A 57,671-nucleotide genomic window follows, 5' to 3' on the forward strand; every position below is an offset into this window, starting at 1 on the left:
GTCCGCCCTGTGCGCGACACCACCCACCTGGAAGGCAAAGAGCTGGAATTCAAGGTCATCAAGCTGGACCAGAAGCGCAACAACGTTGTCGTTTCCCGTCGCAGCGTGCTGGAAGCCGAGAACTCCGCCGAGCGCGAAGCCCTGCTGGAAACCCTGCAGGAAGGCCAGCAAGTCAAAGGTATCGTCAAGAACCTCACCGACTACGGCGCATTCGTGGACCTGGGCGGCATCGACGGCCTGCTGCACATCACCGACATGGCTTGGAAGCGCATCAAGCACCCGTCGGAAATCGTTAACGTTGGCGACGAAGTCGACGTACGCGTTCTGAAGTTCGACCGTGAGCGTAACCGCGTTTCGCTGGGTCTGAAGCAGATGGGCGAAGATCCGTGGGTTGCTATCACTGCGCGTTACCCAGAAGGTACCCGCGTACAGGCTCGCGTTACCAACCTGACCGACTACGGCTGCTTCGCTGAGCTGGAAGAAGGCGTTGAAGGTCTGGTACACGTTTCCGAAATGGACTGGACCAACAAGAACATCCACCCGTCGAAAGTCGTTCAGGTTGGCGACGAAGTGGAAGTCATGGTTCTGGACATCGACGAAGAGCGTCGTCGTATCTCCCTGGGCATCAAGCAGTGCAAGTCCAACCCATGGGAAGACTTCTCCGGCCAGTTCAACAAGGGTGACAAGATCACCGGTACCATCAAGTCGATCACCGACTTCGGTATCTTCATCGGCCTGGACGGCGGCATCGACGGCCTGGTTCACCTGTCCGACATCTCCTGGAACGAAACCGGCGAAGAAGCCGTACGTCGTTTCAAGAAGGGCGACGAGCTGGAAACCGTCATCCTGTCGGTTGATCCAGAGCGCGAGCGCATCTCCCTGGGCATCAAGCAGCTGGAAGACGATCCGTTCTCCAACTTCGTTGCTGTCAACGACAAGGGCGCTATCGTCAAGGGCATCGTGAAAGAAGTTGACGCCAAAGGCGCCATCGTCACCCTGGCCGACGACATCGAAGCCACTCTGAAAGCTTCCGAAATCAGCCGTGACCGCGTTGAAGACGCGCGTAACGTTCTGAAGGAAGGCGAAGAGATCGAAGCCAAGATCATCAGCGTTGACCGCAAATCGCGCGTCATCAGCCTGTCGATCAAGTCGAAAGACGACGCTGAAGAGCGTGAAGCCATCCAGAGCCTGAAAAACGCTCCGGAAGCGGCTGCCGATACCACCATGGCTGCGCTGCTGCGCGAAGCAATGGCCAAGCAGAACTAAGTTCTGTTTGATCGGTGTGAAAAAAGGTGGCCTTCGGGCCACCTTTTTTTATACCCAAAATTCCCCACCCCAACGCTACTCCGGTAGAGCTCAGCTTGCCGGCAGTGCCCTGCAAAGCAGGCCCGACCACGTCGACACCGCCGCGCAAAGCATCGCCCAATGCACAACCAAGCTCTGTATGCCCAGCATAAAAAGCCTACCCTCCGGCCCGCCCATTCCAACCCCGAAATCCCACCAGCCTAACGCCATCCCCTGTAGATCCCGGCCCGCCGCGCTCCCCCACAAAGCTCCCCCAGCCTTATTTCCGAACACTCCAATCTTGAATTTTTTTATTAAGTCAAGAACCACCCTGTTCAAATCCTTCCGAGCGTGCTACAACCTGATTAAGCAATGATCTAGCTGCTTGATAACGAAGGGAAAAATATGACGAAGTCGGAGCTGATCGAACGTATTGTCACCCATCAAGGGCTACTCTCGTCCAAGGATGTGGAGCTGGCCATCAAGACCATGCTTGAACAGATGTCCCAATGCCTGGCCACCGGAGATCGTATCGAGATCCGCGGTTTTGGCAGCTTCTCCCTGCACTATCGCGCGCCACGCGTAGGGCGCAACCCCAAGACCGGCCAGTCGGTCGAACTGGAAGGCAAGTTCGTTCCGCACTTCAAACCCGGCAAAGAGCTGCGTGATCGCGTCAATGAAGAAGAGCACGAGCACCCCTGACTGATGAAGGAGCCAGTTTGATGCGTAACCTCAAGCGCGCCTTGGCGGCGTTGTTCGTACTGCTATTGGCGGCGGTGGTGTTGTTCTTCGTGTTGGAAAACCAGCAAACCGTGGCACTCGTGCTGTTCGGTTGGTCGGCGCCCGAGTTGCCGGTTGCGGTACCGGTGCTGGCCGCCCTGGTAGTGGGCCTTGCAGTTGGCCCCCTGTTGGGTGCCTACGGCGTACAGCGCAGCAAGCGCAAGATTCGCGCCTCGGCCCGACAGGCAGCGCTGGAAGGGAAGTGAGGAAAATTCCTACTCTTATCTAGGATTTCATCACCTGTGCGCGGGCCTTTGGAAATGAAGTAATAGCTGCTTCATTTTCTCGGACCAGGCGAGCGTGCAGCATGGAATATCCTTCCCTTTCCCATCATGGTGGCACCCGCGGTGTAACAGGTTCTTGTCACCAGCTTCACCTTGATCAAACGCAAAGCCTCCTGGTCGATTGTGGTTTAGAGCAAGGCGCAGATGCTGCACCAGGCTCCGAACTGGCACCAATCGGTTTTGATATCGGCGGTATCCAAGCGCTGATCATCACCCATGTCCATCTCGACCATGTCGGTCGTATCCCCGCCTTGCTGGCCGCAGGCTTTCGCGGCCCAATCCTGTGCAGTGAACCCTCGGCCAAGCTGCTGCCCCTGGTGCTCGAGGATGCCTACAAGCTCGGTATCAGCTCGGACCCGGTTCAAGTGGACCGCTACCTCGCCCTGTTGCAGCGGCTTGTGGTTGCTTTGCCTTTCGAGCAGTGGCACCCCGTGGTCGAAGGCCAGGGCGTGACCTGTTCCGTGCGCCTTCAGCGTGCTGGGCACCTGCTCGGTTCAGCGTATGTTGAATGTGATGTGCGTTATCCCGGGGTAGAGCCCAGCACGCGGGTGGTGTTCTCGGGTGACCTTGGTGCCCCTTGCAATCCGTTGTTGCGCGCCGTTCAACCGCCAGAGCGCGCTGACGTGCTTGTGCTGGAGAGCACCTATGGCGACAGGTTGCATGCGCCCCGCGACGCCAGGCAGCAGCGGCTGGAGGCGGTTATCGACCGCGCGCTGGCGGACAACGGCACCATCCTCATCCCCGCATTCAGCCTGGGGCGCACCCAAGAGCTGCTTTACGAGATCGAAGACATCCTCCATCGCAACTCCCTGCTCAATGAAAGCAAGGTGAGCGAGGCGGGTGTGCCAGAGCTGGGGGTGAACTGGTCCCGCTTACCGATCATTCTCGATTCGCCACTGGCACAGCGCATAACCAAGGCCTATTCGGAGTTGCACGCATACTGGAATGCCGAAGCCAGGCAGCGGCTCGGGGAGGGCAGGGACCCCCTCGGCTTCGGTCAGCTGCTGTGTGTCGATACCCATGCCAAGCATCAGCAGGTGGTCAACTACCTCAAGAGCACAGGGCGGCCAGCCATTGTCATTGCAGGGAATGGTATGTGTTCTGGTGGGCGGATCGTCAACTACCTCAAGGCGATGCTCGGTGATCCGCGGCATGAGGTGGTGTTTGTGGGGTATCAGGCCAAGGGTACGCCTGGGGCGGTATTGCAAGCCACTGAAGGGGCTGAAGGGTTTGTTCAGGTTGATCTGGATGGGAGCATGTACGATATCAGAGCAAAAGTATTCAGTCTTGGGGGGTATTCAGGGCATGCGGATCAGGCAGGTTTGATTCAATATGCTGCCGGCATACCTGATGCCCCACAAAGAATTGTATTAGTACATGGAGAAAGTCGCGCAAAAAATGCACTGGCTTATGCATTAAAGCGCCATTTCAGTAACCTTATACATTGTCCCGATATGGTTATCCCCGAATGAACGAGCCTTCACGAAACATTGACGGGATGTGTTGTCTCATGCCGCAGCGCAGCGTGTTTCTTTGCCTTTGCAGGTGCTGGCAATGTGCTCCGAGAGCCGATGGCCCGTAAGATCCAAGGGGAGCTACAAAGAAAAATCTCTGGTATTCTACAGGCCAATGCTTGCGTCTTGAGCCTATGGATGGCCAGGAAATTAACACGCTAGGCGTACATTTTAGCGCCGTTGCGCTCATTCGTGACGGCGGTCAGAAATAAGACACATGCAGGTTGCCTGAGGTTGACAACTTCAAGTGGCCGTTAAGGACTCGAATATGGAATTGATCCCGGTAATTTTATCCGGTGGCGTTGGCAGCCGTCTGTGGCCAGTATCCCGTGAGGCTCACCCCAAGCCGTTCATGACGCTGCCCGACGGGCAAAATCTTATTCAGAAGACTTTTCTGCGTGCCGCCCGTCTAGACGGCGTGGTTGAAGTGCTCACCGTTACCAATCGTGAACTGCTGTTCAAAACTGAAGACGAATACCGGACCATCAATACCCAAGCCCTTGCACAAGGCTATATCCTTGAGCCTTTCGGCCGCAATACTGCTGCTGCGGTAGCTGCCGCAGCGTTGCAGTTGCACCAGAGTCATGGGCCGCAGGCCCACATGCTGGTCCTGGCTGCCGACCACCTGATCCAGAACGAAGAAGCCTTCGCCGAAGCGGTAGCCAAGGCGATCAACCTTTCTTCGCAAGGCTGGCTGGTGACGTTCGGTATCAAACCTCAGTATCCGGAGACCGGCTTCGGCTACATCGAGGCGGCCGCTGGTGGCTCGCTGGAAGGTGGCCTGAAGGTCGAGCGCTTCGTTGAGAAGCCTGACCTGAAAACCGCAGAGTCCTATGTAAAGGCCGGCAACTATTTCTGGAATGCGGGCATGTTCTGCTTCCAGGTCGGTGCTGTCATCGAGGAGTTCAAGGCTCACGCCCCGGACGTGCTCGACGCTGTTGCGCAAACCCTCGAAGCCTCCCGCCGCTCAACCTCCAAGGGCTACAGCTGCCTGGCTCTGGATGCCGACAGCTTTGCCAATGTGCCCGACATCTCCATCGACTATGCCCTGATGGAGCGCTCGCAGAAGGTCGCAACCATTCCGTGCGACATCGGCTGGAGCGACATCGGCTCGTGGAACGCGGTCAGCGAACTGACCCCCCCGGACGAGCACGGCAACCGCTTCGAAGGCGAAGTGATGGCCTATGGCGCAAGCAACAACTACGTCAGCACCGAAGACCGCCTGGCTGCCCTGGTCGGCGTTCAGGACCTGCTGGTGGTCGATACCCCCGATGCGCTGCTGATTGCGCACAAGGACCACGCCCAGGACGTCAAACACATCGTCAAGCGCCTGAAAAGCGACGGCCACGCTGCCCACTTGCTGCACCAGACCGTGCATCGCCCGTGGGGCACCTACACCACGCTCGAAGACGGCGAGCGCTTCAAGATCAAGCGCATCGTGGTCAAGCCTAAGGCGTCGCTTTCGCTGCAGATGCACCATCACCGCAGCGAACACTGGATCGTGGTCAGCGGCATGGCGGTAGTGGTCAACGATGACCAGGAGCTGATGCTCAACACCAATGAGTCCACCTTCATTCGTGCCGGCCACAAGCACCGTTTGGAAAACCCAGGTGTCATAGACCTGGTCCTGATCGAAGTGCAAAGCGGTGACTACCTCGGCGAAGACGACATCGTCCGCTTCGAGGACAAATACGGTCGTTGCAACGCCTGATATCAGGCCTTCCCGTCGGCCCGTGAGCGCCTCGCCGAGGCCACGGGCCGATTTTCATGCGGCAATTCAATCGCCGACCATCCCCTTCCAGACGGTGGCTGCCCAGGCGGCGCCGCATCGAGAGAGATGTATGTACGCACCTATCCAGACCCGCTGTTTCAAAGCCTATGACATCCGCGGCCAAGTGCCGACCGACCTCAACGACGACATTGCCTACCGCATTGGCCGCGCCCTGGTGGCACAGCTGGGCGGGCGCAGCTACGTGGTCGGCCGCGACATGCGCCTGGAAAGCCCTGGCCTGTCCCGTGCCCTGATGAAGGGCCTGACCGAAGGCGGCGCCGACGTGATCGACATCGGCCTGTGCGGGACCGAAGAAGTCTACTTCGCCACCAGCCATTACCAGGCTGATGGCGGCATCATGGTCACCGCCAGCCACAACCCCAAGGGTTACAACGGCATGAAACTGGTGCGCGAGCAGTCGCGCCCGATTAGCGGCGACACCGGCCTGAACGACATCCGCCAGCGTGTGGAAGCCGGCGACCTCGGCTCCCTGGCCGCCACACCTGGCAGCGTGCGCGAAGCGTTCGACAAGACCGCTTACATCGACCACCTGCTGACCTACGTCAACCTGTCGGCCCTCAAGCCGCTCAAGGTGCTGGCCGACCCGGGCAATGGCGCCGTTGGCCCGGTACTGGAGCTGCTCAAAGCCCGCCTGCCGCTGGACATCACCATCATCAACGGTGAGCCGGATGGCAACTTCCCCAATGGCATTCCCAACCCACTGCTGCCAGAAAACCGCGAGCTGACCCGTCAGGCCGTGCTCGACACCGGCGCCGATATGGGTATCGCTTTCGACGGCGACTTCGACCGCTGCTTCTTCTTCGACAACCAGGGCCGTTTCATCGAGGGCTACTATGTTGTCGGCCTGCTGGCTGAAATGCTGCTGGCCAAGCACCCCGGCAGCAAGATCATCCACGACCCGCGCCTGACCTGGAACACCATCGAGCAAGTCGAAGCGGCGGGCGGCATCGCCATCCAGAGCAAGACCGGCCATGCCTTCATCAAGGAGCGCATGCGTGCCGAAGACGCCGTGTATGGCGGCGAGATGAGCGCGCACCACTATTTCCGCGATTTCGCCTACTGCGACAGCGGCAATATCCCGTGGCTGCTGGTTGCCGAGCTGATGAGCGTCACTGGCAAGAGCCTGGCCCAACTGGTGGACGAGCGTATTGCTGCATTCCCGTGCAGTGGCGAGATCAACTACGAAGTGGCCGATGTCAAGGGCTCCATCGAACAGATCCTGGCGTTCTACCTGCCGCACAAGCCGAACGTGGACCGTACCGACGGCATCAGTGTCGAATTCGCCGATTGGCGTTTCAGCTTGCGGGGCTCTAACACTGAGCCGCTGCTGCGCCTGAATGTGGAATCTCGTGGCGATACCGCGCTGGTGGATAAGCGCGTGGCGGAAATTGCCGGGTTGATCACAGGCTGATTTCGTACTGATCAGCCTGTAGCCGGCATTTTGTCGGCGGTCACCCCCGTCAGAGCACTTCAGCGCTCTGACGGCACTCTCGAAAACGTGCGCGCCGACCCGCGCAGCCAGGTAACTCCGACTCGATGAAGCTCCTGTTCAACACCCAATCGCTTTTACCGCCACTTACCGGAATTGGTAATTACACGTTCAATTTGCTTGAGCAGCTGCTGCTTGAGGATATCGAGGTTATCGATTGCTTCCTGGGTGCACGTTTTTACAGCGCCGAGCAGGCGCTGGCCAATTGCATCGAGGCCAGTGCCCGCTACTCGCAGAAAGATGACGGTGACGTTAAACCAGGTGCTGGCCAGCAGATGACGTTGCAATTGCGAGAGGTGTTGAAGCGCTGGACGTTCACTTATCGAGCCCGTGAAGCCTTGGTCGATGCCAGGCGCCGCTATCATGCCGGTGAGCGCCGACATTACCTTTACCACGAGCCCAACTTCATCCTCAAACCGCACTCAGGCCCCAGCATCGCGACGATTCATGACTTATCGTTCCTTCACTACCCGCAGTTTCATCCACGCAAACGTGTCGAATGGCTGACGGCGCAGTTACCGCACACCCTCAAACGCGCTGATTTCCTGATCACTGATTCGGATTTGATTCGCGATGAGCTGATTGGTGATTTCGGCGTCAGTGCAGACAAGGTACGAACCGTTTATCTCGGTGCATCGGCGCGCTATTACCCGCAGACACCCGAGCAGACCAGTGCAACGCTGCAGCGTCATGGTTTGCAGCACGGTCGTTATGTGTTGTTTGTCGGCACCCTGGAGCCACGCAAAGGTGTGGATACCCTGATCGATGCCTGGTGCCAGCTGCCGCAGGGGTTACGCGAAGAGTATCCGTTGGTCTTGGCGGGTGCGCCTGGGTGGCATAACCATGAGCTGAATGAACGTATCAAGACATTGACAGTCACTCATGGCCTGCGTCAGTTATCCTTTGTCCCTGGCGATGACCTGCCGACGCTGTACGCTGGTGCCGCGGTTTTCTCCTACCCATCGCTGTACGAAGGGTTTGGCCTGCCGGTGCTTGAGGCGATGCAGTGCGGGGTACCGGTGATATGTACCGCGGATACGTCCATGGCAGAGTTTTGCCAAGGTAGTGCGTTGTTGGTGGAACGTGGGAATGCTGACCAGTTGGCTGGGCAACTGGCTGCGCTTCTGAATGACGAGCCATTACGCAGCAAGGTGGCCAATGCCGGCCAGCTTCGCGCCACAGCGTTTTCATGGAAGCGCTGCGCGCAGGAAACACTAGCAGTCTATCGGGCCGTCAGCCCGTGAGAGGAGCGTTAGACATGCCTTCTCAAGCCCTTATGTCCCATGCCCTGCATTGCTTACGCACCGCGAGGGTGTTTCAACCAGGAAGCCTTATGTACATGGTGAGTCCAGAACAATGAATACGCCGCTGTCGCTAATGAAAGATGTACTGCGTTACCGCGGTCTGATATTCGCGATCACCCTGAGGGAGATCAAAAGCCGCTATGCCGGGTCGACCTTCGGCGCCTTGTGGCTGGTGGTGCCCCCTATTTTCATGGTGTTCATCTATACCGTAATCTTCTCGCGCCTGATGCAGGCTCGTATGCCCGGTATCGAACACCAGTACGCCTACAGCATTTATCTGTGCGCAGGCTTGATCACCTGGAACCTGCTGTTGGAGCTGGTGCAGCGTGGCAAGGGGGTTTTCCTAGAACATGCCAACCTGATCAAGAAATCAAGCTTCCCCAAGTTCATCCTGTTCATTCCAGTCATCGCCACGGCAGCGCTCAACAGCCTGATCCTGCTGATATTGGTAGTGCTGTTCATGGTCATATCAGGTTTCCCGCTGATGACCACTGCCTTGGTTTTGATACCGGTATTGCTTACCACTGTGCTGCTGGGAATCGCGCTGGGTGCTTTTCTAGCCACCCTGAACGTGTTTTTCCGTGATATCGGTCAGCTGAGTGACGTGATCTTCCAGGCGCTGTTCTGGGCAACGCCCATCGTCTATCCACTCAGTATTCTGTCCGAACACGTACAGGCAATGCTTTCGTGGAACCCGATCTTCCCTCTGGTGCTGACGGCGCAGAAGGCGTTGCTGGGCGAGCCGGTAGGCTTGTCGCAACTGGCCTATCCATTCGGCTTTGCCGTCATCGTTTTCCTTCTGGCTGTGGTGCTTTATCAGCGCAGCTACAACGACCTGCTTGATCAGATCTGATATGACTATTCTCGTAGAACAGGTAGGCAAGGCCTATCCAAAACTCAAAGGTCGCTGGCACGCACTGGGTACTTGGCTTGGGCTGTGCAAGCGCGATCAGAACTGGATCATCCGCAACGTCAGTTTCCAGGTAGGGCAGGGTGAGTCGGTCGGTATCATCGGGGTTAACGGCGCAGGCAAGAGTACGCTGCTGAAGATGATTACCGGTACCGCCATGCCGACGGAAGGCACCATTACCACCACAGGGCGCATAGCCGCGTTGCTGGAGCTGGGTATGGGCTTTCACCCCGAATTCACTGGCCGCCAGAACGTCGCGCTGGCCGGCCGCATGCAGGGGCTGGAGCGGGCCGAAATTGTCGCGTTGATGCCCGAGATCGAAGCCTTCGCGGAGATCGGTCATTACTTCGACATGCCCGTGCGCACGTATTCCTCCGGTATGTTTGTGCGCCTGGCGTTCAGTGTGGCGACTGCAGTGCGCCCGGAAGTGTTGATCGTGGACGAGGCCTTGGCGGTGGGCGATGCCTACTTCCAACACAAGTCTTTTGCCCGTATCCGGGACTTCCGCGAGCAGGGTACGACCTTGTTGTTCGTTTCCCACGACCCCGGCGCCATCAAGAGCCTGTGTGACCGTGCCATCCTGCTGGGTGATCACAAAATGTTGATGGATGGCCGCCCGGACGAAGTGCTGGACTACTACAACGCGCTGATTGCCAAAAAAGAAGAGGGTTCCTTACAGGCCCAAGCTGTCAATGCGCCCTACGCAGGGCGCTCAGGCAACGGAAAGGCGCGTATCGAAGAGCTTACCCTCAGCAGCAATGGCCGGGCAGCCACCATGCTTGAAGTGGGTGCGCCGTTGACGTTGAACCTGAAAATCCGCGCTAACGAGCCGATTTACGACTTGTCGCTGGGCTTCATGTTCAAAGACCGCACGGGTTACGACATCTTCGGGACCAACACTTGGCTGCGTGGCGAGCTGCGTGACCTGGGCGTCGAGGCCGGTAAGGAGCAGCACCTGACCGTTACCATTCCGGCGTTCAACGTAGGGCCTGGCAGCTACAGCCTGACGTTGGCCCTGCACGGTGGCGCCGACCATATCGAGGATAACTTCGACTGGTGGGACAAGGCGGTGGTATTCAATGTGATCGCCAACAGCAGTTACAAGCACTTCGCTGGCGTGTGTGCCATGCAGGCAGAGTTCAAGCTTGACTGACCGAGTAGAGGGCAGCCGCGTCGCTGTCAGGAACTGGCCGCCGTCGACGGTGGCAAGATGACCTGCGTAGAATGCCCGCCTCTGGTGTTCCCGTAACGTACGCAGCCAGTGCCGGGCGGTGAACCGCTGGTGCTGGCCACTCCACCCGTTTGAACACGTATGCATAATGACTATCGATCTTAAAAAACTGCAGAAAACGATCCAAGCTGAAGTCAACCGTCGGGAGTACGAGCGTGTCACGGCCAGTGCCGGCAGTGCCAACCTGCCCAGTGACGTGCCCACCGACATCGTGCGCAGCTTCGAACTGATCGACCTCGAAGGCGTGCTGCCGGCTCGCCCCCAGGCGCCCGTGGAGCCGGAAGTCGCGGCCACCGCTCCCGCCAATGACGAGGCCCCGCAAGCCCAGACGCCACCTCCTAGCCTGTACCGCAAATTGCGCGCCTTACCGGTGGTGGGCAGATACTTCGGCCATCCGCGGGTCATGAATTTCCTCACCCGTGCGCGTCAGCGCCCGGGTGGGGCTACCTTGAAAAACCTCTTCATCACCCTGGCGCGCGCAGTGGTCGTGCGTATCCCCGGGGCGCTTCGCGTCATGCATGTGCTGGCCGTCACCCGTCATCTGCCCGAGCGACTGAATGCTCTGGAGTGGCACATTGCCGACGGTAATACCCGCCTGCGCAATGTCGGCGTACAGGTACAGGACCAGACCAACCAGAGCCTTTATACCTACGGCCTGGCCATTCAGCAGAACGAGCAGTACCTGATCGAACGCATGCGGCGCCTGGAACAACTGGTGCGCCAGCAGACCATGACCATCGCTGAACTGCAGGCGAGGCCACAGGCCAGTGCCAGCGGTGCAGCGTTGCCTGCGGTGGCTGAAGCGCCGGGCATGCCGGCTGAGCTCTATCTGGAGTTCGAAGCCAATTTCCGCGGCTCGCCGGAAATGATCCGCGAACGGCTCAAACACAACCTCACTTACTTCCCGGTCGACCCGCAATGGCTCACGCACCCTGTGCTGGACCTCGGTTGCGGGCGCGGTGAGTGGCTGCAACTGCTCAAAGAGCAGGGCATCCCTGCGATCGGCGTCGATTCCAACAGCGCCATGATCGACAGTTGCAAGCAGGCCGGCCTTGAAGTTTACATGGGCGATGCCTTGGAGTATCTGGCTGCCATGCCTGCCCACAGTTTGTCGGGGCTGACAGCTTTCCACATCATCGAGCACCTGCCGCTTGACGTTTTCATCCGCCTGATCGACGAAGCGCTTCGGGTTGTGCGCCCCGGTGGCGCGGTACTGTTCGAAACCCCGAACCCAGAAAACCTGATCACCGGGGCCTGCAACTTCTATGTCGACCCAACGCACCGCAACCCGCTGCCGCCGGCGCTGGTGGCGTTTCTGCTGAAGGCCCGTGGTTTTGAGCGTGTTGAAATCGACCGTCGACACCCAGCTGACCCCTCGCTCCTGCTCAAGGGCAGTGACGAAGCCATCACAGGCCCGCTCAACGGCTTGCTGTTCGGGCCGCAGGATTACGCAGCCATTGGTTATGCGCCTTGATAGGGCTGGAGTGCTCCCATGCATCTGATTATTTGTAACGAGCGCCTGCTGTTCCGGTTCGGCGTCGACCGTGTATTGCTGTTGCTGGCTCAAGGGCTCAAGGCCGCAGGCTGGCACATTACCTTCGTGGCCCAGCGCGCCAACCATGACGTGCTGCGCCGCATCACCGACGACATCCACACGCCGCCTGAGCATCTGGGCCCGTATACAGAGCTCGACCAAGTAACTGCCCAGTGGATGCGCGACAATCGCCAACTGTTCGCACCCGCAGGGCGAGACGTGACGGGGACCGTAGCCCTGATTGGCGGCTGGCCGTTCTATGCATCCATCGCGGTATTGCGCCAATGGGGCGTGCCAACGGTGGCGCTCGATTGCGGTGGTGTTCCTTATGAAGATATGACTGGCCCGGCCCGCTTGGTACAAGAGCGGCTGCGTGCCCAACGTCGCGAATACCTGCCCGAAGCACGGGTGGTCACGCCGATCAGCCATTTCGTGTCCCGCACCCAAAGCCTGCCCGACGCCGGCCCGGATGTGGAAATTGCCATGATTCACCTGGGCGCAGATCACCTGACCGGTGGTGTCAACCAGAGCCTCTGGCAGCAGGGGCACCAGGTTGCGCGTGTTGAAACCGCAGACGAAGCGGTTGAAGGCCCTGTGATCATCAACCTTGGTCGCTGGGAAACGGGCAATTATAAAAACAGCGAAGGGCTTTACCCCATCGCCCGGAAGATCATCGCTGAGCATCCCAAGGCGCGCTTCTGCGTCTTGGCCACCGCAGACGAACTGAAACTGCCGGCAGACCTGGTTGAGCATATCCTGCCGTTGGGCCACCCCAGCGATGCCGAGTTGTCCGCGTTGATGGCCAGCGCTCAGTTGGGGCTTAGCGTGTCGCGCTGGGAAGGGTTCAACTTGCCCCTGGCCGAGATGCAACAGCTTCGCAAGCCAGTGCTGGTGCTGAACATCGGTGCGCACCCTGAAGTGGTCGCCGACCCCCGTCAACTGTGCGTCGACGAGCAGGAAATGGCCGAAAAGGCCCTGCAGGTGCTGGCCGGTGAAGCGTTGGCAGGGCCCGAATGGGAAAGCCACCTGGGCACCTTCCAGCAGACGTTCACTTGGCAACGTACGATCAAGGCCTACGAGGACCTGCTCGGCACGTTGAGCCCGATCCGGGACCTGCCTGCCCCCCGGTTGGTGATCGACACCAGTGCCTGCCTGCGCGATACCGCCAATACCGGCGTAGCCAGGGTAGTGCGCAGCTTGACGCGCAAGCTGCAGGATTTTGGCGAACCTCTGTTCGTGACCTGGGACGAGACGCTGCGCGAGTATGTGCTGCCCAACGAAGGTGAATACAACAATCTGGCGTTGTATGGCGGGCCCAAGCCCTATCCAGAACACTACGAGCTGCCGCGCTCGCCTGCTCACCGCCGGCAGACCTTGGCCAGTCTTGGCGCTCGCACCTTGCGCGGTGGCTGGCTGCTGCAAAGTGAAATCGTCTTCGAACGCCAAGGCCCGGCGCGCCGCGCCGCTGCCCGCCAGGCGGGGCTGAACGTTGCGGCGATATTCTATGATGCCATCCCGGTCACCCATCCTGAGTGGGTTGCCGATACCATCATCCGGGACAACCACGCAGCCTACATGCGAGGCTTGGCCGAAACCGACCGCGTGCTGCCGATTTCCCCCGATGCGGGCACCCAGTTGCAGGCATTCTGGGCGCGTGAAGGCATCGCGCCTCACGCGCAGGTGAAAACCTGCTGGATCCCGGGTGAGCTGACTGCTTCCCCGCGCGCCACCACCCCGGCCTCGGTGCCGCGTGCGGGCGAGCCGCTGCGTATCCTCTGTGTATCTACCCTGGAACCGCGCAAGAACCATAAAGTGCTACTTGAAGCCGTTGCCCGATTGGCCCGTGATTATCCGGACCTCGACTGGCAGCTGGACCTCATCGGCAATCGCTACGCCGGTGCTGACTACATCGTTGAGGCCGTGCGCGCGGCCAGTGCGGCCGACCCGCGCATTGCCTGGCATGGTGTGGTAGACGACGCCACCCTCAATGACTACTACGCCAAGGCCCACGTCAGCGTTTACGCCTCGTTGGTAGAAGGCTATGGCATGCCTATTGTCGAGTCGCTCTGGCATGCCCGTCCTTGCGTGTGCCATGCCGGCGGCGTGATGGCGGAGCTGGCAGCCGAAGGTGGCTGCCGCACAGTGGACATGACCAACCCCGATGCACTGGCTGCGCAAATCCACGCACTGGCGAGTGACCCACAAGGCTATCTGCAACTGGCTGCTGAAGCGGTTGCTCGTCCTATCCTGACGTGGCGCAGCTATGCCCGTGCCTTGTTGCGGCAGTTGGCCAGCCACACCACTCGCCATGCTGGCAAACCCTTGCCGCGGCAGTGGCAGCACCTGCTTATCGACCCCGAAGTGGCGCTGGTAGATGAGCCTGGCCAACTTGCGCTGGCTTGTCTGCTGGCGGAACGCCCGGCTCAGTGCGCACTTCTGTTGGGGGAGCACGCGCCTTGGTTGCGTGACCTGATAGGCCACGAAGCCACGCGTGCCTGGCAAATCGCGGAGGGTGAGCTGACTGGTGAGGTGAGCCGCCACGCCAACCTCAGCCGCATCGATGCGCCGGTAGGTGTTGCAGTGCCCGTCCTCCAGGCAGAGCTGCGTGATAACGAAATCGCCGTCGACCTCATCGTGCTGTCGGCAGCACAGGCAGCTGACCCAGCGTCAATCGATGCGTTGCGTTCACTGATCAATGGCCGTGTCGAAGGCCTGCTGCTGGTTGAACAGGGCGCCCCAGCCGCAACGCTAACAGCGCTGGGCCTGACCGAAGAGCCTGCTACTGAACTACCAGGTTACGATGTCCATACTTACCCGCCTGCGGCGCCAGGGTTTGTTCAATGAAGGTTCTTGTCATATCCAATTTCTTCCCGCCCCATGTGATCGGCGGTGCAGAAATCATCGCTCACCACCAGGCCCGCGCGCTGGCTGCGCGTGGCCATGAGGTGCGCGTGCTGGCAGGGGACAACAGCCGTGGGCTGCCTGGCTACCCAGTGGAGCAGGAGGTTTTTGACGGCATGCCGGTTACCCGGGTGTCGTTGACCTATCTGGACTTTGCCCCAACCGGCAACAACGTCGCGCACCCTGGCGTCGAACGTATCTTTCTGCGCCTGATCGCTCAATGGCGCCCCGATGTGATCCACGCGCACCACATGGCCGGGTTGTCCTTGGGCATCCTGCAGTTGGCGCGTGAGCATGGGATCCGCATTGCGCTGACCTTGCACGACCACTGGGGGTTCTGCATGAACAGCACGCGCATCACCACCCAGGACACCTTGTGCCAAGACAGCACCCAATGCCACAAATGTCATTCGCACATCTACAACGGTGACCTGCTGCTGCCGCAACGGATGCGTCAGGATTACCTGCGCTGGCAATTGGATGCTGTTGATCATTTCATTTCACCCAGCCGTTACCTGGCCGACACCTACATCGCCAACGGCCTGCCTGCCGCGCGTATGAATGTTATCGCCAACGGTATCGAACTCGAGCGGTTCAGCCACACCTCACCGCCACCGCCCGGGCCGCGCCTGAATGTGCTGTTCACCGGCTACATGGGTGGCCATAAAGGCGTACCTACCTTGCTCAAGGCGCTGGCATTGCTGCCGCCAGAGCGGGTGCATGTCGACATGGTCGGTGACGGCCATATGCTTGAAACCTACAAAGCCGAACTGCGCAACAATGCGCCGAAGGTTTCTGCCAAGTTCTGGGGCAGACTGCCCAATGCGCGTATCGCCGAGCGCTTCGCCCAGGCGCATGTGTTCGTGCTGCCATCGGTGTGCCCGGAAAACCAACCTGTGACCATTACCGAGGCGATGTCCTGTGGCCTGGCGGTGGTGGGTTCACGGATAGGCGGCATACCCGAGCTGGTGGATGAAGGCGTGACCGGTCAGTTGTTCGACCACGGCGACGCTCAAGCGCTGGCGCGCTGCTTGCTCCGTTACATCGAAGAGCCGGCGGTGTTGGAAGCCCATGGCAAGGCGGGTCGTGAGCGCATCCAGGCCTATGCCTTCGAGCTGCAGATCGACCGTATCGAAGCCTTGCTGGCCGGCCCTGGCGCCGAACGTCGCGAGGCCCCACAACTGATCGCATGCCATGGCGCTCCATCGGCTGAAACCTTCCAGAGCGTTCTCAAGGCGCTGTGCCCGGTTCCTGCCAACCGGCCGCAGCCTGCCAGCCAGCCCTGCTGCATTCCCTCGAACTGGATTGCGCCAGAGCAAGCAGATGTACTGTGGGTGGCGGGGCCAACAGCCCAAGACCCGGACGCCGCGATGAAGCTCATCGAAGCTTACCGCGCCTTGGGCAAACAGGTTGTGGTGGATGAGCGCCATCTGCTGGTTGCGCGCAACACGGAGTCAGCCTTGCTGGCGCGCGGCGGCGCGCAGGTAGCGTTAAGCTTGGAATACCTCTTGGAGTACGCGAGGGATCCTGAGGCACAAACTGCCCCAACCCAAGCCTGACCCCATGCGGAACGTGCCAACAGGCACGTTCCGCTGGCCCCGCCTAGCCTTTGAGCAGTTGCGCCAGCCCCACCTCGATGGCGGTAGCCCGAGGCATTTCGAACCCACTGAGCAAACGCTGATTATTGGCCCTTGAATGGCGAATGTCGCCTGCGCGTGCTGGCTGATAGCTGACCTCTGGCAGCTTGCCCAGGACCTGCGCCAATGCTGCCAGGATCTGATTCAAAGAAGTCGCCTGGTTCAAGCCGACATTGATGGCCCCTTCGGCCACCGGCCCCGACTCCAGCCCTTGTACCAGCAGCTTCACAAGATCGCTGACGAAGAAGAAGTCACGGGTCTGCTCGCCGTCCCCGAATACCGTAATCGGCAGGCCTTTTTGTGCGCGCTCGGCGAAAATGCTGATGACGCCCGAGTAAGGCGAGGACGGGTCCTGGCGTGGGCCATAGATATTGAAGAAGCGGAATACCACAGGGAGCAGCCCGTGCTCGCGGCGGTAAAAGTCCATGTAGTACTCGCTGGCCAGCTTGTCGGAGGCATAAGGCGTCAACGGCGCTTTGGGCGTGTCTTCATCGATGGAGGCCCCTTCACCATTGTTGCCATACACTGCGGCACTGGAGGCGAACACCACCCGTTTCACACCGCAAAGGCGCATTGCTTCACACACATTCAAGGTGCCAATGAAGTTGCTCTGATGAGTACGGACCGGGTCGTCAACAGAAGCCTGCACTGAAGCGACCGCCGCCAGGTGTACGACACCCGCACAGCCCTTTACGGCGTGGGCCACCAGCGCGGCGTCGGCCACGTCGCCTTCGATCAGTTGCAGGTTAGGGTGTGACAGCGGCAGGTTGCTGCGCTTGCCCGTGGACAGGTTGTCCAGCACTCGTACCGCATACCCTTTGGCAAGCAGTTCATCGGTCAGGTGAGAGCCGATAAAACCGGCACCGCCCGTGATCAGGATCGGTGCTTCAGGCGTCAAGGTTGTCGACATACTAGGTTCCAGGCTCGAATGAGAGAAAGCGTTATAGGTGCCAGGCGCGGCCTCAGGCGGGTGCGCGCATGCCCGATTGTCCAGTGCCTGACAACCGGCTGGCGCGCAAATAGCGTTGAGCGGGCCGCTCGAACCACCGGTGGCAGGCCAGGCTCATGGGTATCAGCAAAGCGAAGAACAGCAGCATCATCCACGGCTGATAGAAAATTTCGCGGGAGTAACCCAGACTGTCGAACGTAAGGGCAAAGGCTATTTGCAGCGGGAAATGCAGTAGATAGGACGCATAGCTGATATCACCCACCCACCCAGTGCTGCGCAACAACCCTGGCCAGTGCAGGCCAGCGGCGGCCAGCATGGCCAAGGTGGCAGGCAAGCAGAGGCACATGACTAGGTAAGTGTTCACCGATTTGGCGAGCAGTAGCAACGCCCAAGCTCCCAGTGCCACGCTGGTACACACCAACAGTGCGACGCCGCTACCGGCCCAACGCCGCAATTGCCAAAGCATAGCGTAGGCGATGCCACCGATATAGAAGCACAATAAACCACTCCCAATCTTGTAGCTGCCGGGGTAGAGCAGCAGGCCCAAAGTACAGGCCGCAGCGGCCAGCAACCAGCGCCAACGGCCCGCCAGGCAGATGGCGAAGAATGACGCATATAGCAGTACTTCTACCGAGACCGACCAGATCGGCGCATTGAACGACCAGCCCTTCTCCAAGCCCCATGCTGGCGCAAGCAGCAAGTTGAGCAGGGCGTGATAGCTGTCGTTGAAGGGGTAGACAAAATAGCTGGCGTGGCTAGCCCAATAGGCCCACTGAAGCGCCGCCACCCCGGCAAACGTAAGCAAATGCAGCGGGTAGAGCCGGCTGAAGCGATCCACAGCGAAACTGCGCAGCGACACTTTACCCGTGGCGATGCCTTGGGCGAACAGCCAGAAGAACACAAACCCCGAGATCGAGAAAAATAGCTGCACGGCCAGGCCGCCATATTGATAAAGCGGTGTCAGTGCCGCGAAAAAAGGCTGGCGTGTGCCCTCGAAGCCCGCCGGGCTGTCGCCGACGTAGAAGAAATGTTGCCAATGCCAGAACACGACACAAAGCGCGGCGATACCTCTTAAGGTATCCAAAGTATAAAGTCGAACGGCCGGGAGCAAGGAAGCATGCATTTGCGGAATCACAGGCGGGCAAAAGAGAATGCTGTCACTGCCAGCGGGAGGCTGTCAATCTGGGGCCAAGAATCAGGACCTCGCCCATTGAGTTTTGCATGGTACACCAAGCCACCGCCCTGTGAGAGTAGTTCTGGTGTTCACTGATCCAGACAGCGTTCTGATAAGCAATGTTCAAACGCCAGCGCTTTGCATCGCGAGGAGAAAACCTTACCATTGTCACTTCGGATCAACCCTCTCCTTCATGGAAGAATATGAATCACCTCTCCATTGCTAAAGAAGCACTGCTTGCACAAGCTAAAGCTGTAGAGACATTAGCTGAGCGACTGAATGAAAGTTTTCAACGCGCCGTCGAACTGCTGCTCTCTTGCAAGGGTAGAGCCGTTGTATGCGGGATGGGTAAGTCAGGGCTTATCGGCCAAAAAATGGTCGCTACTTTTGCTTCGACAGGCACGCCCAGTTTTTTTCTCCACCCGGCTGAGGCGTTCCACGGCGACCTAGGTATGCTGAAGCCAGTCGATGTGCTGATACTCATTAGCTACAGCGGTGAGACCGAAGAGCTAATCAAGCTGATCCCCAGCCTAAAGTCATTTGGTAATAAATTAATTTCAATAACTGGCAATGGAAATTCCACACTTGCCAAACATTCGGATATTTGGCTGGATATTTCCGTGGAGCGCGAGGTGTGTCCGAACAACTTGGCGCCTACCACCTCCACGCTAGCGACCATGGCCATGGGCGACGCACTTGCTGTTGCGTTGATTGAAGATATCCAGTTCAAGCCTATGGATTTTGCTCGTTACCACCCGGGCGGCAGCCTCGGTCGTAAATTGCTAACTCGCGTAAAAGATGTTATGCACTCTCCAGCCCCAATTGTGGGGCGGGAAACGAGTTTTCATGATTGTCTGCTGGCAATGACCCAAAGCAGGCTAGGCCTTGCGATTGTGATGGAAGAGCAGCGGTTGGTTGGTATCGTGACGGATGGCGACCTCCGCCGTGCACTGCTTGAGAACGAACGGATTGTTCGGGAAAAAGTTGCGCAATTCATGACAGCTAAACCGCACACCATAATCGAAGATGCGCAGTTGTCCGAGGCGGAGCTATACATGCGCGAAAATAAAATTAGAGCACTCGCGGTTACGAATAGTCAGGGTGGGGTGGTAGGGGTTGTTGAAATTTTCGATTGATCATGTCTTCAGGAAAGACGCCTGCTGAATGAATTCAGTGCTTTTGATAGCGACTTAGCTCAAGCGCTTATCATACAGGCGCAGAGGCTCTACGAAGTCCGTAGAGCCCCCAGCCTTTTATCAATCGAATAAGTCCGAGTCGCTTAATGCCAAACCAAGTTGGTCTTTTCCAGATAGGCTAGGCACAAAGTCGATTGGCCACTCGATACCGATTTCTGGATCATTCCAAGCAAGGCAGCGCTCGCTGCTAGGTGAGTAGAAATCGGTCGTTTTGTAGAGAAACTCGGCTGTATCGCTCAAAGTCACGAAGCCGTGGGCAAAGCCTGGCGGAATCCACAGCTGGTTCTTGTTCTCGGCGGAAAGCACCGCACCAACCCACTGGCCAAAAGTAGGGGAGGAGCGGCGGATATCCACCGCCACATCGAACACTTCACCTTGTACTACACGCACCAATTTGCCTTGGGCATGTGGCGGCAGCTGGTAGTGAAGGCCGCGTAGCACGCCTTTCACAGAGCGGGAGTGGTTGTCCTGAACGAAGTCTGGTTGCAGGCCGGTGACTTCATTGAAGACATTGGCGTTGAAGCTTTCGAAGAAAAAGCCACGCTCGTCACCGAAGACCTTGGGAGTGAACAGAAAGACATCCGGGATGGCCAAAGGAATAGCGTGCATCAGAAGACCTTTTCTTTAAGCAAGTTTTTAAGGTATTGACCATAACCGTTTTTGAGCAATGGCTGAGCGAGGCGTTCGAGTTGTTCGGCGTTGATCCAGCCGGCCCGGTAGCAAATCTCCTCAGGGCAGGCGACCTTCAGCCCTTGGCGGCGCTCCATGGTTGCAATGTACTGGCTGGCATCGAGTAGGCTGTCGTGGGTGCCGGTATCGAGCCATGCATAGCCGCGTCCCATGATCTCGACCTGCAGTTGACCTTGTTGCAGATAGAGATTGTTGAGATCGGTGATCTCTAGTTCTCCACGGGCCGACGGTTTAAGCCCGCGTGCCAGATCGACGACCTGGTTGTCATAGAAGTACAAGCCGGTGACCGCGTAGCTCGACTTCGGCACCTTGGGTTTTTCTTCAAGCGAAAGCACACGTCCGCTGTCATCGAACTCGGCAACCCCATAACGCTCTGGGTCTTGAACGTGATACGCGAAAACCGATGCCCCCCTTTCACGCTCGCCGGCACTTAGCAGCAGCGATTGGAAGTCGTGGCCGTAGAAAATATTGTCGCCAAGCACCAGTGCTGATGGGTTGTTACCGATGAAATCCGCGCCAATGGTGAAGGCTTGCGCCAAACCGTCCGGGCTTGGCTGCACAGCGTACGAAAGATTGATGCCCCACTGACTGCCGCTACCCAGCAGCTGTTCGAAGCGCGGGGTATCTTGGGGGGTCGATATGATGAGGATGTCGCGAATACCCGCAAGCAGCAGCGTGCTCAGCGGGTAGTAGATCATCGGCTTGTCATAAACGGGTAAGAGTTGCTTGGAAACGGACAGCGTCGCTGGATGCAGCCGCGTCCCAGAACCACCAGCCAGAATGATCCCTTTACGATTGGTCGTGTTCATTTGTTAAGAGCTTCCATAAGCATACGGGTGACACCACTTTGCCAATCCGGCAAGTGCAGAGAGAAAGAGTTCCGAAGTTTCGCAGTCGACAGCCGAGAGTTCAACGGGCGCTTCGCCGGAGTGGGGTACTCGGTTGTAGCAATCGGGTTGATTGCTTCAACGGCAAGCGTTTCACCTTGGTCGCGGGCAAACGCGATCACATCGCAGGCATAAGCGTGCCAGGTTGTCTCGCCGGCTGGTGCCAGGTGGTAGATGCCAGCCAGTTCGGGCTTGTGCAGTGCTTGCTGTAATGCGGCTACCGCAACGTCGGCCAGCAAGTCTGCACCGGTCGGTACGCCAACCTGATCAGCGATCACGTTGAGGGTTGCCCGGTCCTTCGCAAGGCGCAGCATGGTTTTAGCGAAGTTGTTGCCGCGGGCGGCGTACACCCAGCTTGTACGGAAGATGAGGTGCTTGCAGCCTGATGCCTGGATCAACTGTTCGCCTTCGAGCTTGGTTGCACCGTAGTAGTTGACCGGCGCAACAGGGTCGGTTTCCTTCCAAGGGGCCGAGCCACTGCCGTCGAAGACGTAGTCGGTGGAGTAGTGCACCAGCCAGGCGTCGAGACGCTTGGCCTCTTCTGCCATTACCTGGCTCGCCAAGGCATTGACCGTGTGAGCAAGCTCGCGCTCGCTTTCGGCTTTATCGACGGCCGTGTAAGCGGCTGCATTGACGATTACCTGGGGTGCCACACTGCGGATGGTGGCGCGCAGGCCTTCAAGATCCGACAAATCGCCTGCCAATTCTCCGTAGGGGGTAGACGCCCGATGTCGATCGAGGGCTACCACTTCGCCCAACACGCTGAGCGCCCGCTGCAGTTCCCAGCCGACCTGGCCGTTTTTACCCAGCAGCAGAATCTTCATGCCTTACCCGCACGTGCGTTGTAATTTGTGTCGATCCATTGCTGGTAGCTGCCGCTTTTTACGTGAGCGACCCACTCTGGGTTGTCCAAGTACCACTGCACCGTCTTGCGGATGCCCGACTCGAAGGTTTCTTCAGGCACCCAGCCCAGTTCACGTTGGATCTTGCTGGCGTCGATGGCATACCGCAGGTCATGGCCCGGGCGGTCTTGCACGTAGGTCAGCAGGTCGACGTGCGGGCGGAATGCCGACTCAGGGCGCAGTTCGTCAAGCAATGCACAAACGGTACGCACCACCTCGATGTTCTGCTTCTCGTTATGGCCGCCAATGTTGTAGGTCTGGCCTACTTCACCTTCGGTAACTACCTTGTACAGCGCCCGGGCGTGGTCTTCGACGTACAGCCAGTCACGGATCTGGTCGCCTTTGCCGTAGATAGGCAGCGGCTTGCCTTCCAGTGCGTTGAGGATGACCAGCGGGATCAACTTCTCGGGGAAGTGGTACGGGCCATAATTGTTCGAGCAATTGGTAACCAAGGTCGGCAGGCCGTAGGTACGGGCCCATGCGCGGACCAAATGGTCGGAACTGGCCTTGCTGGCTGAATAGGGCGAGCTTGGCTGGTACGGTGTGGTCTCGGTGAACAGGTCTTCCGGGCCTTCAAGGTCTCCGTACACTTCGTCAGTGGAAATGTGGTGGAACCGGAATGCCGCCTTGCGCGTATCATCCAAGGAGCTCCAGTACCCACGCGCTGCTTCCAGCAGGTTGTATGTGCCGATGATGTTGGTCTGGATGAATTCGGACGGGCCGCTGATCGAGCGGTCGACGTGCGATTCTGCGGCCAGGTGCATCACAGCGTCAGGCTGGTGCTCGCGGAACACCCGGTCGAGTTCGCCGCGGTCGCAGATATCGACGCGCTCGAATGCATAGCGCGTGTCTTGGTCGACCGACTGGAGCGACTCCAGGTTGCCGGCATAGGTCAGCTTGTCGACGTTGATGACCGAGTCATCAGTGTTCGAGATGATGTGACGTACAACTGCCGAGCCAATGAACCCGGCACCACCGGTTACTAAGATCTTCACGAGAGTTTTCTACCTTGAGGTTCTGACAGAGTCTACAAGCTTTGTCTGAGTCAATGCTTAAAAGCCGTCATACAAGACGCGTTTTCTAAGTGTACTCGATAGACTCCTGTATTCGATAAGTTCTGTCAATTATTGATATTTTTTTGTGCGCTCTGGTCAGTGCGGCTATTTGAGAGGGCACTGAGAATTACAGCCGTGAGCGATGAGCTTGAGTCTGTATGGCCCCGGCTTGAAAAGCAGATACACGCGAATGAGGAATAATTCAAATCGTTCATAGCTATTTTTACCTCGTTATTTTCTGGGGTAAAGGCTTATTTAGTGATTCCAACGCTGGCTTGAAGCTGCCACCAGAGCGGATGCTGGCTGTGAAATAAGTACCCTAAATTATATCAAACACTTTCGTTAAACCTGTTATGGTCGGATACCCAAAGGGACCAAGCTCAATGTCCGAGTCAGAAATATCAATGGTATGCGACGTACGGGTTGCTGAGTAGTTTTTGTTGTGTAGAGACTGAGGGGTTTCTCTTCTGTTGATGATGGTCTGCGCACAACTAGCTTCCCAGACAATATGACTCGCAGCGCCATGGATCCAGTCTGCTAATTGCTCCAGCGCGAACGGAATTGTGGGCTGTTTACCATCGTCGGAGATAAAAACCTTGAAGTGTGAGTGATGTGAGATTGCTGCAACATTGACACTTTGGGCGTGGCCGATTTGAGGGTTGATACTAACTATTTTTATGCCGATTTTTTCAATCTTCTCTAGGCCTGATGGGCCTAAATAGCGAAGTAGAGTATCAAGCCACACACTCTGGCCAAAAATTAGTATTGGAGTATTTTTGCGTCTGACCAGCTGGGCGGCAGAGTCGAAGATTATACGCTCTACGTCGCGAACTGCTTTGTTGAAGGAAGTGCGGGCGTCAGTATTATAGTAAAAACAATTGGTGATCATGAGGTAACCAATGTGCGATGGATGCGAGCTAGGATCGATAAATAGTCGCATTGCTTCATGCATTGGTAGTTTCAGTAGCGGTGAGAGGTCGATAAGTTTCGCAGTGGATACATTTGCTTGAATATCAGCCAAATTCCAGTGCGGATGATTGTAGGCTTTAGCTTTGATATGTCGTCCGGCTAAGCGGTCCTGTACCTGCCTGCAAAAAAGGTCCCAAAAAATAAAATGTATTTTATTGTTGAATGTTTTGTCCCAAGCAGATATGGCTGCGAGGCTTCGCTTTAGCATGAATTCATCGTTCTCTGGTTTAATGGCTTTTGCATTAATTCCAGAGTGGTTGGGCAAGAAAAGGGGTAAAGAGTCCCTTGCAGGATGAAGCGATATTTCGTTGCCGAACCGGAAGTCCCCGACCATAAGCAATATTTTGGTATCGTCGGAGCACGCTTTCTTTGTTGATTCTAGTAGTCGCTGGGACCAGACCGGTGCGCCCCCGAAGCCAATCAGGTCACTTTCCTGAGGAGGCCTTGTCAAAAGCCCGTTCTTGACATGCTGACCCCACCTGACCATATGTGATGGTCCGACGATTTTCTTGGCTTGTGCAGTATCATTAAAGAGATAGTTGAGGAACTTTTTAGATGATATAGCGCTGGGTGAGGTTATCGTTCTGAAGGCGTTTAGGAAGAGAGGGGACGGCCTCGAAACGGCATTATGGGTGTATGAGTAGAGTTGAAAGGCTGGCGCGTTTATATCTGACGCAACATTTGCCAGGTAACGTTCGGCGTTGCCCGTCAGAACTATGTCGGGACGTATCAGTTCGACCATTTCTGCATGGTAGTAAGGCGTACGCAGAAATACAACTTGCTGAAAGATTTTGGAAAGGTGTGGCAGCATCAGTCGGAAAAATGAGTCGCCAAATATTAGAATTTTCTTGTCGGTTGTGGCTTCGGGGCTGAAATAAATATCAATTTGACCATTATTGGATGTGCCATTGCTGTTGAATTTAGTGTGGTTCCAATGGGGGTTGATTCTAATGGACTCTTGGTAGAGCGGGGGTGAAAATTTATTTCCGAGGTCGCCGGTTGTCTTTGTCTTTAGATTGATGCACTCCTGGATTTCTCGTAGTGCAACAGGTGCGGCTAAGCCAATGATGTCTAAGATTCGCGCAAGCACAACGAGGGTGCCAGAGTCTGATAGGTGAGTGTCAAGCTTGTCGTATGACAAGCGACCGAGCGTTTCATTCAGAAAATCCGCAGGATAAAGAACGAGGCCATGAAGGCCGTCTTTTCTCAAGAAATCTACATACTTGTCGCCTAGCCTGGACATCGTTTCTATTGGGAATTCTGATGCTAATACTGACTGCTTGTCCGGGAAAATGACATGCAGGTATTTGCATTTTGCCAAGCTAGAGATATATGCGCGCCGGGAGATGTTGAGCTTGAAGTTTTCAAAGGACTCGATCGTCGGAGTGGTCTTTTCAGTTATATAGTCTAGTACTGTGTGATTGCCTCCGATCAAATAAGCTAATCCACAGGTGGTTAGCAATACATCATTGTGGATTAGATATTTTTCGGTCTGTGATGTGGATGCCATTTTGATGTCTCGCTAAAGCACTTGTCCCGTTGCCTGAGCGCTACAGGGCAACGGGATGTCTGATCGATTATTTTGTAATTGAACCCAACTTGCCGTTAATGACGAACATTGTATTGTCGGATGTTAGTAGTGCTATGTTGTAGCCGGAGTTGGATGTAAGGTTTCCCGGCAATTCAATCCTAAATCCGCAATTGGTCGGGAACGTGCGAATAGACGAATTTGCAAGATTGCGCAGGTAATCGGCGGTGTCAAGCCGCGGGACTACTGTATGCTTGTGCGATAGCACTAAATTATCTTTGAAGACGAGTACTAAGGCTGCCTGCCTTAGTTTGTCATCTATCGCCCAGCCTTCAATTTTCGTAGTGTCTTTCTTTTCTTCATTAGGAGATATTACGTCAATATTGCCTATGAATAGTTTTTCAAGAACTTTAGCGGAGCCGGCAATCAGAGGTCGTCCTGCCTCTTGTGCCGTGATAGTAGCCACGCCGTTTTTGATGGTGATACTTTTGTTTGAAGCGGCCAATAACTGGAGGTTTCCGAAGATTTCACCAGGTACTAGGTCTGAAACCTCTTCGTGTATGTTTTCGCCAAGCCAGTTAATGCCGTATTTGAATTTTTTAACCCAGTGCTCCCAGTAGGTTTCTTGGGTGGGAGTGATCTGAAGCTGCTTCATTTCCTTCAGGAAGTACAAAATATCAATAATGGGTTTGCCTGTGCCAATAGCATCCTTACTAATAAGGAAATGGCCGGACATGAAGTTGAAAAGTCGTCTTGCATGGCTTGTATTGTCAGGGATGTCTGCAAGTTTGCGAATATCTGCCAGGCTGACTTTTAGTCTGCCGTTGATGTCATACATCGCATCCCCTAGAATCAGCGCTCTTTTTCCTAAAAGTAGAGCTTCATATCCTACTGAGCTATTGATGGTGCATACAAACGCCGCTTGTGATATGAGGCGAAGTGATCGCGTGATTGTGACTGCACGATCCAAAATTGTCACATTTTCAACGAATGTACGGGCGTAAATTAGCGCTTTTGTTTCTTCAATCAGATTATAAGGGCGGCTTAGTGACCCAGGATGAGGCTTGATGATTACGTGATAACCTTGTTCGGTAAATGCTGGTAGGACTTTTTCGAGGAAATCAAGAGGTCCCTCGAAGTCTGAGTTTTTGATGGTGTTGAGGTCGTCCGCGAGTTGTAATGGAACATAGATGTAGGGGAACTTTGTTGATGCGCTTATTTCGTCAGGTACCGCGGTGTATGGCACATCAATAATGCCAATGCCATCAGGATTGTTCTCGAATCTGCTCTTAGGGCCCAGCCAAGTTTGTACGGGGTAGTTTTTCAGGGGCAAATTGTCAATGTTAGCCTGTCTCACTGCAGCGTTGCCATTTGTGCCTGCAGTATCGAAGTACATTGTTTCAACGAATGGGCCTCGGGTTGGGCCTAACTCGCCATGTAATACTATAATGTCATTTGCTGTGCAGAACTTGCGGACAGCCCCATTCTCTGACCATAAAACTATCGCCTCGAAGGGGTATTTTTTGTAGATTCTTTCTAGTATTGATAAATAAAGCTCTGAAGCCTCGCCAATACCTTTTGTTAGCTCTATCCAGGCATTGATGTTATCTTTTCCCCAGGCTGATTTGTAGTTTTCGATCTCTTTCGATTCGATGCCTGTAGGTCGCTCGCAGATCATTGAGCCCTGAGAAACTTTGCTACAGATCAGATCGATAACAGCATTATTGGAGAAAACGCGCAGGTCGAAAGAGCTTGAATCAATTTGTTTTAACAGTGATTCGGCTAAATATGTTCCTATACCCGAAAATTCTTCGAAGCTATCGCGGACAGGATGGGGCTCGATGTAAAGGAGGATTTTCATTGCTCAATAAACTCGCTGATCCATTTGGCAGTTTGCTTGTCCGAAGAAACTTCAGTATCTACGGACCTGGCTGCATCTTCTAATTCATTCTCGGAATGAGTAATAGGCTCTAGAAGAGCTTGTTGCCATTCTGCTGAGGTCCTGCACTTTCTCAAAAGGATGGATTCGAATCGATCAATGTCGGGAATCGGGCTGCCAATCACTGTACAACCAGATAAGGCCGCCTCAAAAAATTTGAGGCCGCTTTTGCATTGATTAAATTCAGTCTCCTCCAAAGGGCCAAGAACAAATTTGCTTTTGGCCATTAGGTTGGGGAGTTCGTGAAATGCGACGTAATCAGCCTTATATATTTGATCCGCGTATCTAGTTAAGGTATTTGGAATTTTTACCGGGCCGGCTATCATAAGTTTAAATGATGAGTCAGATGCCAGTGCCCTTTGGAGAGGCTCCTCAATCATCTGCAAATCAGGGTTGTGTGAGGCTGTGCCGGGAAAGTAGGCGAATGTGTAAGGACGATGAGAGATTGGGTTTCGCTCCCTCACCATTTCTGAAATGCCGGCGAAAGTTGGATCCACACCGTTATGTATAACAACAGATTTTTTTGCAGAGAAAAGCCTGGACAGATAGTCGGCTAGCGGGACAGTGGACGAGCTAAATTGAGTGAATAGAGAGGCCGCACCAGCAATCTTGGCTAGGCTCTTACTTACGGTTGAGACGTTTTCTGAGCGAGTTCTAACTGCTGGGGTTTCGATGGCATGAATTACGCTGAAATTCAGGTCGTCGAAGTCAGCAATAAGCCTCTCTGTAGGCATCGATAAAATGAATTCAGCCAGTTCAGCTGTCAGAGCCGGTCGGTGAAATACAAAATAATCATAGTTAGAAAAGAATGATGGCTGTTTTTGGAATATGGCTTGTGTGGTGCACGCAGTAGGAAAGCCTTTCGCCGAAAGACTTTGAGCGAAATTAAAACACCGATATCGTGTTGACGGGTCGTAATAAGGTCTCGCATGTCTTGAAGTGTTTGATACGAAAAGTACTGATGGATTTTTCATTTTCTTTTAACGTTACGTCCAAGGAGGCTCATTAGTGTTCTGGTTGCGAAGCTTCACTTGAGTGAAGTTCTGCTGACTAATAGAGCTTTTGATGTTAAATGCTGTTTGCGTTTTTTTACTGAATAATGCTGCATGGCAAGGCCGCCATAGGGGCCGCTTAGATAGTCTGTGCTAAGTGAGCAGTTATAAAAAAGGTCCGAGTATCCAGCTTGGGTCCAGCGGCCTATAAAATTACGCTGCTCACGCTGAGCTCTATTCATTTTTTCTGGTGTTTGGTCCTTTCCTCTGCTGGCTGACTCAGCATGAATCAATTGCGCGAACGCGGTCCAAATCACGTGCATGCCCAACTGTCGGATGCGTAAGCACAGATCCACATCATTGAACGCTACCGGAAAGGCTCTTTCGTCTAAACCACCCACTTCTTCGAAAATCTCTCTGCGCACTAACATGCATGCCGCAGTAACTGCGCTTTGCTTACGAGTGATTTGATTCAGCCCGAGATAACCAGCGTCACGCTGTTCGAGATTGTTACCAGTGTGCGCCGCCAGGCCGTTAATGCCGACAACAACTCCACCATGTTGGACCATGCTATTCGGCCAAAGTAGTTTCGCGCCCACAGCGCCGACACCCGGTCTGTAAAGTTGCGCTACCATTTCTTTCAACCAGGCACTTTTTTTAACCTCGATGTCATTGTTGACGAGGCCGATCACTTCACCCGTGGCAATGCTCGCCGCACGATTGTTGATGGTCGAATAGTTAAACGGGTAGGGGTGTGCCAGTACGGTCACGCCGCGTGCCTTGATATCCTCGAAATAAGCCAAGGTGTCGGGGTCGCTCGACTCATTGTCGACAACAATGATTTCGAGGTTTGGATAATCTGTGTCGTTTAACAACCCTTCAACACACGCGTGCAACAGCTTGAATTGGTCCCGGGTAGGTACGATCAAGCTCACCCGCGGCAGTTGCTCTGGCAGAGGCCAATGCGCCCTGAGCAGTGCGGGGTAGTCCTCCACACGGCTCACTGTCGTACCAGGGGCCAATTCTTGGCAGAGCCACTCGATGGCACGCAGTCGTTCGGACGATGGCTCTGCCTGCTCGGGGCTGGCTGGCGCATTGTTGGTACGGTGGTAAAGCACTCGGGGCAAGTGCACCACACTCGCGTTGCTCTCTTGGGTGGCCAATGCAATCGCGGCAACCAAGTCATGCCAGCCTACCGCAGATTGTTCGGCACGCGCTGTCAACAGATTCAATGCCTGCTTGATGATGTCTGCGCCGAATATTGCTCCTGGAGTGAAGATATCCGCACCGATGAACAGGTCAATGTCCCACACTGGCTTCAGCCAAGGGAGGCTGCGCTCACCTTGTGGGCCGTCACGATCGCAGTCTGCAAATGCCCAGGCACTGCCATCGTCCAGCAACGCACAAAGGTGCGCGAGGGCCAACGGGGCCAAGCGATCACCTGCCGCCAAAGGTAGAATTCGATCACAACCCTCTGCCAACAGTTGCTGCACGGCGGGTGCCAAATCGGTAGGGGAGGCGATGGCGACTTGATGTACGTTTGCACGGTCAGTACCCAGGCTTTCAAGGCTGGCCTTTTCCTGCTCGCAATCCCCTGCGCTGATGATCAGCAAGCCGACCTTGCCTTGCATGGCAGGCTTGTCCAGGCCCTCCAGGCGCTGAAACGCCTCAAACCATTGCGGGTAAAGATGCCACCCTGCGCTTTTGGGCAAGCGCATTGACTGCTCTTTGGCCACTTCAGTGAGCAGGGCGATGGTTGCCGGATCCTGCTTCGCATCCAGCTGCCGAATCAAACCCTCTACGCCTTCCGGCCAGCAGCACAGGCGAATCGGGCTGCCGGCAAGCGGTTGCCCGCGATCATCGACTACATCCAGCACATGCACCTTGCCATCGGCCAACTCCCACGGCAGGTCAATGGCAAAGCCGTGATCGCTGGTATCGCGATACGCCAGTGCCTGGTTATGCACATTGCAAGTCGCAGTGCAGATGACCTGATTCCCTTCGCGCACAGTCACTTCAACATGACGGCGTGGTGATTGCGGGTCCCATGACCAGCCACCTACGCGTAGACCACCGGTGTGCCACACCTGCGAGGTAATGGCCGAAGCTTCCTGGCTGGGAGCAGCAGGCAAATGTACCTGGCCTTCCAGCTCGAATGCCTGGTTGGCGATGCGTGCCGTAATCACTCGCGCTTCGTCCAGCCAGCTTTTGCGCAGCTGAACGGTGAACCCATGGAACTGATCACCCACTGGGGCGAGTGGTTCGTATTGGTCTGCACGCGCCAAGGCGACGGTCGCGCCGTCGATAAATACTTCCACCACCGGGCGCAGTTCCGGCTGGGCGGTATCGATTGCCCAGCCTTGCAGCACATCCCCCTGCAGGCCAATGATGGCCCCGGTGTAACCGTTAAGTTGGACGGGTTGCTGGCCCGCCTGGGGCTTTTCCAAGAGGTCTTGAGTCATCAGGCTTGGCTCAGTGAAAAGGGTAGGGAAGTGGTTGGGCTCGCGCCGGCTTCGGCGGCCAGCGGGCTTGGGCTCGCAAACAGCGGGGCGGCCAGTTCGTCGGCCAGCAGCGCTGCCTGCCAGTCCGCGCCGGGGGCGTCATCCAGGCTTAGCACGCCGCCACAGCCTGCAGCTACGGCGCGTTCGGCCAGGCTGAAACCGTGCAGGGCCGGCAGCCGGTAGACGGCGCCCGTAGCCTGGAGTGCCTTCAGCCAAGGGCTGTCGTCTTTGGCCAGTAGTACGAGCGGCAACTGGTCGCTGATGATCTGCCGTGCCAGGGCCAGCCAGCGTTGGGCAATTGCCGGGTTGCTCAGGCTGTCACCAATCAGCAGCACGCGTGGCGTATCTGCCGAGACTGGTGGGTGTTCGGTAGGGCCTGGCAATACGAGGTTCGCCTTGGGTAGGGCCCTGGCGTAGTCGCGGTGCAAGGCTTGCCATGGCAGCTGTACGCTTGTGGCATTGTGAGCGAAGTGCTGCCAGTCGAACGCTTCATCCTGGCTCAGCAGCCGGCTATCGCGGCAAATGATGCTGTAGGGCATGCCCAGAAGGGCAGGCAGCTCGCACAGGGTGACGGGGCAGCGCGCCAGTTGCTGGTAAGCGATACCGTTCAGCGGCAGCAGGCGCAGTGCCTCGACCAACTGGGGGTATTCGCCCGGCAGTTCGAAGTCGAGGGTCAAGGGCAGTGGCTGCAGTGGGGCTTGCAGGGTCGCCCAGGTGCGATGGTGCTCATGGCGCCAGGCGAGGTTGAATGCCGCGTCGCTGTGTGAGCCGTTGTGGATGTGCAGCGTTTCGCCGGGGCTGGATGTTGCGCATTGCTTGAGGGGGGATGGGGCGGCTGAGGGCCTCATCGCCGGCAAGCCGGCGCCTACAGTGGGCTCGCCGGTTTGGGTTGGCCAGTGGGCTTGGCGGGTATCGGGGGGCAGGCTGGTCAGCTTGGCTAGGCGCGCTTTTTGTAATGCTTGGCGGGCCGGTTTGATCGGGTCGCGCAGGCAGAAGGTGTTGTAGCGGGCGGAGGCGTCTGGGTAGCGTTTGCGCAGAATAGCGTTGTTGTGGGCCACGCGCAGGGCCTTTTCGGCGCCGAACGAGATGCCGCCCTGGTGCGCCACGAACACATTGGGCGCGCCCATGTGCCGCCAGCCGTGCTCGCGGGCGCGCAGGCACCAGTCGGTTTCTTCGCCATAGCCACGCGCAAGGTGGACTTCGTCCAGGTAGCCCACCTGGTCCAATGCCTCGCGCTTGATGTACAGGCAAAAGCCACAGCCGGTTTCTATTTCCATTGGCGGGCTGTCGGTTTGGCGGGCCAGGTCATCCAGTTCGGCTTGCGCTTTGGGGCAGGGCATGGCGTGGCTCACCCGGCTCTGCGGGAAGCTCATCAACTCGCCATTGTTGGTGAACGGGGTGACCGAGGCGATGCTGGCATCGCTGTAGGCCACCTGACGCAGGCGGTCGAGCCAGGCGCCATGCACGCGGGTATCGGCGTTCAGCCACACCACGTCCTTGTTCGGGCTCAGGGCCATGGCGCGGTTCATGCTGCGGATGAACCCAAGGTTCACGGCATTGTGCACCAGGGTGATCTTACCTTTGGCGGCCAGCACTTTGAGTGCCTTGGCCAGGGCGGGCACGGGGGTCTGGTCTTCGATCACCACCAGCCGGTGCGCGGTGCGGTTGAGCTTGCGCGCCTCCAGTGCGCTGTTGATGCATTCCAGGGTTTCGTTGAGGCCGTCATACACGGGGATCAGCACGTCGACTGGCTGCTGTTCGCCGCCGCCGTTCACGCTGGCGGGCGGCACGAATGCCGGCATCGCGAAGACGGGGCTGCCGAGCAGTGCAGTGCCGTTGGCGAAGCGCAGGTGTACTGCCGCAGTCACGTTCGGCACGCTCACCCGCAAGCCGCCATGGGTGGCAGGCAGCCCGGCGGCGCTCAGCAATGGGTGCTGGGCAGTGGCCTGGGTGTCGAACTGCTTGCCGTTGGCTTCGATTTTCAGTGCTGCCGGTGCCTGCAGGTTGGCCAGGTCTATGGCCCAACCTTGTATCTCCCGCTGTTCGGGCAGGTAGCGCACCACGCCGACCGTGCCGGGCGCGTCAGGTTGCGCGGCCAGCAGCTTAAGCACCTGTGCCAGTTCCTGGCCGGTGTGAATGTCAGGCAGGTGGGCAAGCACCATGCGGCGCAGTTCGGCGGGAGTTTCCGATTGGCTGCGTGCTTGCCACAGCGTCATGCGCAGGGCGAGGTCATTGGGCTGGGTTTTCCAGGCCGTGGTCAGGTAGCGCGTGGCGAGTTTGAAGTGCTTTTGCGCCAGCAGGCTGCGGCCGATCAGGGCGTGGATGTCCGCCCGGTCGGGTAGTGCCTTGGCGGCATTGGCAAAGAATAAAAAGGCCAGCTCAGGCGTTTGCGGCAATGCCGCGATGCCTTTCCACACCAATGCTTCCGGCCGGTACTCGGCGGTTTGCATGGCACGCTCGAGTGCAGCAGCCGCTAGGCCCTGCTCGTTGGCTTGGCGGTGGCGGTGGAACATGTCCATGAGCGTTTCTCGCCCATGGTCGAGGTGTCTGGACATAAGCTTGGCTTGGCTACAAAAAATAAAAAGAGGGGCGACCCGAAAGTCGCCCCCTTTTGCATGCACCCCGCCTTGCGGCGGAGTGAATGCCTGGCTACAGCAGGGCTAGTTACACCTGGCCGTGCAGTACAACGACGTTGTCGATGTTTGCAACAGCTTCGTTGGAACCAACGATGCCGATGGCCACGTCGGCGTGCGAAGCGCCTTGGGCGATCTGGGCAGACCAGTAGTCCTTCTCGCCTTCTTCCGAAGCACGGTCCAGAGCGGACTGGTACAGCGACTCGATGAAGTCGTTGTTGGCTTTAACGCCAGCTTCGTCCGAGGTGACGATGTCTTTGGCAACATCGGCACGGCTTGCGCCGTTGAACAGCGAGGATACCCAGAAGTCCAGGTCCTGTTGCTCAGCTTCGCGGCCCAGTACGTTGGTGTACAGGTCACGGATGAAGTCGCCGTTCGAAGCGTCCAGGGTCTGAGCTTCGCTGGAAACAGCGATAGCAGCAGCCACGTCAGCCAGCGAACCACCGTTGGCCAGCATGTCGGTCCAGGTGCTTGCACCCGAATCGTCAGCAGCACGGCCCAGCAGCGCCTGATACAGCTCGTTCACGTCGGTAGCGTTGTTAGCGCCGGCGTATTCGTTCGAGTTCAGGAACTCGTTGGCGATGTCGGTCAGCGAAGTGCCGTTGTTGACTTGGCCAACGAAGGACTTGGCGCCTTCCAGGTCTGCGTCACGGTCCAGTACGCCTTGGAACAGGCGCAGTGCAGCGGCTTCAGCATCGCTGTAGGCCAGAGCAACGGTCTCGACTTCTTCGCCGTTGACGAAGGTCAGGAACTCGGCGTTCGAGATCGAGGCAGTCTGGTTGCCGGTCAGGGTAACGTTGAAGTTGGCGTTGGTGGCGAACGCGTAGTCTTCACGCGAGCCGTCCAGCTGAACCACGTCGTAGCCAGCGCCGGTGTCGACGATGTCGGTGTGGTCTTCACCGCTCAGCACGACAGTGTCGTTGCCCGAGCCAGTTTTGACGTTGTTGTTGCCAGCGCCAGCGATAACGGTGTTGTTGCCGTTGCCGGTCACGATGGTGTCGTTACCGTCACCGCCGTCGATGAAGGTGTTCTGGTCGCCATTGACGGTGATTACGTCGTTGCCGTTGCCAGTGGTGACAACCAGGCCGATTTCGGCGTTGGCGTCAGCGGCTACAGCTACGTCGGCTGCCAGGGCAGCGAAGGCGGCTGGGGCAACGTTGCCCGACTGGCCTTGCAGGGTGACGTTCAGGCTGGCATCGCTTTCCAGGATGTAAGCGCGAGCGCCGGCAGCTTCAGCTGCGGACAGGTCCAGAGTGACCAGGTCGGCGGCAACACCGGCGATTTCGCCGGTAACAACGTCAACGGCGCCGCCAGCTGGCAGCTCCAGGTTTACGCCGTCGAAGCTTGCAACGTTAACGGTTGCGCCTTCGGCTTCCAGGCCCAGCAGGGAGCTGATCGCGTCAACAGTGCTGTCGGACAGGGTGGTAGCGGCCAGGAAGGTCTGGAACTCGGTGGACGAGACGGGGCTATCGTATTGCATGGTGTATTCCTGTTACTTCAAGCCAATTGGCTTGTTGCACTGAGGTTCTGCGGTTGCGCAGAGTTTTCCCACGGAGACTTAGAGCGGGCAGCGTTCATCTTCGTAACGGGAGTAACGGCGATATGCAGCGCCACCAACGGCTCGTTGCCGGTGGGGCCATGCATCATCTGATTGGCGAGCAGGCGTTGTGGCTCGGCATTGCCGAACACGATAAGGCCTGTCAATTCGTAGTGTTTGCGCAGCGGCCCAACCAGGCTGAAGCCCACGCAGATCAGCGGCAGGCCTTCGCCTCGCGCGCCAACGAAGGTGCCGGTGGACACATTACGGCTGGGGCCGGAGCCGGCCACCATGCAGGTGTAGAGCAGGTCGACGCCATCCGGCTTGTTGGGCCAGTTGATAGCGAAGCTCTCGATGAATTCGTCGCTGCCGGGCGTGCCGATGCGGCCTTCGCTCGAAACCACTTCGCCTGATTTTTGCAGGTGCGCGGTGAGCTCGAAGGCGGTGGGGCTAGCGGTTGCGGTAAGGCTGGGGGCAGGCTCGCTGCTGGCCACCACGGCAAAAGTGCGCATGATGGCAGGCGAGGTGTCGATGCGGTCGATGCGCAGGTCGACCGGGTCGATCACGTCGTCGAACATGTGGTATTCGGTGATCAGTACGGTGGTCACGCCACCTTTGACCCGGGCCACGATGGTGTCGCCCAGTTTGGTCAGCATGTTCTTGCTGACACCCTCGGCGGGGAAGAAATCGATCGAGCCTTTGCCAAGCGGCGCCTGTTGCAGCGCAATGCACACGGGTTTATCGGCCGGTGGCTGCGAGGCATAACGGAAGATGTACATGCCCGGCTCCAGCAACGTTACGCGGGAGCTGATCTTCAAGCCATCGAGGGGCTGGGAAGGCATAGACATGGCGTTGTTAAGCTCCTTTTAAACGAAACACCGGTAGCTAACTTGCTCAAACCCGTGCGTACACCAAAACGGCCGGTAAAGGCTCCTTGCGAGGAGCGAAGATGAAGGGATGGGATAATGTTGTCAACTCGCAAAGGTAAAAAAAATTTCACTGAAAAACTGAACTAAATCCTCGGGTTAGCGCTCGCAGGCCACGCAGGGCGCAGACTGAAGTGACTGATGGGTCTGTGATCAATGCGGTTTTTTTTCATTAAAATCAATGACTTGATGGCTCTGTTGTTTCTGGAGTCAATTTTTAATTTACTCTGACTTAGGTGCGGCAGGCTGCCGCAGCCTGTGTTGCCGTTGGTCGTTTTTAAAGAAAGGCATGGCCTTCTGCCGCGTAAGTAAGCAGTGACGCAGCTTTTTTATGCCTTTTTGTTGACTTGCATCAGGGTTTTTTCATAAACAAGGCGTTTCGTCGGCTTTGTCTGCACCTGGCCTCTTGATAGGGCAGGCTGCGTTCTTCTCGGTGGGTGTTACACTGCCCGCCGCTTTTGTCATTCTCAGTATGGATACCATGAGTTCACAATCCGAAAATAACCTGCAAACCGCACTCAAAGCCTGTAAAAGCAGCTTCATTTCGGTCGGTTTCTTCAGCTTCTTCGTCAATGCGCTGATGCTGGTGCCCACCTTCTTCATGATCCAGGTGTCCGGGCGCGTCGTACCTTCTAGCAGCACCTCCACGTTGTTTATGCTTACCCTCATTCTTACCATTTTGGTCGCCACCATGGGTGCGCTGGAGTGGGTGCGTTCGCGCATTATGGTGCGTATCAGCAACCGCCTGGATGTGATGCTCAGCCGCGATGTGTATCGGGCCAGCTTCAAGCGCGCACTCAACAGTGGTGGTTCGGATGCTACTGCGCAGTCGTTGAACGATTTGACTGCCTTGCGCCAGTTTTTCACCGGTACGGGGCTTTTTGCGTTTTTCGATGCTCCATGGTTTCCCATTTATACGGCGGTGATGTTCCTGTTCCATCCTTGGTTCGGGTGGATGACGCTCGGGTGCGGTGTCGCGCTCGCGGTGCTGGCGGTGGTCAACCACCGCGTGACCGGTAAGGCGTTGGCCACTGCCAATAAAGAGAACGTCGCCTCTAACGTCATCACCACCAAAACCCTGCGCAATGCCGAAGTCATCGAGTCGATGGGCATGCTGGAAACACTGATGAACCGCTGGGCCAAGCGCCAGCGCAACATCATGCTGCTGCAGTCCGAGGCTAGTGATAAGGGCGGCGTGGTCAGCTCGATTTCCAAGACGTTCCGCACCTGGTCGCAGTCAATCATGCTGGCCATCGGTGCTTACCTGGTGGTAACTCACGAAATCAACCCGGGTCTCCTGATGGCCGGTTCCCTGCTGCTGGGCCGGGCGCTGTCGCCCATCGACCAGATGATCGGTAGCTGGAAAGGTTTTGTCGCCGCCAAGGTTCAGTACGACCGCCTTAGCAAGGTGATGGACGACCTCAACAAAGAGCCGGAGCGCATGCCACTGCCTGCCCCGGAAGGCCACATTCAGGTGGAAAACCTGATTGTCGCGCCGCCAGGCGCCAAGGCTCCGGTACTGCGCAGCATCAGCTTCGTGGCGCCAGCCGGCTCGGTCGTCGGCATCGTCGGCCCGAGCGCTGCGGGCAAGTCGACCTTGGTGCGTGCGCTGATGGGCATCTGGCCGCCCCAGCACGGCGTGGTGCGCCTGGATGGCGCCGACATCTCGACCTGGGACAAGCAGGCCCTAGGCCCGTACGTCGGCTACCTGCCGCAGGACATCGAGCTGTTCGAAGGCAGCATCAGCGAAAACATCGCCCGCTTCGACAAAGTCGACCCGGAGAAGGTGGTGCAGGCGGCGCAGATGGCCGGTGTGCACGAAATGATCCTGATGCTTCCGGACGGCTACGACACCGTGATTGGAAGCGACGGTGTCAACCTTTCTGGCGGCCAGCGCCAGCGCATCGGCCTTGCCCGTGCCATTTATGGCAACCCGCGCCTGATCGTGCTCGACGAGCCCAACTCCAACCTGGACGATGTGGGCGAGCGCGCACTGGGCGTAGCCCTGCAAAAGCTCAAGGAAACCGGCGCCACGGTGTTCATCGTGTCGCACCGCCCCAACATCCTCACGCGCCTGGACCGCATCCTCGTCATGGCCGGCGGCACCATCTCGATGTATGGCGAGCGTGATCGTGTCATCGCCGAGCTGGCCGCGCAGCAGGCCAAGGGCCAGCAGCGCGTTGCTCAACCGGCTGCGCCGCAACCTCCCGCAGTCGCGCCCACCGCGCCTCGCCCCGCTCCCCCTGCGGCTCCTGCCGCTGCGCCCGTCACCTCGACCAGCACTGGCGCATAAAAGGATTTTTTGATGAGCAGCAAAGCAATCACCACGTTCGACCACAATTTCGATGACATGCCCACCTCCGATCGCGGTATTCGCCGCATCGGCCTGACCATCGTTTTTGTTACCTTCGGCATTTTTGGCACCTGGGCAGCGGTCGCCCCTTTGAGCAATGCCGTCCACGGCTCTGGCGTTGTCACCGTGCAGAACTACCGCAAGACCGTTCAGCACTTGGAAGGCGGTATCGTCAAGGAACTGCTGGCCCGTGACGGTGACCTGGTCAAACAGGGCGACCCGCTGATCGTACTGGATGAAGCTCAACTAAGTTCCGAGTATGAGTCCACCCGTAACCAGCTGATCGTGGCTCGCTATAAAGAAGCGCGTCTGCGCGCCGAGCGCGATGGGTTGCAGGCTATCCCGCCTGTAACTATGGAGGGCACCGATTCGGACCGTGCCATGGAAGCCCTGGCAGGTGAGCAGCAGGTGTTCAAGGCGCGGCACGATGCGTTGCAAGGCGAGATATCGGTCAACCGCGAGCGCATCGAGCAGATGAAGCAGCAGATCGCTGGCCTCAATGACATGATTCGCACCAAGCGCAACCTGGAAAAGTCCTACACCGGTGAAATCAAGCAGCTCAAAGAGCTGCTGGCCGAAGGCTTCGTCGACAACCAGCGCCTGCTCGAGCAGGAGCGCAAACTCGACATGCTCAAGACCGAAGTGGCCGACCATGAGTCGACCATCACCAAGACCAAGCTGCAGATCGGCGAAACAGAGTTGCAGATCGTGCAGTTGAAGAAGAAATTCGATTCGGATGTGGCCGACGAGCTTTCCGAAGTGCAGGCCCAAGTGTTCGACCTGCAGGAAAAAGAAGCTGCGCTGCGGGACCGCCTGTCGCGGGTGGTGATCCGCGCGCCGGAAAGCGGCATGGTGCTGGACATGAAGGTGCACACCATCGGCGGCGTGGTCAGTGCGGCTACGCCACTGCTCGATATTGTCCCTGCCTCTTCGGAGCTGGTGATCGAAGCCAAGGTCGCGACCAAAGACATCGACCGCCTCGAACTGGGCAAGACGGCGGATATCCGCTTCAGTGCCTTCAACCAGGCAACCACCCCGGTTATCGAAGGCACGCTGATCCGTATCTCCGCCGATAGCCTGACTGAGGAACGTACCGGGGACCCGTACTACCTGGTCCGGGTGAAGGTTACTGAAGACGGCATGAAAAAACTCGGCAACCGCAAGCTGCAACCGGGCATGCCAGCTGATGTCCTGATCAACGCAGGCGACCGCACCATGCTGCAGTACTTGCTGAAACCGGCGCGCAACATGTTCGCCGAATCGCTGATCGAGGAATGATTGTGCTGCGTTTGCTACCGGGTGTTTTGATTTGCATGACCGCTTGGCAGGCGATGGCGGTGGAGTCCCAGGGCGAAATGCCAAGAGGTGTTGCCGCATCGACCTACGCCCTGGACCTCGCAGGGCTCTACCGCGAAGCCCGTCTGGAAGATCCTCGCGTGCTGGCTGCCTACGCCCGGGCGCGTTCGGCGGCCGAGCAGCAGCGTGAAGCCTTGGGTGGCTTGCTGCCGCAGGTTTCGGCCAACGCCAACTCCAGCCGTGTGTTGCGCAAGAACGAACTGTCGCGCGACATTTATAACAACGAAACCTACTCGCTCAGCCTGACCCAGTACCTGTACAACAAGCCGGCCTGGGAGCGTTACCAGAAGTCCAAGAGCGTCAAGGCCCAGAAAGGCCAGCAGGCCGAGGATACCTTGGCCGAAGCGACAGTCGACCTGGCCAAGCGCTACTTCGTTGCCCTGGCGGCAGACGATGAGCTGGCGCTGGTGCAGGCCGAGCGCCGCGCCACGCAAAAGAACCTTGACCGCGTCAGCATGATGTTCGACCGGCAAATGGCCAAGATCACCGATAAGCTCGACATGCAGGCGCGTGTCGATTCGCTGGCGGCGCAAGAGGTCGACGCACGCAACCAGGTGCAGGTCAGCCGTGAGGCATTGGCCGAGATTGTCGGGCGGCCAATCAATGAACCGCTGAGCCGGGTGCGAAATGATGTGGCACTGCAGGCGCCGACGCGCCCGCTGCAAAGCTGGATTACCCAGGCGGTTGAAACCAACCCGATGCTCAAGGCCTCGCAAAGCGGCGCCGAGGCGGCCAATGCCGCGGTGCGTGAGGGCAAGGGCGAGCATTATCCTCAGCTGTCTTTGAGTTTGAGTGCACAGCAAAGTGACCAAGGGTACGACAACACCCAGGCGCCGCGCAGCGACAGTTATGTGGCCACGCTCGGGGTGAAAATCCCAATCTATAGCGGCGGTTCCACTTCTGCCCGGGTGCGGGGGCTGTATGACGAGCAACTGGCGGCCGAAGAGCAGATGGAAGGCGTTCGCCGCCAAGTGGTCAAAGAAACCACCACGGCGTATCTCACTGCCCAGTCCAGTGTCGAGAAGATCCGCGCCAACCGTAATGCGTTGTCCTCAGCGCAGAAGTCCAGCGTTGCCGCGCAAAAGGCGTTCACCTACGGCGTGGTCAACGCCGTGGATGTGCTGACGGCCGTACAGAACGAGTTCAAGGCGCGGCGTGATCTGTTGAGATCGCAATATGATTTCATTACCAACCTGTTCCTGCTCAATCGCTGGGCAGGGGAGTTGAATCAGGAAAGCGTGGACAACGTGAACGTGTGGTTGAGCCCGGTGCCCGAGACCAGCTTGCCTGGTGGCGATGTGGCCCGTGTTGATGGCGCGGCTGCTGCGCGGCCCGTGGCTGGTAAGGCGGTGCAGGGTGCAACTGCGCTGAATTGAGCGCAGGAGTGGGTGAGCGCCGCCCGCGCGGCGCTCGATCTCGCAGGCCCTGCAAAATCCCTCGCCAGGTACCTGCCCCACCCACCACACCTGCCGCCTAGGCAAAAACTACCGGCTGCCTAACACAAGCTTTTTCTGAGTCGAGCACATCGCCCAACAGATGTATACTCCGTCACCGAACCTTAACGTGCGCGCGGCAGGAACAGCCCGCGCCGGTCTAATAATCACACATGCCCGCACGGCACTATCGGAGTTGGTTAAGTCGCATGAAAGCAATCGTCACTGGGATCACTGGTCAAGACGGCGCCTACCTGGCGGAACTGCTGCTGGAAAAGGGCTACACGGTCTACGGCACCTACCGTCGCACCAGCTCGGTCAACTTCTGGCGCATTGAGGAACTGGGGATCCACACCAACCCCAACCTGCACCTGGTCGAGTACGACCTCACCGACCTGTCGGCCAGCATCCGCCTGCTGCAAACCACCGAAGCCACCGAGGTGTACAACCTCGCCGCGCAGAGCTTCGTTGGCGTGTCGTTCGAACAGCCGCTGACCACCGCCGAAATCACCGGCCTGGGCGCGGTCAACCTGCTCGAAGCCATCCGTATCGTCAACCCGAAAGTGCGCTTCTACCAGGCCTCCACCTCCGAAATGTTCGGCAAGGTGCAGGAAATCCCGCAGGTAGAAACCACCCCGTTCTACCCACGCAGCCCCTACGGCGTGGCCAAGCTGTACGCTCACTGGATGACCATCAACTACCGTGAGTCGTACAACATCTTCGCCACCAGCGGCATCCTGTTCAACCATGAGTCTCCTCTGCGCGGCCGTGAGTTCGTGACCCGCAAGATCACCGACTCGGTAGCCAAGATCAAACTCGGCCTGCTCGACAAGCTGGAGCTGGGCAACCTCGACGCCAAGCGCGACTGGGGCTTTGCCAAGGAATACGTCGAAGGTATGTGGCGCATGCTGCAGGCTGACGAGCCAGACACCTTCGTGCTGGCCACCAACCGTACCGAAACCGTTCGTGACTTCGTGACCATGGCCTTCAAGGCCGCCGGTATCGAAATCAACTGGAGCGGCAAGGACGAGGCAGAGCAGGGCACCTGCGCCGCCTCCGGCAAGGTGCTGGTCGTGATCAACCCGAAATTCTACCGCCCTGCCGAAGTGGAGCTGCTGATCGGCAACCCGGCCAAGGCCAAAGAAGTACTGGGTTGGGAGCCAAAAACCAGCCTGGAAGAGCTGTGCCGCATGATGGTCGAAGCCGACCTGCGTCGTAACGAAAAAGGGTTCTCGTTCTGATGCAAATGGCCAGTAAACGCGCGCTTATCACAGGGGTTCAGGGGTTCACGGGCCGCTACATGGCGGCCGAGTTGCGAGCCAGTGGCTATGAAGTAGTCGGTACGGGCAGCCAAGTGCTGGATGCCCCGGACTACCACCAGGTCGATCTCACCGACGGCCCGGCCTTGCGCGCGTTGCTGGCCGAAGTGCAGCCGGATGTCATCGTGCATCTGGCTGCCATTGCGTTTGTCGGGCACGGCGCAGCCGATGCGTTCTACCAGGTCAACCTGGTCGGCACGCGCAACCTGCTCGAAGCCATCGCAGCCTGCGGCAAAGCACCCGACTGTGTGCTGATTGCCAGCAGTGCCAACGTATATGGCAATGTTTCCGAAGGGATGCTGGGCGAGCAGACGCCGCCGGCGCCCGCCAATGATTACGCGGTCAGCAAGCTGGCCATGGAATACATGGCGCGGTTGTGGTTCGACCGTTTGCCAATCGTCATCACGCGCCCCTTCAATTACACCGGTGTTGGGCAGGCAGAAAACTTCCTGCTGCCCAAGATCGTTTCGCACTTCAGCCGCAAGGCAAGCACCATCGAACTGGGCAACCTCGACGTATGGCGCGATTTCAGCGACGTGCGTGCGGTGGTGCAGGCTTACCGCGGGCTGATCGAAGCGCGCCCGCTGGGGCAGACGGTGAACGTCAGCTCCGGGCAAACCCATTCGCTGCGCGAAGTCATCGCCAAGTGCTCGGCCATTACCGGGCATCAGATCGACGTACAGGTGAACCCGGCTTTTGTCCGCGCCAACGAGGTCAAGACCTTGTGCGGCGACAACAGCCTGCTGCGCAGCCTGGTACCCGGCTGGCAAACCCCGACACTGGATGAAACCCTGGGTTGGATGCTTGCGGGTAAATGAAGCTCATCCTTTCCGTCGAGCCGATCCGCTTCCCGCTGACCGGCATTGGACGCTATACCTACGAACTGGCGTCGCGGCTGCAGAACAGTAGCGAGATCACCGACCTGCAGCTGTTTGCCGGTCGGCGCTTCCTGCCAGGCTTGCCCCAGCCGTCGGACCAGTCCGATGCCGTGCATGGCCTCAAGCGTTTCGTGCAGAAGAACGCCTTGGCGGTCGAAGCGTATCGCCGGCTGATGCCCTTTTTGCGCAAGCGGGCCTTGCAGGGCTATGAGCAATTCATCTACCACAGCCCCAACTACTACCTGCCGCCCTTCGCCGGCCGCAGTGTGGCGACCTTCCACGACTTGTCGCCATTCACCTGGGCGCACTGCCATGCGCCGCAGATAGCGCGTTACCTGCAAAAAGAGCTCACGCTTACCCTGGAACGCGCCGATGCGTTGATCACCGATTCGCACTACACCCGTCAGGAGCTGGCCGATTACTTTGCCTGGCCCATTGAGCGGATCCACGCGGTGCCGCTGGCCAGTTCGCCAGAGTTCTACCCGCGTAGCCCCGACATGCTGCGCGAAACCCTTGCCCGGCACGGCCTGGAACCGGGCGGTTACAGCCTGTTCGTGGGCACCATCGAGCCGCGCAAGAATATCGAAACCTTGCTGGACGCTTACGGCAGGTTGCCGCTGGCGCTACGCCAGCGCTGGCCGCTGATGCTTACCGGCTACCACGGCTGGCGCAGCGAAGCGATCCACGCCCGTATCGCTCAGGCGCAACAGCAGGGCTGGGCCCGTTACCTGGGGTTCGCTGCCGCCCAAGACCTGCCCTTGCTGTTTGCCGGGGCCCGGTTGTTCACCTTCCCGTCGCATTACGAAGGGTTCGGCTTGCCCGTGCTCGAAGCCATGAGCTCCGGGGTGCCGGTGGTGTGTTCCAACAGCTCTTCACTGCCTGAAGTGGCAGGCCAGGCCGCCTTGATGTGCGCGCCCGACGACGTGGACGGGCTCACGGCGTTGTTGCAGCGCGGGCTTGAGGATCAAGCCTGGCGCGCGGCCGCGGTAGAGCAGGGGCTGCGCCATGCCGCCGGGTTTTCTTGGGAGCGCTGCACACAAGCCACCCTCGAGGTTTACCGCAAAGTCAGGGAAGGGCAATGATCAAGGTTCTGCATTTTTTCAAGACCTACTACCCCGACTCCATGGGCGGTATCGAGCAGGTCATTTTCCAGATCGCCGAAGGTTGCCGAGCCGAGGGTATCGATTCGCAAGTGCTCTACCTCAGCAACCGTGGGGCGGCGCGCAACCAGCCGGTGGCCAACCACCTGGCCCACCGCGCCAAGCTTGACCTGCACGTGGCCTCTACCGGCTTCTCGCTGTCGGCCCTCAAGGACTTCACCGAGCTGGCCAGGGAGGCGGATATCGTCCATTACCATTTCCCCTGGCCCTACATGGACCTTGTGCATTTCATGGCACGGGTGAACAAGCCGTCCGTGGTGAGCTACCACTCGGATATCGTCAAGCAGAAGTGGTTGCTCAAACTCTATCAGCCTTTGATGCACCGTTTTTTCCAGAGCGTGGACCGGGTTGTCGCATCCTCGCCCAACTATGCCGCGCATAGCCCGGTGCTGACGCGCTTCAAAGACAAGGTCTCGATCATCCCCTATGGCCTGGACCGGTCGACCTACCCCAAGGCATCCGCGCAAAAGCTGGCGTACTGGCGCGCGCGGTTGGGTGAGCGGTTTTTCCTGTTCGTCGGCGCGTTGCGCTACTACAAGGGCCTGGACCACTTGCTGCAGGCCGCGCAACTCAATGGCTTGCCAGTGGCGATCATGGGCGGCGGCTTCCTCGAAGGGCAGCTCAAGCAGCAGGCCGCCGAACTGGGGTTGGACAATGTGCACTTTCTCGGCGGCCTGCCCGATGAAGACAAAGCCGCGCTGCTGGAGCTGTGCTACGGCTTCGTGTTCCCGTCGCACCTGCGCTCCGAGTCGTTCGGCATTTCGCTGCTGGAGGCGGCCATGTATAGCAAGCCGCTGATTTCTTGTGAAATGGGTTCGGGTACCACGTTCATCAACCTGGCCGATCAGACCGGGCTGGTAGTGCCGCCACGGGATGCCACGGCGTTGGCACAGGCCATGCAGCGCCTGTGGGACACCCCAGCCATGGCCCAGGCCATGGGGGCCAAAGCGTTGCAGCGCTATGAAGAGGTCTTTACCGCACCTTTGATGGCCGCCTCATACGCTGAGCTTTACCGTAGCCTGTTACAAGGCAGGCAAGGCCCCGCCTGATTCCCACGGGCCGTTTGCACTTGCACTATTGTTACGCCTGCGGGCTGGATGTTCACTCATGGATAGACAAACCATTCTCGTCACCGGCGCCAGCGGTTTTGTCGGCAGCGCGCTCTGCCACAGGCTGGCTTCAATCGGCGTGTACGGCCCTCGGGCGGCTTTGCGCCGTGCTGGGACGGGGCCGGCGGACATACCGGCGGTCAACGTAGGCGACCTGGCCGCCACGACGGATTGGGCTGAAGCCTTGGCCGGGGTGGACGCCGTGGTGCATGCCGCCGCGCGCGTGCACGTCATGAAAGAAACCGCCGCCGATAGCCTGGCCGCGTTCCGCCGGGTCAATGTCGAGGGCACGCTCAACCTCGCCCGGCAAGCAGCAGCGGCGGGGGTACGGCGCTTCGTGTTCATCAGCTCGGTCAAGGTCAACGGCGAGGCCAGTATTCCGGGCCAGCCCTTGCGTGCCGATGATGCAGCCATGCCGCTGGATGCCTATGGCATTTCCAAACATGAAGCAGAGCAGGGGTTATGCCAGGTAGCCGTGGCCACCGGTATGGAGATCGTGATTATTCGGCCGGTACTGGTCTATGGCCCAGGGGTCAAAGCCAACTTCCACAGCATGATGCGCTGGGTGCAGCGCGGGGTGCCGTTGCCATTGGGGGCTGTCGATAACCGTCGCAGCCTGGTCTCGGTGCAAAACCTCGTAGATCTTGTGGTTACCTGCATCGATCACCCTCAGGCCCGTAACCAGACTTTCATGGCCAGCGATGGCGAGGATGTGTCCTTGAGCGAGCTGTTGCGGGCCTTGGGGCGTGCGCTCGGCCGCCCGGCGCGACTGTTGCCGGTGCCCCCAGCCCTGCTCCAGAGCGCTGCCAATCTGGTTGGCCGGCACGACCTGGCCCAGCGTTTGCTAGGGTCGTTGCAGGTAGATATTGCCAAGAATCAGCTGCTGCTGGGCTGGCGCCCCCCGTTCACCTTGCAGCAGGGGCTTGACGCCACCGCCCGCGCTTTTCTGGAAGGCCACCGCCCATGATATGGCTGATTATCGCTGCTGGCCTCATTTCACTTGCCCTGACCGCAGGGCTTCGGCGTTACGCGCTGGCGCGCAGCTTGCTGGACATCCCCAATGCGCGCAGTTCGCACACCTTGCCCACGCCACGCGGTGGCGGCCTGGCGTTCGTCATTACATTCCTGGCCGCCCTGCTGGTGCTGGGGTGGAGCGGGGTGGTCCCGTTCCGATTGCTGGTCGGCCTGCTCGGGGCCGGGGGGCTGGTGGCGCTGATCGGCTTCATGGATGACCACGGGCATATCGCCGCACGCTGGCGCTTGCTCGGCCACTTTGTAGCGGCCGCCTGGGGGTTGTACTGGTTGGGGGGCATGCCTGCGATTACGCTGTTCGGCCTACCGCTGGACATTGCCTGGCTGAGCGCTATCCTCGCCGCGTTGTACCTGGTCTGGCTGTTGAACCTCTATAACTTCATGGATGGCATCGACGGTATCGCCAGTATCGAGGCCATTTGCGTGTGCCTCGGCGGTTGCCTGCTCTACGCGATTACCGGTCACCCACAGGCGATCGGGTTGCCGTTGCTGCTGGCGGCGACGGTGGCGGGTTTCCTGGCCTGGAACTTCCCCCCGGCGCGGATCTTCATGGGCGATGCCGGCAGTGGTTTCCTGGGTATCGTACTGGGCCTTCTGGCACTGCAGGCAGCCTGGATAAACCCGCTATTATTCTGGGGGTGGTTAATACTTATGGGTGTGTTCGTGGTCGATGCCACGTTCACATTGGGGCGGCGCCTGTTGCGGGGCGAAAAAGTCTATGAAGCCCATCGCAGCCATGCCTACCAATATGCGTCACGGCAGTACGGCAGCCATCTACCCGTCAGCCTGGCGGTGGCGGCCATCAATATCGGCTGGTTGCTGCCCGTGGCTGCAGCCGTGCTGCTGTTCAAGCTTGATGGCGCAGCGGGAACCTTGATTGCCTACGCGCCTCTTACACTGCTGGCGATCAAGTATCGCGCAGGCGAACGCGAATAACATGGCCAGAGTGGGCTGGGGCATATGTGGCTTAGGAGAACCGGATGAGTGACGCGAATAAAGACAGGGTGCGCCAGTACCTGGTGAACCTGTCCCGGCGTCAGAAGCGCCTGATACAGGTGTGCACCGACGTCGTGCTTATCTGGTTTGCCCTGTGGCTGTCGTTCATCGTGCGCCTGGGCATCGATGAAATGTACAACCCCATCATCGAACACACCTGGCTGTTCCTGGCTGCGCCGATCGTGGCTATTCCGCTGTTCATCCGCTTTGGCATGTACCGCGCGGTGATGCGCTACTTTGGCAATGATGCGCTGGTTGCCATCATCAAGGCGGTTACCTTGTCCTCCTTGATACTCGCTGTGGTGGTCTACTGGTACAGCAACCATCAGGTCATCGTGCCGCGTTCGATCATTTTCAATTACTGGTGGCTGAGCCTGGTCATCATGGGCGGCTTGCGCCTGATCATGCGCCAGTATTTCCTCGGCGACTGGTTCAGCGGTGCTCATCAAATCCCTTTTACCAACCGTGACGATGGCCAGGTCAAAGTCGCCATTTACGGCGCTGGCACGGCCGGCAACCAGTTGCTGGCGGCATTGCGCATGGGGCGTGTGATGCGTCCTGTGGCCTTCATCGACGATGACGGCGACCTGGCCAACCGGGTCATCTCCGGCCTGCAGGTGTACAAGCCCAAGCACCTTGACCAGATGATCAAAGAAACCGGCGCCCAGGAAATACTCCTGGCGCTGCCAACCGCTTCACGCGCGCGGCGTAAAGAGATTCTCGCCTTCCTCGAGCCTTACCCCTTGCATGTGCGCAGTGTGCCGGCGTTTGCCGACCTGGCCAGTGGCCGGGTAAAAGTCGATGACATCCAGGACGTCGACATTGCCGACCTGCTGGGGCGCGACCCGGTGCCGGCGCAGGATGAACTGCTTTGGCGGTGCAACAAGAAGCGTACCGTGCTGGTGACTGGCGCGGGCGGCTCGATCGGCTCCGAGCTGTGCCGGCAGATCATCGGGCTGGAACCCAAGACCCTGCTGCTGTTCGACCACAGCGAATTCAACCTGTACAGCATCCTCACCGAGCTTGAGCAGCGCATTACGCGCGAGTCTCTGGCGGTGCAGTTGCTGCCGATCCTAGGCTCGGTGCGTAACCAGCAGCACCTGGCCGATGTGATGAGCACCTGGCGGGTGGACACCGTGTATCACGCTGCGGCCTACAAGCACGTACCCATGGTCGAGCACAACGTGGCCGAAGGCATTCTCAACAATGTGTTTGGCACGCTGTGCACGGCGCAGGCCGCGCTGCAGACGGGCGTGGCCAACTTTGTGCTGATCTCCACCGACAAGGCCGTGCGCCCGACCAACGTGATGGGCAGCTCCAAGCGGCTGGCCGAGCTGATCCTGCAGGCGCTGAGCCGCGAAGCGGCGCCGGTGATGTACGGCGACAGCAGCAAGATTTCCCGGGTGAACAAAACCCGCTTCACCATGGTGCGCTTCGGCAATGTGCTGGGTTCTTCCGGTTCTGTGATTCCGTTGTTCCACCAGCAGATCAAAGCCGGGGGGCCGCTGACGGTGACCCACCCGAAGATAACCCGCTATTTCATGACCATTCCCGAGGCTGCGCAGCTGGTGGTGCAGGCGGGGGCGATGGGGCAGGGGGGCGATGTGTTCGTGCTGGACATGGGCGAGCCGGTGAAAATCGTCGAACTGGCAGAAAAGATGGTCCACCTGTCGGGCTTCAGTGTGCGCAGCCCGGATAACCCGCACGGTGACATCGCCATCGAGTTCAGTGGGCTACGGCCCGGCGAGAAGCTTTATGAAGAGCTGCTGATTGGCGATGACGTTTCCCCTACGGCCCACCCGATGATCATGGCTGCCAACGAAGACTTCATCGTCTGGGAAGTATTGCGCGAGCGCTTGGCCGTGCTGTTCAAGGCAGTGGCCGAAGATGACTTTACCCGCGTGCGGCAACTGCTGCGCGAACTGGTCAGCGGCTACTCGCCAGAGGGTGACATCGTCGACTGGGTTTACCAGCAGCAGCGCCGGGACCGTTAGCACTGCCCTTGCTCTTTCAATGCGCTGGGCACCTTCCTACAGCTGACGCCATTGTGTGCTGTCAGCTGTTGAATTTGGTAACCAATCCCTTGATCCGCGGGCTTTCTCAGGGGCCTTCGAGCCGTTAGTTTTACCGGGCAGCCAAGGAAACGCTGCCTCGTAAACTTTCTCGAAGGAGTGTCCACAATGCGTAATATCGTTCTTTCCTACCTGTTCCTGCCACTGTTCGCGGGCCTGTCCATGGCGACCAGCGCCGCGCCGGCAGCCAGCGCAATGATGGCCGAGCCGGCACCTGTGGTGGCTCAAGCGGCGGCCTCGGCTGGCCGGCTGAACTTGAACAGTGCAGATGCAATCACGTTGCAGCAGGGCCTCAACGGCATCGGTAAGGCCAAGGCTGAAGCGATCGTCGCATACCGGGATGCGCATGGGCCATTTGCGTCGGTGGACGAGTTACTGGAGATCAAGGGCATCGGCAAGGCGCTGCTCGAGCGCAATCGTGACAAGTTGACGGTGGAGTAGGGGGCACTGTCATCCGCTAGCCTGTCTTGCTTGTACTAGCGCCCTTGAGTTCGAGCGCCGCCCGCGCGGCACTCGAGCTACGCAACCCCAAATACGCAGGGCATTCAAAACACCGTACCCTAGGCCTACCGATCCCGCGCATCCTTGGCATCCGCCTCGGCATTGCGCTCGTGTACCTTCTTCAACTGCTCGTCGGTCAAGGGCAGTTTCTTCGCCGTATCGCGCAACATCATCAACCCGCCCACGATCGAGCCAAGGGCTAAGATCAGTATCAGCCAGGCATACCAAGGCATGGGGTTATCTCCTGTGATCGCACACAACGTGGCGTGTATGCATGTTGAGCAATGGCCGTATTCATTGGTTCAATTATAGGAGCCGGGCACGGCCTGGCCAAATCTGCTGATCCGCGGCCCCCAAAGCCTGGGCCACTTCGTTTACAATGCGCGCCGTTTACGACTTGCCAAGAGACCCCGACCATGTCCGCCTGCCAGACGCCCCTGATCGTCGCCCTGGATTTCCCTACCCGTGACGCCGCCCTGAAACTGGCCGACCAGCTCGACCCTGCCCTGTGCCGGGTGAAAGTTGGCAAGGAGCTGTTCACCAGCAGCGCGTCCGGCATTGTCGAGTCGCTGTGCGCGAAGGGCTTCGAGGTGTTCCTGGACCTCAAGTTTCACGACATCCCCAACACCACCGCCATGGCCGTGAAGGCTGCCGCCGAAATGGGCGTGTGGATGGTAAACGTGCACTGCTCCGGCGGCCTGCGCATGATGTCGGCCTGCCGCGAAGTGCTGGCCAAGCGCAGCGGCCCGCAGCCACTGCTCATCGGCGTGACCGTGCTGACCAGCATGGAACGTGAAGACCTGGCCGGCATCGGTCTGGACATCGAACCGCAAGAGCAGGTGCTGCGCCTGGCGGCACTGGCCGAGAAAGCCGGCATGGACGGGCTGGTGTGCTCGGCACTTGAAGCGCCGGCGCTCAAGGCTGCGCACCCGTCCCTGCAGTTGGTAACACCGGGCATTCGCCCTGCCGGCAGCGCGCAAGATGATCAGCGCCGCATTCTGACCCCGCGCCAGGCGCTGGATGCCGGCTCGGATTACTTGGTGATCGGCCGCCCGATCAGCCAGGCGGCAGACCCGGCCCAGGCCTTGGCAGCGGTGGTCGCCGAGATCCGTAGCTGACACCTGCAGGCGTTTCACAGCAACCTTTTCAACATGGGTGGCGTTCAGCGAGCCCTTCGATCCTTACATTGGAATGCAGGGCTCACACTGAACATTCCCGTTTGCCAGAGGATGCTAGATGTCAATTGATGTGTCGATACAGTCGCCGGCTCAACGCTGGGCAGGCATGGTGACGCGCTACGTGTTGCCGCTGGGCTGGCTGGCCCTGCTGACGGGGATGTTCTGGGCGTGGGACCGCTCGCTGTACCACAAGCTCTTTTACCTGCTGCTTGCCGCGCCCACGTTGATCGTCTTGATCCTGCAGCCACGGCAGGCCAAGGCGTTGTTTGGCAACCCGCTGTTCATTGCCTTCCTGGTGTTCTCTGCCTACACCCTGCTGAGCATTGCCTGGTCCGATACCGAGAACTCGGTAGGCAGTTTGCTCAAGCGGCCCTTGTACATTGCCATGGTGTTGCTGTCGGCCGGCCTCATCAGCTTGCAGTCACCGGCACAGCTGCATCAGTGTGTGCGCCTGGCTGCCCTGTTTGCCGCAGTCGCCGCTGGTGTTTCGCTGATCTACTTCTTGGGTCTGGCGGCGGGTGAGGGCGGGCGCCTCGACGGCTACGGCGCGCTCTACAACCCCTTGCTGACTGCCCATGTGTTCGGCGCTTTCGCTGCTATTTGGTTGGCAACCTGGTTCCAGACGCGCGGCGCGCTCAACATTCTGGCTCTGGCCTGCCTGGCGGTACTGGGCATGGCCATTCTTGCCACGGGCTCGCGTACGCCGTTGATCGGGTTGGCGGCTGCACTGGGTTGGTTGCTGATCGTGGGTGACCGGCGCCACGGCTTGATCGCAATGGCGGCCGTGGCCCTGGCTTTGGTTGGGGTTGCGGTGTTCTACCCTGAAGCGATCACTCAACGTGGCGTGTCCTACCGCCCCGAAATCTGGATGGAATCGCTGCGCCAAATCGGTGAGCACCCCTGGCTTGGCCATGGTTACGATGCCCCGATGACGGTGATCATTCCAGGCCTTGAACAGACGCTCGCCGACCCGCACAACATCGAGCTGGGCGTGCTGTATGCAGGTGGGGTCGTGGGCTTGGTGCTCTGGTTGGTGCTCTACGGCCTGGCCATGCGCTTTTGCTGGGCTTACCGCAAGCACCCCGGGGTTACGCTTGCGGCGACCTGGCTGATATTCGGCTTTGCTTCAGGGCTGACAGAAGGCAGTGCGTTCATGTCACGCCCGAAAGAGCATTGGTTTCTGATCTGGATGCCAATGGCTGTGGTCTACGCCCAGTGGCTGATACACCGGGGCGGTAAAAAGCTCGCTTAAGACCAGAGCAGGCGCCACAGGCCACGCAAAGTCTTTCTGTTCCAGTACTTGAGCGGGATATCAGCCAGGATTTCCCGCGTCAGTTGCTTGTCGCGGTTGGCGTACTTGAGCACCATGGAGTTGCGGAACTTCATGCACACCTGCTCGTACTGCGGGTGGTCTTTGAAGTGTGCGTATGTCTTGAGCACGTTATCGACCATGAAGCGGCCGTTTTTGAAGGTGTTGGTCGGGTGGTCGCGGTACTGCGCCAGCACCTCGCCCAGCACGTCGATGTAATAACCGGCCCGCGCGATCGACAGTTCGATGTATACGTCTTCCAGGCGGATATCGGCACTGAAGCCGCCGACCTTCTCCAGGGCTTCGCGGCGCAGCATCAACGTGGCAGCCATGGGGCCTGGCTTGCGGTCCAGCCACAGGTCGTCAAAGTCCAGGCGGCGGAAGGGCAGGTTGCGTTTGCGCTGTTCGCGCGCGCCCATCACCTGGCCGTTATGGTCGATGGTTTCGATGTTGGCCGAGCAGATGCCCACTTCAGGCTTGCCATGCATGTACTCCACCTGGGTGGCGATACGGTGCGGCAGCATGATGTCGTCGGAGCCGAAAGGCACGATCAGGTCGCCCTTGGCGCGTGCAATGGCGTCGTTGAGGGTTCGCGCCAGGCCTTGGTTGGCCTGGAAGCGCAGGTCGAAGCCGTGTTGAGCCTGCAGCCGCTTGAGTACCTCAGGGCTGTCGTCCTTGGAGCCATCATCCACCACTAGAAGCTCGATGTTCTTGTACGTCTGGTTGACGACGCTGTTGATGCTGGCTTCGATGTAACGCGCGTGGTTATAGGACGCGATGATCACTGTCACCAACGGTGTGTCAGTAACGTCGTGATTCTGAGAAACCATTGCAAACCCCTAGCTTTGATCCATGTCGTGTGACGCTTCTATGCAGACTAGCTGCTCGTTTTCCAAAATGGTGCCAATTCAGCATCTTATGTAGGTCTTCGTCATTCTAAAGCATGGGGAATGCTAGGGATACGTCAGCCATGCTTGAGCGGGGCGCGATGGAGACGGTGAGGCATCTATCCACTCGTTGATTGAGAAATTTCCTACGTATCAGGACTGGTGATGCTTAGCCTGGAGAAATACCCTACACGTTCTGTCGACACGCGTCTGATTGTTCCTGGAAACACTGCACTTTAGGCTTCTTGGGTCGCCGATTTTCAGCGATGCGGGCGTGGAAACCCGGACAATCTTCAAGTGCCTGTCGTAATGACAGCTGTATACGGGAGGCCGTCAGGCCTGCCGGGGTTCCTTGAAGACTCGGTTTTCCACCCCGTGTACAGTTGTCGCCCTTCGTGTGGAAACGGCGGTGGCAACTCCTTTAATCTTCAAGGAATTGCTATGAAAAAAATCGTCCCCGATCCACCCCACCATTTCGACCTTCCCTCCGACAAGACCCTCTCCAGCGCCATCAGCGAGCGCATCGTGCCGATCGATCACGTAGTCATGAACGTCACCCACTATCTGATGCTTGCCTACAACCACTGCCACATGGCCCTTTACGCGGTAGAAGACGAAGCCACCCGGGAGTTGATGGTAAACGGCCTGCGGGCCATGCAGATCGCCTGGGGTCAGTCGGATGCGCTCTCGCTGGCCTTGGAACGTACCAGCAGCCTGCATTGAGGGGGAGTAGAGCGATGACTAAAGACGTGACCCATGTCACAGCGGGTGTGACCACGTTCTTCCAGGGTGAACACCAGACTCATCCCTTGTTCCGGATCGAGCCGGGGATACCTTGCCAGGATGCCCGTGAGCAGGCTTCGGAGCTGATGGGGTATGTGCGGGAGCTGACCATCATCGGGCTGATGGATGAGAAGCCGATGATGATCTGGGCTTCGCATTACCTGAGCGCCATGGCCAAGGCGCTGATGGATGATGCCGAGTTGGGGATGAAAGGCTGAGGCTGCCTGGCACAGATCTTCGGGCACTCGATTGCCGTCACGCCGCAATACCCACACCAAGCCCAAAAACAAAAAGGGCCGGTACGCGCGCGTACCGGCCCTTTCACATCACGCCAAAGCGACTCAACCAATAACCAGCGGCGGGAACGACTTCACCAGGTCATCCAGCGCCTTGATCTGCGCCAGGAACGGCTCCAGTTTATCCAGCGGCAATGCGCTCGGGCCGTCGCACTTGGCTTGGTCCGGGTTCGGGTGGGCTTCCAGGAACAGGCCAGCCAGGCCAACGCCCATGCCGGCACGGGCCAGGTCAACCACCTGTTCGCGGCGGCCACCCGAAGCAGCACCCGAAGGGTCGCGGTTCTGCAAGGCGTGGGTTACGTCGAAAATGATCGGCAGGTCATCGCAGGTGCGCTTCATCACACCAAAGCCCAGCATGTCCACAACCAGGTTGTCGTAGCCCATGCAGGTACCGCGGTCGCACAGGATCAACTGGTCGTTACCCGCTTCCTTGAACTTCTGCACGATGTTCTGCATCTGCGAAGGGCTCAGGAACTGAGGCTTCTTGATGTTCACCGGCTTGCCGGTCTTGGCCAGCGCCACCACCAGGTCGGTCTGGCGGGCCAGGAAGGCAGGCAGCTGCAGCACGTCGACCACTTCGGCCACTGGCGCGCACTGGTAGATTTCATGCACGTCGGTGATGATCGGTACGCCGAACTCGGCCTTCACCTTCTCGAAGATGCGCAGGCCTTCTTCCATGCCTGGGCCACGGTAGGAGTGGATCGAGGAACGGTTGGCCTTGTCGAAGCTGGCCTTGAACACGTAAGGAATGCCCAGCTTCTCGGTAACCCGCACGTATTCGGCGCAGGCGGTAAGGGCCAGGTCCTCGGACTCAAGGACATTGATACCGCCGAACAGCACGAACGGGGCGGCGTTGGAACATTCGATGTTCTGGGTAATCTTGATCATTTTCTACTCTATTAAGTCTGGGGTAGCCATGGCGCTCTACCAACGACTTTCGACTACACCGCTGGTGAAGATTTCGCGGCGCTCCAGGCGCCCGATTTCCTCATGCTTGGCAAGCGCGTACACCCGGTTGAAGGCAGCGCGTTGCACATCAGGGAAGTACTCGGCCAGTGCGCATTCTACCGCAGCATCATAGTCCGCTTCGGTTATATAGCGGTAAATTTCTCGGTAGTAGAAAAAGCCGAACTGAAAGCCCAAGGTTTCGCTCATGTAGGCGGTGGGCCCGGAGAAGCTGTTCTCCAGGTCGATGGCCTGCGCTTTTCCTTGTTCCGGAAGCATGACGTTCGCCGCCCACAGGTCCATGTGCGTGACACCCTGGCAGTGCAGGGCGTGCAGGAGTTCGAAGGCTGCCGCGATCACCCGGTGCACGGCCTCGGGGTTTTGGCGCACTGTTGCCAACCCATCCTCGTGCCCGCTCAGTAATTCTGTGATGAGGAAAAAGTCCTGCATCAGGCCGAACCGTGAGCGGCTGTAGCCATAGCCGACCAGCCTGGGCACCCGCGCACCCCGGCGGGCCGCTTCGCGGGTGTTGATCAGTTCTTCGAGAGACCAGTCATACATGCCGTTGCGCTTGGGCTGGCCACGCTGCATGCGCAGCTTCTTTTTCAGCGAATCGAGCTTTTCCCGTTTGGTGAACAGCAGGCTTTGGGTGCATTGAAGCGGTGCGCTGACCCGCTTGGAGCTGGCTGTCTGCTCGATCAGCCGTTCGAAGGCTAGCCGTGTATGTACGGCAATAGGGGCCTGAAGATGCAGGGTGGTGCTGCGATGGCGCAGGGTATGGGGATATTCGTTCTGCCAGATTTGTGAATCGCCAACCACACCCTCGTCCCTTGTAGTATCAATGAGCCATATAACTTAGTGTTTAATACTACAGATCTTTCACATTTTTCCTACAAGTTCTTAACAATACCTGACATTGAAATGTGCTAGGGGCCGCATGAGCGGCCCCCTGTAGTTCAAACCTTCAACACCAGCTTGCCGAAGTTTTCTCCGCTGAACAGCTTGAGCAGGGTTTCTGGGAACGTCTCCAGCCCCTCGACCACGTCCTCCTTGCTCTTGACCTTGCCAGTGGCCAGCCAGCCGGCGATTTCCTGCGCGGCCTTGCCGTACTCCTTGGCATGGTCCATCACCACGAACCCTTCCATGCGTGCACGGTTCACCAGCAGCGCCAGGTAGTTGGCCGGGCCTTTGACGGCTTCTTTGTTGTTGTATTGGCTGATCGCGCCGCAGATCACGATGCGCGCCTTGAAGTTGATGCGGGTAAGCACAGCGTCGAGGATCTCGCCGCCGACGTTGTCGAAGTACACGTCAACGCCCTTGGGGCATTCGCGCTTCAGGCCGGCCAGCACGTCTTCGGCCTTGTAGTCGATGACGCCGTCGAACCCCAGTTCATCCTTGAGGTACTGGCATTTCTGCGCGCCGCCGGCAATGCCCACCACGCGGCAGCCTTTGATCTTGGCTATCTGGCCGACGATGCTGCCTACGGCGCCGGCGGCACCGGAGATGACCACGGTGTCACCTGCCTT

At 58.3% G+C, this 57,671-nt stretch carries 46 protein-coding genes (2 of these 46 cut by a window edge); 28 read left to right on the top strand and 18 right to left on the bottom strand.

The window, feature by feature from the left end:
• The 12 genes from rpsA to OSW16_RS07145 all read left to right on the top strand — a co-directional run.
• Positions 1-1,266, top strand: partial view of a 30S ribosomal protein S1 gene (gene rpsA, locus OSW16_RS07090; RefSeq protein WP_012313291.1) — the 3' portion only. 411 nt of this gene lie to the left of the window's left edge; 1,266 of the gene's 1,677 nt are visible here — the last part of the coding sequence; its start codon lies off the left edge, out of view; the stop codon is at positions 1,264-1,266.
• A 423-nt stretch (positions 1,267-1,689) separates the two neighbouring features.
• On the top strand, positions 1,690-1,986 hold the full coding sequence (gene ihfB, locus OSW16_RS07095) for an integration host factor subunit beta (RefSeq protein WP_012313292.1): 297 nt from the start codon (positions 1,690-1,692) through the stop codon (positions 1,984-1,986).
• Between the two features lie 20 nt (positions 1,987-2,006).
• Entirely contained in the window at positions 2,007-2,270 is a 264-nt protein-coding gene (locus OSW16_RS07100) for a lipopolysaccharide assembly protein LapA domain-containing protein (RefSeq protein ID WP_241802910.1), read from the top strand.
• 101 nt (positions 2,271-2,371) lie between these two features.
• Entirely contained in the window at positions 2,372-3,820 is a 1,449-nt protein-coding gene (locus tag OSW16_RS07105) for an MBL fold metallo-hydrolase RNA specificity domain-containing protein (RefSeq protein WP_267821872.1), read from the top strand.
• Between the two features lie 310 nt (positions 3,821-4,130).
• Positions 4,131-5,573: a mannose-1-phosphate guanylyltransferase/mannose-6-phosphate isomerase gene (locus tag OSW16_RS07110; RefSeq protein WP_267821874.1), complete on the top strand. Its 1,443-nt coding sequence runs from the start codon at positions 4,131-4,133 to the stop codon at positions 5,571-5,573.
• A 130-nt stretch (positions 5,574-5,703) separates the two neighbouring features.
• On the top strand, positions 5,704-7,065 hold the full coding sequence (locus OSW16_RS07115; RefSeq protein ID WP_267821876.1) for a phosphomannomutase: 1,362 nt from the start codon (positions 5,704-5,706) through the stop codon (positions 7,063-7,065).
• Positions 7,066-7,190: 125 nt separating this feature from the next.
• Complete coding sequence (locus tag OSW16_RS07120) at positions 7,191-8,387, top strand: glycosyltransferase family 4 protein (protein WP_241802914.1); 1,197 nt, start codon at positions 7,191-7,193, stop codon at positions 8,385-8,387.
• A 112-nt stretch (positions 8,388-8,499) separates the two neighbouring features.
• On the top strand, positions 8,500-9,300 hold the full coding sequence (locus OSW16_RS07125; protein WP_012313298.1) for an ABC transporter permease: 801 nt from the start codon (positions 8,500-8,502) through the stop codon (positions 9,298-9,300).
• A gap of 1 nt (position 9,301) precedes the next feature.
• Complete coding sequence (locus OSW16_RS07130) at positions 9,302-10,510, top strand: ABC transporter ATP-binding protein (protein ID WP_241802915.1); 1,209 nt, start codon at positions 9,302-9,304, stop codon at positions 10,508-10,510.
• Positions 10,511-10,676: 166 nt separating this feature from the next.
• A complete protein-coding gene (locus OSW16_RS07135) occupies positions 10,677-12,062 on the top strand; it encodes a class I SAM-dependent methyltransferase (protein WP_241802916.1) in 1,386 nt (461 codons plus the stop codon).
• A gap of 18 nt (positions 12,063-12,080) precedes the next feature.
• Positions 12,081-14,966 (top strand): glycosyltransferase family 4 protein, encoded by a 2,886-nt coding sequence (locus OSW16_RS07140; RefSeq protein WP_267821881.1) that lies wholly within the window; start codon positions 12,081-12,083, stop codon positions 14,964-14,966.
• Positions 14,963-16,582 (top strand): glycosyltransferase family 4 protein, encoded by a 1,620-nt coding sequence (locus tag OSW16_RS07145; RefSeq protein ID WP_267821883.1) that lies wholly within the window; start codon positions 14,963-14,965, stop codon positions 16,580-16,582. Before OSW16_RS07140 ends, OSW16_RS07145 begins: the two co-directional genes overlap by 4 nt.
• Positions 16,583-16,625: 43 nt before the next feature.
• Here the strand turns inward: OSW16_RS07145 and OSW16_RS07150 are convergent, their stop codons facing one another.
• Positions 16,626-17,570, bottom strand: a complete 945-nt coding sequence (locus OSW16_RS07150) for an NAD-dependent epimerase/dehydratase family protein (RefSeq protein ID WP_012313303.1) — start codon at positions 17,568-17,570, stop codon at positions 16,626-16,628.
• Between the two features lie 52 nt (positions 17,571-17,622).
• Positions 17,623-18,732 carry an acyltransferase family protein gene (locus tag OSW16_RS07155; protein WP_267823903.1) on the bottom strand — a complete coding sequence of 370 codons (1,110 nt, stop codon included), beginning with the start codon at positions 18,730-18,732 and terminating at the stop codon, positions 17,623-17,625.
• 254 nt (positions 18,733-18,986) lie between these two features.
• Here OSW16_RS07155 and OSW16_RS07160 point away from each other — a divergent pair, with 254 nt between their 5' ends.
• A complete protein-coding gene (locus OSW16_RS07160; RefSeq protein WP_267823905.1) occupies positions 18,987-19,919 on the top strand; it encodes a KpsF/GutQ family sugar-phosphate isomerase in 933 nt (310 codons plus the stop codon).
• A gap of 120 nt (positions 19,920-20,039) precedes the next feature.
• Here OSW16_RS07160 and rfbC read toward each other — a convergent pair whose 3' ends face one another.
• The 11 genes from rfbC to OSW16_RS07215 all read right to left on the bottom strand — a co-directional run bounded on the left by rfbC (position 20,040) and on the right by OSW16_RS07215 (position 36,454).
• Complete coding sequence (rfbC, locus tag OSW16_RS07165) at positions 20,040-20,588, bottom strand: dTDP-4-dehydrorhamnose 3,5-epimerase (protein ID WP_267821885.1); 549 nt, start codon at positions 20,586-20,588, stop codon at positions 20,040-20,042.
• Complete coding sequence (gene rfbA / locus OSW16_RS07170) at positions 20,588-21,478, bottom strand: glucose-1-phosphate thymidylyltransferase RfbA (protein WP_267821887.1); 891 nt, start codon at positions 21,476-21,478, stop codon at positions 20,588-20,590. Before rfbA ends, rfbC begins: the two co-directional genes overlap by 1 nt.
• Positions 21,475-22,380, bottom strand: a complete 906-nt coding sequence (rfbD, locus tag OSW16_RS07175; RefSeq protein WP_267821889.1) for a dTDP-4-dehydrorhamnose reductase — start codon at positions 22,378-22,380, stop codon at positions 21,475-21,477. Before rfbD ends, rfbA begins: the two co-directional genes overlap by 4 nt.
• Complete coding sequence (gene rfbB, locus OSW16_RS07180) at positions 22,377-23,453, bottom strand: dTDP-glucose 4,6-dehydratase (protein ID WP_267821891.1); 1,077 nt, start codon at positions 23,451-23,453, stop codon at positions 22,377-22,379. The genes rfbD and rfbB overlap by 4 nt, the downstream gene beginning before the upstream one ends.
• Positions 23,454-23,832: 379 nt before the next feature.
• Positions 23,833-25,992: a hypothetical protein gene (locus OSW16_RS07185; protein WP_267821893.1), complete on the bottom strand. Its 2,160-nt coding sequence runs from the start codon at positions 25,990-25,992 to the stop codon at positions 23,833-23,835.
• Positions 25,993-26,059: 67 nt separating this feature from the next.
• Positions 26,060-27,871, bottom strand: coding sequence for a GT99 family glycosyltransferase N-terminal domain-containing protein (locus OSW16_RS07190; protein ID WP_267821895.1), 1,812 nt, complete (start codon positions 27,869-27,871; stop codon positions 26,060-26,062).
• Positions 27,868-28,923, bottom strand: a complete 1,056-nt coding sequence (locus OSW16_RS07195) for a glycosyltransferase family protein (RefSeq protein ID WP_267821897.1) — start codon at positions 28,921-28,923, stop codon at positions 27,868-27,870. The genes OSW16_RS07190 and OSW16_RS07195 overlap by 4 nt, the downstream gene beginning before the upstream one ends.
• 53 nt (positions 28,924-28,976) lie before the next feature.
• On the bottom strand, positions 28,977-31,403 hold the full coding sequence (locus OSW16_RS07200) for a glycosyltransferase family 2 protein (protein WP_267821899.1): 2,427 nt from the start codon (positions 31,401-31,403) through the stop codon (positions 28,977-28,979).
• Positions 31,403-33,961 (bottom strand): glycosyltransferase, encoded by a 2,559-nt coding sequence (locus OSW16_RS07205; RefSeq protein ID WP_267823907.1) that lies wholly within the window; start codon positions 33,959-33,961, stop codon positions 31,403-31,405. The genes OSW16_RS07200 and OSW16_RS07205 overlap by 1 nt, the downstream gene beginning before the upstream one ends.
• A gap of 145 nt (positions 33,962-34,106) precedes the next feature.
• On the bottom strand, positions 34,107-35,555 hold the full coding sequence (locus OSW16_RS07210) for a DUF4214 domain-containing protein (RefSeq protein ID WP_267821901.1): 1,449 nt from the start codon (positions 35,553-35,555) through the stop codon (positions 34,107-34,109).
• A 17-nt stretch (positions 35,556-35,572) separates the two neighbouring features.
• The gene (locus OSW16_RS07215) at positions 35,573-36,454 is read right to left on the bottom strand and encodes a hypothetical protein (protein ID WP_267823909.1); all 882 of its coding nucleotides are present in this window, start codon (positions 36,452-36,454) and stop codon (positions 35,573-35,575) included.
• Between the two features lie 565 nt (positions 36,455-37,019).
• On the opposite strand from OSW16_RS07215, the gene OSW16_RS07220 reads away from it, so the two are divergent.
• The 11 genes from OSW16_RS07220 to OSW16_RS07270 all read left to right on the top strand — a co-directional run bounded on the left by OSW16_RS07220 (position 37,020) and on the right by OSW16_RS07270 (position 50,687).
• Positions 37,020-38,831 carry a type I secretion system permease/ATPase gene (locus OSW16_RS07220; protein ID WP_267821904.1) on the top strand — a complete coding sequence of 604 codons (1,812 nt, stop codon included), beginning with the start codon at positions 37,020-37,022 and terminating at the stop codon, positions 38,829-38,831.
• A 12-nt stretch (positions 38,832-38,843) separates the two neighbouring features.
• A complete protein-coding gene (locus OSW16_RS07225) occupies positions 38,844-40,169 on the top strand; it encodes an HlyD family type I secretion periplasmic adaptor subunit (protein ID WP_267821906.1) in 1,326 nt (441 codons plus the stop codon).
• Complete coding sequence (locus OSW16_RS07230) at positions 40,166-41,623, top strand: TolC family outer membrane protein (protein WP_241802930.1); 1,458 nt, start codon at positions 40,166-40,168, stop codon at positions 41,621-41,623. Before OSW16_RS07225 ends, OSW16_RS07230 begins: the two co-directional genes overlap by 4 nt.
• A 266-nt stretch (positions 41,624-41,889) precedes the next feature.
• Entirely contained in the window at positions 41,890-42,921 is a 1,032-nt protein-coding gene (gene gmd / locus OSW16_RS07235; protein WP_241802931.1) for a GDP-mannose 4,6-dehydratase, read from the top strand.
• Positions 42,921-43,817: a GDP-mannose 4,6-dehydratase gene (locus OSW16_RS07240; protein ID WP_267821909.1), complete on the top strand. Its 897-nt coding sequence runs from the start codon at positions 42,921-42,923 to the stop codon at positions 43,815-43,817. The genes gmd and OSW16_RS07240 overlap by 1 nt, the downstream gene beginning before the upstream one ends.
• Positions 43,814-44,959: a glycosyltransferase family 4 protein gene (locus OSW16_RS07245; RefSeq protein ID WP_241802933.1), complete on the top strand. Its 1,146-nt coding sequence runs from the start codon at positions 43,814-43,816 to the stop codon at positions 44,957-44,959. Before OSW16_RS07240 ends, OSW16_RS07245 begins: the two co-directional genes overlap by 4 nt.
• Positions 44,956-46,086 carry a glycosyltransferase family 4 protein gene (locus OSW16_RS07250; RefSeq protein ID WP_324288824.1) on the top strand — a complete coding sequence of 377 codons (1,131 nt, stop codon included), beginning with the start codon at positions 44,956-44,958 and terminating at the stop codon, positions 46,084-46,086. Before OSW16_RS07245 ends, OSW16_RS07250 begins: the two co-directional genes overlap by 4 nt.
• Positions 46,087-46,144: 58 nt before the next feature.
• Entirely contained in the window at positions 46,145-47,113 is a 969-nt protein-coding gene (locus tag OSW16_RS07255; RefSeq protein WP_267821911.1) for a UDP-glucose 4-epimerase family protein, read from the top strand.
• Positions 47,110-48,114: an MraY family glycosyltransferase gene (locus OSW16_RS07260; protein WP_267821914.1), complete on the top strand. Its 1,005-nt coding sequence runs from the start codon at positions 47,110-47,112 to the stop codon at positions 48,112-48,114. Before OSW16_RS07255 ends, OSW16_RS07260 begins: the two co-directional genes overlap by 4 nt.
• A gap of 44 nt (positions 48,115-48,158) precedes the next feature.
• On the top strand, positions 48,159-50,168 hold the full coding sequence (locus OSW16_RS07265) for a polysaccharide biosynthesis protein (RefSeq protein ID WP_267821915.1): 2,010 nt from the start codon (positions 48,159-48,161) through the stop codon (positions 50,166-50,168).
• A 186-nt stretch (positions 50,169-50,354) separates the two neighbouring features.
• Positions 50,355-50,687, top strand: a complete 333-nt coding sequence (locus OSW16_RS07270) for a ComEA family DNA-binding protein (protein WP_241802937.1) — start codon at positions 50,355-50,357, stop codon at positions 50,685-50,687.
• Between the two features lie 125 nt (positions 50,688-50,812).
• On the opposite strand, the gene OSW16_RS07275 is transcribed toward OSW16_RS07270, so the two are convergent.
• Positions 50,813-50,980, bottom strand: a complete 168-nt coding sequence (locus OSW16_RS07275) for a DUF2897 family protein (protein WP_241802938.1) — start codon at positions 50,978-50,980, stop codon at positions 50,813-50,815.
• Positions 50,981-51,163: 183 nt separating this feature from the next.
• Here OSW16_RS07275 and pyrF point away from each other — a divergent pair, with 183 nt between their 5' ends.
• Together pyrF and OSW16_RS07285 are read left to right on the top strand one after the other, a co-directional pair.
• The gene (gene pyrF / locus OSW16_RS07280; RefSeq protein ID WP_012313329.1) at positions 51,164-51,865 is read left to right on the top strand and encodes an orotidine-5'-phosphate decarboxylase; all 702 of its coding nucleotides are present in this window, start codon (positions 51,164-51,166) and stop codon (positions 51,863-51,865) included.
• A gap of 118 nt (positions 51,866-51,983) precedes the next feature.
• Positions 51,984-53,177 (top strand): O-antigen ligase family protein, encoded by a 1,194-nt coding sequence (locus OSW16_RS07285; protein WP_267821919.1) that lies wholly within the window; start codon positions 51,984-51,986, stop codon positions 53,175-53,177.
• Here OSW16_RS07285 and OSW16_RS07290 read toward each other — a convergent pair.
• The gene (locus tag OSW16_RS07290; RefSeq protein WP_241802941.1) at positions 53,174-54,064 is read right to left on the bottom strand and encodes a glycosyltransferase family 2 protein; all 891 of its coding nucleotides are present in this window, start codon (positions 54,062-54,064) and stop codon (positions 53,174-53,176) included. The genes OSW16_RS07285 and OSW16_RS07290 overlap by 4 nt on opposite strands.
• 498 nt (positions 54,065-54,562) lie before the next feature.
• On the opposite strand from OSW16_RS07290, the gene OSW16_RS07295 reads away from it, so the two are divergent.
• Together OSW16_RS07295 and OSW16_RS07300 are read left to right on the top strand one after the other, a co-directional pair.
• Positions 54,563-54,844 carry a hypothetical protein gene (locus OSW16_RS07295; protein ID WP_267821922.1) on the top strand — a complete coding sequence of 94 codons (282 nt, stop codon included), beginning with the start codon at positions 54,563-54,565 and terminating at the stop codon, positions 54,842-54,844.
• 14 nt (positions 54,845-54,858) lie between these two features.
• Positions 54,859-55,122, top strand: a complete 264-nt coding sequence (locus tag OSW16_RS07300; RefSeq protein ID WP_267821924.1) for a DUF3077 domain-containing protein — start codon at positions 54,859-54,861, stop codon at positions 55,120-55,122.
• A gap of 123 nt (positions 55,123-55,245) precedes the next feature.
• On the opposite strand, the gene kdsA is transcribed toward OSW16_RS07300, so the two are convergent.
• The 3 genes from kdsA to OSW16_RS07315 all read right to left on the bottom strand — a co-directional run.
• Positions 55,246-56,088, bottom strand: a complete 843-nt coding sequence (kdsA, locus tag OSW16_RS07305; RefSeq protein ID WP_012313334.1) for a 3-deoxy-8-phosphooctulonate synthase — start codon at positions 56,086-56,088, stop codon at positions 55,246-55,248.
• Positions 56,089-56,124: 36 nt separating this feature from the next.
• On the bottom strand, positions 56,125-56,964 hold the full coding sequence (locus OSW16_RS07310) for a lipopolysaccharide kinase InaA family protein (protein ID WP_267821926.1): 840 nt from the start codon (positions 56,962-56,964) through the stop codon (positions 56,125-56,127).
• Between the two features lie 137 nt (positions 56,965-57,101).
• Positions 57,102-57,671 carry the 3' portion of an NADP-dependent oxidoreductase gene (locus tag OSW16_RS07315; protein ID WP_267821928.1) on the bottom strand. 432 nt of this gene lie beyond the right edge of the window, so 570 of the gene's 1,002 nt are visible here — the last part of the coding sequence; its start codon lies off the right edge, out of view; the stop codon is at positions 57,102-57,104.

This window comes from Pseudomonas putida, assembly GCF_026625125.1.
GTDB lineage: Bacteria > Pseudomonadota > Gammaproteobacteria > Pseudomonadales > Pseudomonadaceae > Aquipseudomonas > Aquipseudomonas putida_X.

What these genes read in the sequence shown, in the direction of transcription:
- OSW16_RS07220 (WP_267821904.1), top strand. Translation starts at nt 37,020, where the DNA reads ATGAGTTCACAATCCGAAAATAACCTGCAAACCGCACTCAAAGCCTGT.
- OSW16_RS07185 (WP_267821893.1), bottom strand. Translation starts at nt 25,992, where the DNA reads ATGGCATCCACATCACAGACCGAAAAATATCTAATCCACAATGATGTA.
- OSW16_RS07190 (WP_267821895.1), bottom strand. Translation starts at nt 27,871, where the DNA reads ATGAAAATCCTCCTTTACATCGAGCCCCATCCTGTCCGCGATAGCTTC.
- OSW16_RS07205 (WP_267823907.1), bottom strand. Translation starts at nt 33,961, where the DNA reads ATGGACATGTTCCACCGCCACCGCCAAGCCAACGAGCAGGGCCTAGCG.
- OSW16_RS07150 (WP_012313303.1), bottom strand. Translation starts at nt 17,570, where the DNA reads ATGTCGACAACCTTGACGCCTGAAGCACCGATCCTGATCACGGGCGGT.
- OSW16_RS07230 (WP_241802930.1), top strand. Translation starts at nt 40,166, where the DNA reads ATGATTGTGCTGCGTTTGCTACCGGGTGTTTTGATTTGCATGACCGCT.
- OSW16_RS07290 (WP_241802941.1), bottom strand. Translation starts at nt 54,064, where the DNA reads ATGGTTTCTCAGAATCACGACGTTACTGACACACCGTTGGTGACAGTG.
- OSW16_RS07145 (WP_267821883.1), top strand. Translation starts at nt 14,963, where the DNA reads ATGAAGGTTCTTGTCATATCCAATTTCTTCCCGCCCCATGTGATCGGC.
- OSW16_RS07215 (WP_267823909.1), bottom strand. Translation starts at nt 36,454, where the DNA reads ATGCCTTCCCAGCCCCTCGATGGCTTGAAGATCAGCTCCCGCGTAACG.
- OSW16_RS07100 (WP_241802910.1), top strand. Translation starts at nt 2,007, where the DNA reads ATGCGTAACCTCAAGCGCGCCTTGGCGGCGTTGTTCGTACTGCTATTG.
- OSW16_RS07130 (WP_241802915.1), top strand. Translation starts at nt 9,302, where the DNA reads ATGACTATTCTCGTAGAACAGGTAGGCAAGGCCTATCCAAAACTCAAA.
- gmd (WP_241802931.1), top strand. Translation starts at nt 41,890, where the DNA reads ATGAAAGCAATCGTCACTGGGATCACTGGTCAAGACGGCGCCTACCTG.
- OSW16_RS07225 (WP_267821906.1), top strand. Translation starts at nt 38,844, where the DNA reads ATGAGCAGCAAAGCAATCACCACGTTCGACCACAATTTCGATGACATG.
- OSW16_RS07160 (WP_267823905.1), top strand. Translation starts at nt 18,987, where the DNA reads ATGAATCACCTCTCCATTGCTAAAGAAGCACTGCTTGCACAAGCTAAA.
- OSW16_RS07115 (WP_267821876.1), top strand. Translation starts at nt 5,704, where the DNA reads ATGTACGCACCTATCCAGACCCGCTGTTTCAAAGCCTATGACATCCGC.
- kdsA (WP_012313334.1), bottom strand. Translation starts at nt 56,088, where the DNA reads ATGATCAAGATTACCCAGAACATCGAATGTTCCAACGCCGCCCCGTTC.
- rfbC (WP_267821885.1), bottom strand. Translation starts at nt 20,588, where the DNA reads ATGCACGCTATTCCTTTGGCCATCCCGGATGTCTTTCTGTTCACTCCC.
- pyrF (WP_012313329.1), top strand. Translation starts at nt 51,164, where the DNA reads ATGTCCGCCTGCCAGACGCCCCTGATCGTCGCCCTGGATTTCCCTACC.
- OSW16_RS07120 (WP_241802914.1), top strand. Translation starts at nt 7,191, where the DNA reads ATGAAGCTCCTGTTCAACACCCAATCGCTTTTACCGCCACTTACCGGA.
- OSW16_RS07140 (WP_267821881.1), top strand. Translation starts at nt 12,081, where the DNA reads ATGCATCTGATTATTTGTAACGAGCGCCTGCTGTTCCGGTTCGGCGTC.
- rfbD (WP_267821889.1), bottom strand. Translation starts at nt 22,380, where the DNA reads ATGAAGATTCTGCTGCTGGGTAAAAACGGCCAGGTCGGCTGGGAACTG.
- OSW16_RS07255 (WP_267821911.1), top strand. Translation starts at nt 46,145, where the DNA reads ATGGATAGACAAACCATTCTCGTCACCGGCGCCAGCGGTTTTGTCGGC.
- OSW16_RS07240 (WP_267821909.1), top strand. Translation starts at nt 42,921, where the DNA reads ATGCAAATGGCCAGTAAACGCGCGCTTATCACAGGGGTTCAGGGGTTC.
- rfbA (WP_267821887.1), bottom strand. Translation starts at nt 21,478, where the DNA reads ATGAACACGACCAATCGTAAAGGGATCATTCTGGCTGGTGGTTCTGGG.
- OSW16_RS07270 (WP_241802937.1), top strand. Translation starts at nt 50,355, where the DNA reads ATGCGTAATATCGTTCTTTCCTACCTGTTCCTGCCACTGTTCGCGGGC.
- OSW16_RS07295 (WP_267821922.1), top strand. Translation starts at nt 54,563, where the DNA reads ATGAAAAAAATCGTCCCCGATCCACCCCACCATTTCGACCTTCCCTCC.
- OSW16_RS07245 (WP_241802933.1), top strand. Translation starts at nt 43,814, where the DNA reads ATGAAGCTCATCCTTTCCGTCGAGCCGATCCGCTTCCCGCTGACCGGC.
- OSW16_RS07265 (WP_267821915.1), top strand. Translation starts at nt 48,159, where the DNA reads ATGAGTGACGCGAATAAAGACAGGGTGCGCCAGTACCTGGTGAACCTG.
- OSW16_RS07300 (WP_267821924.1), top strand. Translation starts at nt 54,859, where the DNA reads ATGACTAAAGACGTGACCCATGTCACAGCGGGTGTGACCACGTTCTTC.
- OSW16_RS07275 (WP_241802938.1), bottom strand. Translation starts at nt 50,980, where the DNA reads ATGCCTTGGTATGCCTGGCTGATACTGATCTTAGCCCTTGGCTCGATC.
- OSW16_RS07210 (WP_267821901.1), bottom strand. Translation starts at nt 35,555, where the DNA reads ATGCAATACGATAGCCCCGTCTCGTCCACCGAGTTCCAGACCTTCCTG.
- OSW16_RS07110 (WP_267821874.1), top strand. Translation starts at nt 4,131, where the DNA reads ATGGAATTGATCCCGGTAATTTTATCCGGTGGCGTTGGCAGCCGTCTG.
- OSW16_RS07125 (WP_012313298.1), top strand. Translation starts at nt 8,500, where the DNA reads ATGAATACGCCGCTGTCGCTAATGAAAGATGTACTGCGTTACCGCGGT.
- OSW16_RS07195 (WP_267821897.1), bottom strand. Translation starts at nt 28,923, where the DNA reads ATGAAAAATCCATCAGTACTTTTCGTATCAAACACTTCAAGACATGCG.
- OSW16_RS07200 (WP_267821899.1), bottom strand. Translation starts at nt 31,403, where the DNA reads ATGACTCAAGACCTCTTGGAAAAGCCCCAGGCGGGCCAGCAACCCGTC.
- OSW16_RS07105 (WP_267821872.1), top strand. Translation starts at nt 2,372, where the DNA reads ATGGAATATCCTTCCCTTTCCCATCATGGTGGCACCCGCGGTGTAACA.
- OSW16_RS07250 (WP_324288824.1), top strand. Translation starts at nt 44,956, where the DNA reads ATGATCAAGGTTCTGCATTTTTTCAAGACCTACTACCCCGACTCCATG.
- OSW16_RS07260 (WP_267821914.1), top strand. Translation starts at nt 47,110, where the DNA reads ATGATATGGCTGATTATCGCTGCTGGCCTCATTTCACTTGCCCTGACC.
- OSW16_RS07135 (WP_241802916.1), top strand. Translation starts at nt 10,677, where the DNA reads ATGACTATCGATCTTAAAAAACTGCAGAAAACGATCCAAGCTGAAGTC.
- ihfB (WP_012313292.1), top strand. Translation starts at nt 1,690, where the DNA reads ATGACGAAGTCGGAGCTGATCGAACGTATTGTCACCCATCAAGGGCTA.
- OSW16_RS07285 (WP_267821919.1), top strand. Translation starts at nt 51,984, where the DNA reads ATGTCAATTGATGTGTCGATACAGTCGCCGGCTCAACGCTGGGCAGGC.
- OSW16_RS07155 (WP_267823903.1), bottom strand. Translation starts at nt 18,732, where the DNA reads ATGCATGCTTCCTTGCTCCCGGCCGTTCGACTTTATACTTTGGATACC.